We start from the raw sequence: 57,671 nt of genomic DNA on the forward strand, positions 1-57,671 counted from the left end.
CCAGCCACCTCCCCCTTGCGGGGGAGGATCGAGGACAGGGCGTCAGCGCGCGAGGAAGTCGGCGATCGCCTGACCGAGTTCGGGCTTCACCACCGCACTCATATGCCCGCCCGGGGTTTCGACATACTCGCCATGCGGCAGCACCGCCGCCAGATCCGGCGCCGAACCATTATCCTGATCCTCGCCGCCGCAGACCACCAAGGTCGGCTGCTGGATAGCTTTCACTGACTCGAGCGGCGTATCGACGAACGTCTCCAAGATGCCGAGCAACGCGATCGGATCGCCGCCCGTCGTCTTCAGGAACGCCTCCGCCAGCCACTCCGGCGTACCCTGCACATGCTGCCCCAGCCTGGTCAGGATATTGCGGAAATGCCCGGCGCGGCGTGACGTCTGCGTCAGCCCTTCGAGACCCATTCCGGAGAAGATCACGCGGCGCGGCGTCGCGCCCGTCGCCAGCATCCGCGACGTCGTCCGCGCGCCCAGCGAATAGCCGCCGAGATCATAGTCCGTCAGCTCGAGATGCGCGACCAGCGCGTGGCCGTCCTGCGTCAGCGCATCCGCCGGATACGCCTCGAGCCCGTGCGGCTTCTCGCTTTCGCCGTGCGCGCGCAGGTCCGGCATGATCACCCGGAAACCCTTGGCGGCCATCTTCGCGGCGTGGCCGTAGCGGATCCAGTTGGTCTTCGCATCGGAGAAATAGCCGTGGATCAGCACCACCGGCCGGCCCTCGCCGACCTCGCGCCACGCGATCCGCGTGCCGTCGAAGCTCTCGAAAAACTGCGTCTCGCTCGGGGTGCTGGCCACGGTAACATCCTGCATTGGTTCGCCGCCAATTCGTAGCCGCCGCCGCCCAAGTCAACCCGCGCTAGCTTCCCGCATGTCGAGCGCCCCTTAGTCTCAAACGAAAACGGGCGACCCGAAGGCCGCCCGTTCCCAACTTCGAATGACAGGATCAGAACTGATACCCGATCCCGCCCGATGCACCGGCACGGCCCTGCGAGTCATAGGTGCCGCTTACCTTGACGACGGTATGGCCATCGCTGAACGCCTTCGACATCCCGACCGCGACCGCCGACTGGCCGGCGTAGGTGCCACCACCCATCGCGATCATCCCCTTGCCCGCTTCATACGCCTGCGGGAGTCCGGCTGCTGCCAGCGCGTTGGAGGTCCCGGCGAAGCTGTCCCGGCGGAGGTTGCGCAGATCGAAGTCGAGCGCCGCGATCCGTCCGTCGGTATAGGCGTTCGCCTGCGTCACCGCGGAGTTGATGCCCGAGTTCAGCTGTCCGACATTGACCGCGTCGGTGGTCGACACGCCCGCCGCGACGTTGCTCAGCACGGTCGCCTGGCCGCCTGCGTTGAACGTCACGTTGGTGCGCGAAGGACCGTATTGCACCGAGTTGCTGCCCAGCGCGAGCGCGCTGTTCGCGGTGCCCTGTGCCGTCGCGACCGCCTGGTTGGTGGTGTAGAGCTGCCCACCGTTTACCGCTTCGGCAGACCCCGCCGCGACCGTACCTGCGGCCACGTTGGCGATCGTCACCGGCGCCGCCGCATTGCCGCCCGCCAGCGTCACGGTGTTGGTCCGCACGCCGTTCGCGTCGGTGTTGTACGACACCGCGTTCACCGCCGTCAGCGCCAGGGCATAGACCTGCCCGCCATTGACCGCGTCGGTCGATCCCGCCGCGATCGAACCGCCTGCGACATTGTGCAGGCCGACGGGGCCAGCCGCCGCACCGACCAGCGTCAGGTCGTTGGTCTTCGTGCCACCGTTCGGCGTGGTGGCGCTGCCAGGGTTGGAGTATTGCACCGGTCCGGTCGCGCCGTTGCTGATCTGGTTGCCCAGGTTGGTGATCGCGGTGGTGTTGTTCGCCACCTGCGTGTTGGTCGCAGCAAGCTGCGCGCCGTTGACCGCGTCGGTCGACCCGGCGGCAACGTTGCCGGCGGCGACGTTGGTGATGACCGTCCCGCCGGCACCGCCGAGCGTGATCGCGTTCTTCGTGCCGTTGTCGTACTGAACGGTCGTGGTGCCCAAGGCCGCGACCTGTGCCGCGACGCCTGCGACCTGGCCGACGTTCGCGGCATCGGTCGCCGCGGTGCCGGCCGCGACGTTGGTGATCTGCCGAGCGCCACCGGCCGACCCGACCGACACTTCACCGGCCGAGTTCTGCAAGCCAGCGAGCCCCAGCGCGGCATAGCCAAGAGTACCGCCACGAAGCGCCGAGGAGCCGGTGCCGATGGCAACACTGTTGTCCGCGGTCGCGGTCGCTTCCGGCCCGATCGCGATGCTGTCGGTACCCGTCACGACGCTGTCGCCGCGGGTCGAGAGAACCCGGAAATACCGGATGCCCGCACCGCCGTTAATCGCGCCATCGACCGCGTCGAAGACCGACTGGACGTTGCCATATTGCACCCCGCCGAACCCGATCGAGGCCAGCACGCGGTTGGTCGCCGCGTCGTAGCTCGACAGTCCCCCCAGGCCTGCCGCGACGGAGGTGCCGAGCCCGACGAGTTGACCGCCGTTGACCGCTTCGGTCGACCCTGCCGCGAGCGTACCCGCCGCGACGTTGCCGAGCACGACCGGCGCGTTGCCTGCCCCACCGAACGTCACGCGCGTCCGGGTCGGATCGTCATACTGCACCGACAGTGCGGCGAGGTTGCCGACCTGGCCGGAGACGGTTGCCAGCTGGCCGCCGTTGACCGCATCGGTCGAGCCCGCCGCGACCACGCCGTTGCCGACATTGTGCAAGGCGACGGCACCAGCGGCACCTCCGACCAGCGTCACGTCGTTCGACGGTACGCCGCCGTTGGGCGTGGTCGGTGCGCCTGCGCTCGAATATTGGAGCGCACCGATCGCACCGTTCGCGATGCTCGTCGTCAGGTTGGTGACATTGGTGTTGGTCGCGAACAGCTGGCTGCCGTTGACCGCATCGGTCGAGGTCGCACCGAGCGTTCCCGCCGCGACATTGCCGATCACGACGGGCGCTGCACCCGTACCGACGCCGCCGAGCGTGATCCGCGAGCGGCCGACATCGTCATACTGCACCGCGAGTGCCGACAGGCCGCTGACTTGTCCGGAGACACTGGCGAGCTGACCACCGTTGACCGCATCGGTCGATCCCACCGCGACATTGCCATTCGCGACATTGTGCAATCCGACCGGGCCAGCCGCCGCACCGACCAGCGCGACGTCGTTGCTCGGCACGCCGCCATTGGGCGTGGTCGGCGTCGCGGCGTTGGAATATTGCACCGCGCCGATGCCGCCATTGGCGATGTTGGTCGTCAGGTTGGTCAGTGCCGTGTTGGTGTTCGTGACGTTGGCGTTGGTCGTGAACAACTGGCTGCCGTTCACCGCCTCGAGCGAGGTCGCGCCCAGCGTCCCCGCCGCGACGTTGCCGAGCACGACGGGTGCAGCACCCGCGCCGCCGAAGGTCACGCGCGAGCGGCTGAGGTCGTCATACTGCACCGCCAAACCGTTCAGCGTGCCGACCTGCCCCGAGACCAGGGCAAGCTGACCGCCATTGACCGCGTCGGTCGAACCCACCGCGACCGCACCATCGGCGACATTGTGCAGAGCGACCGCGCCGGTTGCACCGCCCACCAGCGTCGCGTCGTTCGACGGCACGCCTCCGTTCGGCGTGGTCGGCGCACCCGCGCTGGAATATTGCAGCGCACCGATCGCACCATTGGCGATGTTGGTCGTCAGGTTGGTGACGTTGGTGTTGGTCGCGAACAGCTGGCTACCGTTGACCGCATCGGTCGAGGTCGCGCCGAGCGCACCTGCCGCGACGTTGCCGAGCCCGATCGGTGCCGCACCGACGCCGCCCAGACTCACGCGGGCGCGGGTCGCATCGTCATACTGGACCGCCAGCGTGCTGAGCGTGCCGACCTGATCGACGACCGTCGACAGCTGACCGCCGTTGACGGCATCGGTCGATCCCGTCGCGACGACACCCGCGGCGACATTGTGCAGCCCGACGGGCCCTGCAGCCGCACCGACCAGCGCGACGTCGTTGGTCGGGACGCCACCGTTCGGCACGGTCGGAGTCGCCGCGTTCGAATATTGCAGCGCGCCGATGCCGCCATTGGTGATGTTGGTCGTCAGGTTCGTCAGCGCGGTATTGGTGTTGGTGACGTTGGTGTTGGTCGCGAACAGCTGGCTGCCGTTGACCGCATCGGTCGAGGTCGCACCGAGCGTGCCGGCCGCGACGTTGCCGAGCGCGACGGGCGCTGCACCCGTGCCCACGCCGCCGAGCGTCGCCCGCACGCGGGTCGCATCGTCATACTGCACCGCCAACGTGGCGAGCGCCCCGACCTGCCCGGTGACCGTGGCAAGCTGTCCACCATTGACCGCATCGGTCGAGCCCGCGGCGACGTTGCCGTTTGCCACGTTGTGCAGCCCGACCGCGCCCGGCGCCGCGCCGACCAGCGCGACGTCGTTGGTTGGCGTGCCGCCGTTCGGAACGGTCGGCGTCGCGGCGTTGGCGTATTGCACGGCACCGATCGCGCCGTTGCTGATGTTGGTCGTCAGGTTCGTGACGTTGGTATTGGTCGCGAACAGCTGGCTGCCGTTGACCGCGTCGGTCGATGCCGCGCCGAGCGTGCCTGCCGCGACGTTGCGGAGCGCCACCGCCGGCGCGCCGGTACCGGCTCCCCCCAGCGTCACGCTGGTGCGGGTCGCACCGTCATATTGGACCGCACCGCTTGCGAGCGTGCCGATCTGCGCCTGGACGCCGGTGAGCTGGGCGACGTTGACCGCATCGGTTGCCGCGGTGCCCGCCGCGACGTTGGTGATCTGGCGTTCGGCACCCGCCGCGCCGACCGAGACTTCGCCGGCCGAGTTCTGGGGAACAGCGAGCCCGATCGCGGTATAGCCGGTTGCGGCCGCCCGCGAGGATACGCTGCCCGCGCCTAGCGCGACGCCGTTCGCTGCGGTCGCACTGGCACCGGTGCCGAGAGCGATCGCGCCGGTTGCATTGTCGGCGACCTGCGCCTGGCCGCCGAATGCGATCGCGCCAACCGCGCCCGCTCCGGTCCGAGCGGAGTTGCCGAACGCGATGGCATTGGGATCGGCTGCGAAGGCCTCGAAACCGTTCGCCCCGAGGCCGGTGATCCGATTGCCGCCGATCGCGATACCGGCCGGCGTCCGCAAGGTGAACCCGTCCGCCTGGGTGACGCAGGAGTCGTTCGGGCCGACCGCGACGCCATTGGAGTTGAGCACCGACAACGTGAGCGGCGCATTGTTCGCCGCATTGTTCAGGATACCGGCAACGTCGATGCTGAGCGCCGGGGTCGGCACGCTTGGCAGGTTGGCAACGAGCGGCGGCAGACCGAGAACGGACACCGTCAGTACCCCGGAGATGCTCTTCACGTTGCTGAGGATCGGGTTGACGGTGCTCTGGACCGGGTTTGCGATGCCGGTAACGACCGGGCTGAGGATGTCCGTAACTACCGAACGCGGTAGGCTGACCCCCGAGCAGGCTCCAACGATGTTCGGCGCGGGCGTCGTCTGCGCTGACGCCGACTGCGCCGCGAGCAGCGACGTGGTCGCCAGCCCGATTAGCGAAGCGCCATCGCGCAGGCGGCGCAGGGTGCGGGTAAAGGTGGGCGACTTTGCAGGATGCGAAGCGAACGTCTTGGCGCCAGTCGGCGTCACGGCGTCTCGATCTTGCGGGCGAACAAACGCGTTGGACATCAAACAACCTCCACTGACGACTGCAACAGCAGCCCTGATTTTCCGCATCGTCGAACTCTAGATTCGACTATCGGAACGGAAGGATGTTCACCCCTGTAATACTAACAGTCTGTTACCGTAATAAATAAGCATACACACGGAACAGACAAAGCAAGTCGTCGTTATTCTACACAACTTCAATTCATTTCGATTGCAACATAAAACCTTTCTTGTTCCATAGAGCGCATTTGCGACCAGGCTGTTGCTGCATCCGGTATTTTGGATCGTTAATGATCGAATCCAAATTGGTCGCTATCCAGCCACCCAAGTAAATTCACCGCGATTTGGTTCGATCGGTGCGTTCAGCCGCTGGGGCTCGTCATCGAGCGCGAATCGCAAAACCGCGCCGTCACACGGGGTGACGACGCGGTTTCGATCGGTCGTTTGGAGCGCCTTGGAGGCGCGATGGCCCCGCCCGACTACGCCTTTTGCAGGTGCCGGCGCCCGAGCAGTTCGGCGATCTGCACCGCGTTCAGCGCCGCACCCTTGCGAAGGTTGTCGCTGACGCACCACAGGTTCAGGCCGTTCTCGACGGTCGGGTCCTCGCGCACGCGGCTGATGTACGTCGCGAAGTCGCCGACGCATTCGATCGGCGTGATGTACCCCCCGTCCTCGCGCTTATCGACCAGCATGATACCGGGCGCCTCGCGGAGGATGTTCTGCGCTTCCTCGGCCGAGATCTCGTTCTCGAACTCAATGTTGATCGCTTCCGAATGGCCGACGAACACCGGCACGCGGACGCAGGTCGCGGTGACCTTGATCTTCTTGTCGAGGATCTTCTTGGTCTCGACGACCATCTTCCACTCTTCCTTGGTCGAGCCGTCGTCGAGGAAGCTGTCGATGTGCGGAATCACGTTGAAGGCGATCTGCTTGGTGAACAGCTTGGGTTCTGCAGGATCGCCGACGAAGATGTTGCGGCTCTGCTCGAACAGCTCGTCCATGCCCGCCTTGCCCGCGCCGGAGACCGACTGGTAGGTCGAGACGACCACGCGCAGGATCTTCGCCGCGTCGTGCAACGGCTTCAGCGCAACGACCATCTGCGCGGTCGAGCAGTTCGGGTTGGCGATGATGTTGCGGACCTTGTAGCCGTCGATTGCCTCGGGGTTCACCTCGGGCACGATCAGCGGCACGTCGGGGTCCATGCGGTAGAGCGACGAATTGTCGATCACGACGCAGCCTGCGGCGGCAGCGATCGGTGCGTAGATCGCCGAACCCTCGGAGCCGATCGCGAACAGCGCCATGTCCCAGCCGTTCCAGTCGAAATGCTCGATGTTCGTGCATTTGATCTGCTTGCCGGTGTCGCCATAGTCCACCATCAACCCCTGGCTGCGCGACGACGCGACGCAGGCGATCTCGTCCGCCGGAAACTCGCGCTCCGCCAGGATGTTGAGGATCTCACGCCCGACATTGCCGGTCGCCCCTGCGACCACCACCCGATAACCCATGTCTTAACTCCGATTGGACTTGGGCGGGCAGTACCGACGTTGCGCGGCGAGGTCCAACGGCTTTCGACTTGTTGCGCGGATAGGGGGAGCTTTCGGGAGTGGATCGCGGCGACCGTTGCACCCGCTTCCTTGTTCTCCCGCGAAGGCGGGGGCCCAGACTGGGCTCCCGCCTTCGCGGGAGAACACGCTAGCTTGGCGAGATGGACAGCACCTGCCCCAGCAGTAGCACCACCCCGGCGGAGGCCGGGGCCCAGCTGGGGGACGTTGCTAACTGAGCGCTGCGGTCCATTACTGCGACCTTTCCAACTGGGCCCCGGCCTCCGCCGGGGTGGTGGCTGGGGAAGGTGCACAGCTAGATCCGCCCCCGCCTCAATCATGCGTCCTTGCCTGCCACGTCGCATGCTCGATCCCGTGCACCTTCGCGAGGTGATCCGTGATCGCATCCAGCTCCCCGGCCGGCACGTTCGTGGCCACCAAGGTCGCCGCGATCTCGACCCGGTCCTCGCCTCGCTCGGTCACGTCCAACTCAGCCACCTGCAACTGAGCAGCCTCTAGATGCTCGACCACCAGATCGCCGATCGGCCCCGCATCTCCCGCCGCCACCGTCACCATCACGCTATACGTAGCCTCGATCGTCCGCCCCTCGGTCGGGATCCGGTTGATCCCATCCACCAGCGGCCGCAGCGCGGTGTTCGCGAGCAGGACGACGAACGTCAGCAACCCAGCCTCCGCGATCATGTCGCTGCCCGCGCACGACCCCACCGCCGCCGAGCACCACAAGGTCGCCGCGGTGTTGAGGCCGCGGACGTTCATCCCCTCCTTCATGATCACGCCCGCACCGAGAAAGCCGATCCCCGACACGACGTAAGCAATGATCCGGATCGACTCGACGTCCCCGCCCAGCCGCTGGCCGAGATCGACGAACGCCGCCGAACCGAGCGCGACCAGCGTATTCGTCCGCAACCCCGCGGTGCGCTGGCGATATTGCCGCTCCGCCCCGATCAGTGTCCCGAACACGAATGCGGCGATATAGCTCACCACCGTGTCGAGGAACGGCCACAGGTGAAACGTCTCGACGAACCGCACCGGCGTTTACTTCGCAGGCGCGGGTGCAGCTTCAGCCATCGGCTTGTCCTTCACCGTCCGGTCGAGGAAGTTCAGGATCGTCCCCCAGACATGCTCGCTGATCCCCGGCCCCGCCACGCGGTGCGTATAGCCGGGGTAGAACATCATCTCGAACGGCGTCGCAGTCGCCTGCATCCGCGCGGCCACCTTGGTCGAGTTGTCGAGGAACACATTGTCGTCCGCCATCCCGTGGATCAGCAACAGCGGATCGACGATCTTGTTCGCCTCCTCGACCGCTGCCGACGTCGCATAGCTCGCTGGGTCCTTCGCCGGATCGCCAAGATATCGCTCGGTATAATGCGTATCGTACAGTTGCCAGTCGGTGACCGGCGCGCCCGACACCGCCGCCGCATACACGCCCGGCGTCTTCTCCAGCATCTTCAACGACATGTAGCCGCCGTACGACCAGCCATAGGTCGCGATCTTGCTCGGTTCGACGAACGGCAGCGATTTCAGATAGTTCGCACCCGACAGCTGGTCCTCGACCTCGACCGTGCCCATCGCGTGATAGATCTGGTCCTCGAACGCCTTGCCGCGATTATACGAGCCACGATTGTCGATCTTGAAGTAAATCCACCCACGATCGACGAGGTATTGCGGCAGCGCACCCTGCCAGCCACGCGTCACGACCTGACCGGTACCTGGTCCGCCGTAATGCTCGAAGAACACCGGGTATTTCTTGCCCGGCTCCAGCGGCGGCGTGATCCTCTCGTAATGGAGAGTCATGCCGTTCTTCGCCTTCAGCGTGCCGAACTTGGTTTCCTGATGGCTGGCGAGATACGGGTAATACGGATGCCCCTCGACCACTGCATTCTCGTTGATCCACGAGAGCCGCTTGCCCGTCGCGTCCGCCAGATACACCTGCGTCGGCTGCTTCGGGTTCGAGCGCGAGATGATGAAACGGCTGGCGGCACCGTCCATCGTCGCGCTGTTCCACCACCCAGCTTCGGTCAGCTTGGTGATGACGTTCGGCTTGGCGACGTCGACCGAATAGAGCTGCTGCTCGAGCACGTCGTCCTTGTTGCCGAGGAAGAACAGACGACCCTTGGTTTCATCCACGCCGACCAGATCGGTGACGACCCAGTCGCCCTTGGTGAGTTGCGTCCACTTGCCCGACGCGAACCGGTAGAGCTGGCCGAAGCCGCTCCGCTCCGACCGCCAGATCAGGCTGCCGTCCTTGAGCACATGATACGCATCCGACAGGTTGAGCCAGCTCTTCACGCCCGATTTCTCGGTGAACAGCACGGTCGACTTCCCCGTCGCGGGATCGACGCGCAGCATCTCCAGCAGCTTCTGGTCGCGGCTCTGGCGCTGGACCAGCAGCATCCGGCCGTCGGGCGTCCAGTCGACACGCGCCAGATAGATGTCGGGGTTGGTGCCGAGATCGACCTTCACCTGCCCCGAGCCATCGGGCTTCATGATATACAGGTCGACCAGCACGTTCGGCGTACCGGCAGCCGGATAGCGCTGTTCGTAGACCTTGGTCCCGGTCGCGCCGATCGACGCGCGCGTCGCGGTATGGACCGGTGCCTCGTCGAAACGCTCCACCGCGACGTACTGTTCGTCCGGCGACCACCAATAGCCAGTGCGGCGATCCATTTCCTCCTGCGCGACGAATTCCGCCTCGCCAAAATGCACCGTGCCGCCGCCGCCCGTCGTCACCGCGCGCGCGTCGCCGCCGTCGAGCGGCTGCACGAAGACGTTCTGGTCGCGGACGAACGAGACGAAGCTGCCCTTGGGACTCACCACCGGGTTCAGCTCGCCGCCGGGGGTGTTGGTCAACCGCTTCACCTTGCCGTCGAGCCCGGCGAGATACAGGTCGCCGTCGAGCGGCACGAGGATCGACTTGCCGTCGGGCGCCCAGTCATACGCGACGATGCCCTTCTGGCCGCCGATCCGCGCACGCTCGCGCTGCATCTTCTCGGCCTCGGTCAGTTCGGCACCGCTGCCGACGGTCTTCGAATCGACCAGCATCCGCGCTTGGCCCGTCGCGGTATCGACCGCCCACAGATCGAACCGCTCCTTCTCGTCGTCGCGGTTGCGCAAGCTCGTCAGCAGCGTGCCGTCGGGCGACAGGCGGACCGCTTTCGGCTGCGATCCCGACAGGTCCGGATTGCCGAACACGCGCGCCATCGTCAGGTCGCCGGGCTTGGCGGCTTCGACCGGGCGCATCGGTGCAGGGGCGGGTGCAGCGGGGGCAGCCGGCGGCGTTACCTGATCAGCGGCCATCGCGGCGGTTCCGACCGAAGCAAGTGCAAGCCCGAGCAACCATGTGCGCATCCTGTAGTCTCCGTGGGATCATCCCGCCGGATACCGCCCGACGGACCCGAAAATGTTCGGTCGCGCGTTATCGCGGCGGCGTGCGTCGGCGTAAAGGGCGCATCGTGATGCCGAGCGAACCGAAGCGACCCCGACTCGCATCATCGTCATTTCCCTCCAACACGGCATAATGAACGCTCCGTAAACTCCGTCTTTACGTCCTTCGTTTATGGCAAGCGGGACATCGTCGCGGATCGAGATTTCCGTGGTGCAGCACGGCCGGGGAATGATGGTTTCGAACGCGGGCATACAAGGCGGGGAGCCGAGCGAGCGGAGCGCATGGGATGCGTTCGTCACGCTCGCCGACGCGGACGGCAGCGCAGCGCATCCGCATCATGCGCGCCTGATCGCCGGCGGTCCGGGCCAGCGCAACCTCTCCGACGCGGTCCACGCGCTGTGCGCGGTCCACGGCGACCATCCCGGCCTGATCGTCGACGTGCTCGCCCGCGCGATCCAGCCCGAGGCATCGGACTGGCTCGCCGCCGCCGCCAGTGGCTTCGCGGACGAGCGCACCTATCTCGCACAGCTCACCGCGGCCGTCGGCCCCCTTCCGTCGACCCCCGGCCAGGCGGAGAGCGAGTCGGCACTGGTCGGGGAACGTCATGCGCTCGAAATGCTCGCCCGCTCGGAGCGTCGCGGATGTGCGACCGGGGCGGTGGCTGCGCTGCTCCATGACTGGCGCGCGATCCGCCGCGTCCTCGATGTCGCCGCCGACCGGTTCGGGGTAGCCGTCCCTACGATCACGCTTCCGTCCGAGACGGACACCGCCGCGCTCATTGCGGAACTCGGTGCATCGCCCGGTTGCCAGCGCGCGATCCTGTTCGGCGCGCAGCAACTTTTCGCGCAGCACCGCGGCCTGTGGTCGCTGCTCGAAGCGCGATCGAGCGCGCGCGGCGACCTCTGACCGCTTGCGCTGACCGACGCTTCCCCTCTATCCATACCCGGTATTCAGAACCGGACGGGACATCGCATGAAGCGCTTCGAGGGCACCCAGAGCTACGTCGCGACCGACGATTTGAAAGTCGCGGTCAACGCCGCCGTGACGCTGCGCCGCCCGCTGCTGATCAAGGGTGAACCCGGCACCGGCAAGACCGTGCTCGCCTACGAGATCGCGAAAGCGCTCGGCGCGCCGCTGATCGAGTGGAACATCAAGTCGACCACCAAGGCGCAGCAGGGCCTGTACGAATACGACGCGGTCGCCCGCCTGCGCGACGGCCAGCTTGGCGACGCGCGCGTCCACGACATCGGCAACTATATCCGCAAGGGCAAATTGTGGGAGGCGTTCACCCAGCCCGCCCTGCCCGTCCTGCTGATCGACGAAATCGACAAGGCCGATATCGAGTTCCCCAACGACCTGTTGCAGGAACTCGATCGGATGGAGTTCCACGTCTACGAGACCAAGGAAACGGTGCGCGCGGTCGAGCGCCCGATCGTGATCATCACCAGTAACAACGAGAAGGAACTGCCCGACGCGTTCCTGCGCCGGTGTTTCTTCCACTATATCAAGTTCCCCGATCGCCAGACGATGCAGGCGATCGTCGATGTCCACTTCCCCGGCATCCAGAAGATCCTGGTCAGCAAGGCGATGGACCTGTTCTACGACGTCCGCGACGTGCCTGGCCTGAAGAAGAAGCCCTCGACCAGCGAGTTGCTCGACTGGCTCAAACTGTTGCTCCACGAGGACATGCCGCTCGACATCCTCCAGAACCGCGACCCGACCAAGGCGATCCCGCCGCTCCACGGCGCGCTGCTGAAGAACGAACAGGACGTCATGCTGTTCGAACGCCTCGCCTTCATGGCGAAACGCCAGAAGAATCAGGGGTAAACTATCGAGGAACCGGCGGCCGCGCAGGAGCACCGCCGCCGGTCCGATACTTAGAGCGTTACGTGACGTTCGGACCCGTCGGGATATAGTCCAGCGCCAGATGCGGCAGCGAGATCGGGCTGCGGAAGTTGAAGCGGTTCACCGTCGCTGGGTCGGGGATGTGCAGCTTCTTGCCGAGCGTCACGAAATACCACGCCGGCGACGCTCCGCTGATCGCGATGAACGAACCGGGTGCCAGCGACAACGCCTTCGGCATGTTGTCGACGATGTAATCGCTGTTGACGATCCCGTTCCAGTCCTTGAACACGCTATTGAAGGTTGCGGGATCCGGGATCCAGTGAAGCTGGCCCCACATCACCAGATAGACTGCCCCGCTGGTGTGCGATGTAACGCGCAATCCGTCATACTGCTTCCAGTCTACAACGTTGGCCAGCAGTGCTTCTGCTGCAACTGCATCGATTGTATCGCTGATATCGACCGACATGATCACAATCCTTTTATGGTGAAGCCGTGATCACTCAGTCGGACAAGCGAAGTATTCCGATAGGGGAACCACGTAGCCTCTTTGAGCGCAAATCCTGGGATCGGTCCGTCGATACGCGACCACTTCGGAGATATTGCGGGCAGAGGCGGTTTTCGCTTTCCGCTTTCTAAAACTATACGCATTCGAATCAACAGGATCGACGTCACCGTCCGTTCAGCTATTCCGCGCCATTGTGACCGCAATTCGTCGAGACGGTCACGGCGATTGGCGAGCAGATCGCAGCGACGTTCGACGGATTAGATATTGATGCACATTAACCATCTGCGGCAACAATAATGCCATACCTGTCCGGCAAGGTGACGGCATGAGATTGTATGCTTTCCGTCGTTGGGCGCCGGCACTGCTGGCAATCGGCATGGCCGCCCCCGCATCCGCCTCTCTGCTCGACTATGTCGGCCAGTGCGTCCCGTTCGCGCGCGCCGCGTCGGGGATCCAGATCTACGGCAACGCCTGGACCTGGTGGGAGCAGGCGGACGGCAAGTACGAACGCACGCACAAGCCCAAGGAAGGCGCCGTCATCGTCTTCGCCAAGACCCCGCGCCTGCCGTTCGGCCATGTCGCGGTCGTCAGCCGGGTGGTCGAGAAGCGCGTCGTGATGCTCACCCACGCCAACTGGTCGCGCCAGAACGGCGAGCGCGGGCATGCCGAACAGGACGTCACGCTGTTCGACGTCTCGCGCAACAACGACTGGAGCGACGTCAAGGTCTGGTACAAGGACGTCGATGGCCTCGGCGGCGGGGTGTATCCGGTGTACGGCTTCATCTACGGCCACGCGCACGCGGCCGCTGAATTGACGAGCCGGAACCCCGATTATGTCGGCGCGCTGATCGATGCGTATGTGCCGGTAAGCGGCGAGCCGATCGCCCGCTGACTTCGCCCCTCCCTGAAAGGGAGGGGTCGGGGGTGGGTCGGCTTCCGCACATCCGAACGGGAGTGGCTCAAGATGGCCGACCCACCCCCAGCCCCTCCCTTTCCAGGGAGGGGAGTCAGAAGACCCGCACGCCCCAATACTAAGCATTGCCGCCACCCTCGAAACCGTGCCACCACCGTATCCGAAAAGACGGTGAGGATAGCGATGCGGTTCAAGGCTCTTACGACGTTCACGCTGGCCTTGCTCGCGACCACCGCTCCCGCGATCGTCGGCGCGCAGAAGGAAAAGTCCCCGCCCCCCGGTGGCGACATCCCCGCCAAGTTCGTCCCCGCCAACGCCACCTTCGACTTCGACCGCCGCGAGGTCGACATCCCGATGCGCGACGGCGTCACGCTCCACGCGGTCATCGTCCAGCGCAAGGGCGTCACCGACGCCCCGATCCTGCTCCAGCGCACACCCTACAACGCCGAAAGCGTCGCCAGCCGATCCTCCAGCCCGAGCGGCGCGATGAACCTCCGCGCATCCGACGCGATGTTCTTCGACGCGGGCTATATCCGCGTGTTCGAGGACGTCCGCGGCAAGAACGGCTCGAACGGCGCGTACATCAACGAACGCCCGCTGATCGGCCCGCTCAACAAGACGAAAGTCGATCACTCGACCGACGCCTACGACACGATCGACTGGCTCGTTAAGAACCTGAAAAACAGCAACGGCCGCGTCGGCATCATCGGTGGCAGCTACGACGGCATGATGGCCGCAATGGCGCTGGTGAACCCGCATCCCGCGCTGAAAGCCGCGGTCCCGATGAACCCGGTGATCAACACCTGGAAGGGCGACGACGACTTCCACGGCGGCGCGTTCCGCCAGATCGGCTATGATTACTACTACACGCAGGACGCGGCCAAGGGCGAAGCCGGCGACCTGTGGCGCGACGCCTACGACGATTACGACACGTTCCTGCGCGCCGGGTCCGCCAGTGCGTTGGTGAAGAGTCGCGGGCTGGAGCAGTTGCCCTTCGTCAACCGCCTCCACGATCACCCGACCTATGACGCGTTCTGGCAAGGCCAGGCGCTCGAGACGATCCTGCCCAAGCAGCCGCAAACGGTGCAGACGCTCTGGGTCGCCAGCCAATGGGACCAGGAGGACATCTACGGCGCCGTCGCGGCGTATGAGGCGGTATCGAAGGTCGACCCCAACCACGTCAACCACCTCGCGCTCGGCCCCTGGGCGCACGGCGGCGCGAACGGCGACGGCTCGACGCTCGGCGCGATCCGCTTCGATTCCGATACCGCGCTCTGGTTCCGCAAGAACGTCCTGCTCCCGTTCCTCAATGGCGCGCTGAAGACCGGCGCGACACCGCCGGCGCTCGCCCCCGTCACCGCGTTCCAGACCGGCACCAACCAATGGCAGACGCTCGCCGGCTGGCCGAACTCGACCGCCACGCAGAAACTCTATTTCCAGCCCGCCAGCGGCCTTGGCGCCACCGTCCCCGCACAGGACGGCCACGACGACTATAGCTCCGATCCCGCCAAGCCGATCCCCTACCGCCTCCGCCCGATCCGCCCGACCTACGCGACCGGCTCGACCTGGCGGCAATGGCTCGTCGACGACCAGCGCCCGTTCTCCGATCGCACCGACGTCCTCACCTACCAGACGCCGCCGCTGACCAGCCCGGTCGCGATCGCCGGCGCGCCCGTCGCGGACCTGATCGCCAGCACCACCGGCACCGACGGCGATTTCGTGGTGAAGCTGATCGACGTCTACCCCGCCGAATATTCCGACAAGCCCGAGATGGGCGGCTACCAGCTCGCCGTCTCGATGGACATTCTGCGCGGCCGCTACCGCGACGGGTTCGACAAGCCGACGCCAATCGTCGCTGGCCAGCCCACGCATTTCCGCGTCGTGCTGCCCAACGCCAGCCACGTCTTCCTCCCCGGCCACCGCATCATGGTCCAGGTCCAGTCGAGCTGGTTCCCGCTCTACGACCGCAACCCGCAGACCTACGTCGCCAACATCTTCGACGCGAAGCCGGCCGACTACCGCAAGGCCACGATCAGCGTCTTCCACTCGGCCGCGCAGCCCAGCGCGATCGAACTGCCGATCGCCGCGGCCAAGTGACGGAGTGACCTCATGTTCCTGAACTTCCTCGACGAACTCCGCAGCGCCGGCATCCCCGCCAGCCTCAAGGAGCACCTCATCCTGCTCGAGGCGCTCGACGCCGAGGTGATCGAGCGGACGCCCGAGGATTTCTACTACCTCTCCCGCGCGGTGTACGTGAAGGACGAGGGGCTGCTCGACAAGTTCGACCAGGTGTTCGCCAAGGTCTTCCGCGGCCTCGCCAGCAGCTACGGCACCCCCGCCGGCGAAGTCCCCGAGGACTGGCTGAAGGCGGTCGCCGAGAAATTCCTGACCCCCGAGGAGATGGCCGCGATCAAGTCGCTCGGCTCGTGGGACGAGATCATGGAGACGCTCAAGAAACGTCTCGAGGAGCAGAAGGAACGCCATCAGGGCGGCAGCAAATGGGTCGGCACCGGCGGCACGAGCCCGTATGGCAACGGCGGCTACAACCCCGAAGGCGTCCGCATCGGCGGCGAAAGTACGCACAAGCGCGCGCTGAAAGTCTGGGACCAGCGCGAGTTCCGCAACCTCGACAACACCAAGGAACTCGGCACCCGCAACATCAAGGTGGCACTCCGCCGCCTGCGCCGCTTCGCGCGTGACGGCGCCGCCGACGAACTCGACATCGATGGCACGATCGCCGGCACCGCACGCCAGGGCTATCTCGACATCGTCATGCGCGCCGAGCGCCGCAATGCGGTAAAACTGCTGTTGTTCCTCGACGTCGGCGGCTCGATGGACCCGTTCGTCAAGCTCTGCGAGGAGCTGTTCTCGGCAGCGACGACCGAGTTCAAGAACCTCGAATTCTTCTACTTCCACAATTGCCCGTACGAAGGCGTGTGGAAGGACAACACGCGCCGCTTCGCCGAGCGCACGCCGATGTGGGACCTGCTCCACAAATACGGCCACGACTACAAGCTGATCTTCGTCGGCGACGCGTCGATGAGCCCGTACGAGATCACCCATCCCGGCGGCTCGGTCGAGCATTTCAACGAGGAGCCGGGCGCGGTGTGGATGCAGCGGCTGACCAACACCTATCCGGCGGCGGCATGGCTCAACCCGGTGCCCGAGGCGAAATGGGGCTATTCGCAGTCGGTGCGGATCATTCGCGAACTGATGACCGACCGGATGTACCCGCTGAGCCTTGCCGGGCTCGACGACGCGATGCGCGAACTGACCCGCAAACGGTGAGTTTGGCGCGTTGAGCGACGGACCGTAACGGAACCGTCACGGACGCGATCGGTTTATCGGGCATCATCCCTTACCGAAGGACAAGCCCTATGTCGTCGATCCCCAACTCCGCCATGCCGCACGCCAAGGTTCATCACGACGACGACCACAAGCCGAAACCCGACGCGAAGAAGACCGCGGCGACCAGCGACTGGGTCGAGGACGCGACCGACGCGGCCAAGGCCGGCCTCGCGACCGCGACGGATGCGGTGAAGTCGCACCCGAAGACCGCGATTGCGGTCGGCGCGACAGTGATCGCGGGGATCGCAGCGGCGATCGCAGCGCCTGCGATGCGCGCTAAGGACGCGGCGGAGAAGAAGGCGCCGCCAAAGAAGCCCGAGCCGAAGAAGCCAGCCAAGGCGAAGAAGGCGCACTGATACAAACGCTTCCGCTCACCCCACCCTACACCACCCCGGCGAAGGCCGGGGCCCAGTTGGAAAGGTCGAGGTGGTGAAGCGCCCGCTTAGTTAGCGACGTCCCCCAACAGGGCCCCGGCCTCCGCCGGGGTGGAGATCCAATACCGGACGAGCTTGCACGTCCTTGTTCTCCCGCGAAGGCGGGAGCCCAGTCTGGGCTCCCGCCTTCGCGGGAGAACAAGCTTTAGGCCGGTTGTGGGTAGCGTTAGCCCAGCGGCGAGCACTCAAACCCGATCCACAACCCCACCAGCCATCGCCGCCGGAACCCCAGTCGTCCCCGGAAAACTGATCGCCAGCCCCTTCAACGTCCGAACCGCCATATACGCGAACCCCTCGGCCTCCAGCGCATCGCCGTTCCACCCGAGCACATCGGTAGGCTCCACCACCAACCCGGTCCGCGCGGCGATCATCGCCAGCATCGTCGGATTGTGCCGACCACCTCCCGCGACCAGCAACCGCACCGGCCGAGCCGGCAGATGCCGCAAAGCCTCCGCCACCGTCGCCGCGGTAAACGCCGTCAAAGTCGCCGCGCCATCTGCAGCAGACAACCCCCGCGCCGGCTGGATCGTAAAATCATTCCGATCGAGCGACTTCGGCGGAGGCGCATCGAAAAACGGATGGTCCAGCATCGCGGTCAACACGGTCTCGTCGACCCGCCCAGACGCCGCCAACGCCCCCCCGGCATCATACCGCGCCCCCGTCTCCGCCTCGACCCAGCTATCGATCAACCCGTTCGCCGGCCCGGTATCGAACGCCACCAGCCCATCGCGGTCCGTCATCTGTGCCCGCTCCGGCGACATCTCGCGCGAATCATGCATGTCCCGCCCGCCGGGAATGAAGGTGATGTTCCCCACCCCGCCAAGGTTCAGCACCGCGACCGGCCCCTCAAGCCCCGCCGCCAACGCCGCATGATACACCGGCAGCAACGGCGCCCCCTGCCCGCCCGCGGCCACATCCGCAGACCGAAAGTCCGACACAGTCGTGATCCCGGTAGCCCGCGCAACCGCCGCCCCGTCGCCGATCTGCCAAGTCCAGCGTCGATCCGGCCGATGCGCGATCGTCTGCCCGTGAAAGCCGATCACATCCACGTCCGCCGCCGCGACCCCCGCATCCGCCAGCAACTTGTGCACCGCAAACACATGCGCGCGCGTGATCAGTTCGCCCGCAGCAACGACCGGCGGACTGGCACGCGGCTTGTCGAACGTCAGCGCCATGCGGGTGGCTTCCGCCAACTGCGCGCGCGCCGCATCCGAATACGGCTCGCCACGAAACGCGATCGGCCGCACGAACGCCTCGCCATCGGTCTCGATCAACGCCGCGTCGATCCCGTCGAGCGACGTCCCCGACATCAGTCCAATCGCCAGCATATCGGTTCCTTCCCGCGCAATCCGCCCACCCATGCAGGAAGCAAATTCGCCCGCCTAGAAAAAACCGAACTTTGCGCCTATGTGCGCGGGCTTCATGGCAACAACACTCCCCTCCCCGCCGAAGATCGGCATGGTCTCGCTCGGCTGTCCGAAGAACCTCGTCGACAGCGAGCGGATCCTCACGCAGCTTCGCGGCGACGGCTATCAGATGTCGCCCGATTACGCCGGCGCCGACATCGTGCTCGTCAACACCTGCGGCTTCCTCGATTCCGCCAAGGAGGAAAGCCTCGAGGCGATCGGCGAAGCCATTGCCGAGAACGGCCGCGTGATCGTCACCGGCTGCATGGGCAAGGAAGCCGACGCGATCCGCGCGCGCTTCCCGCAGGTCCTCGCAATCACCGGCGCACACGAATACGAGCAGGTCGTCGGCGCGGTCCACGAAGCCGCACCTATGCCGCCGTCCGCGTTCCTCAACCTGATCCCCGACGCCGGCCTGAAGCTGACCCCGCGCCACTACAGCTATCTGAAGATCTCGGAGGGCTGCAACCACCGCTGCTCGTTCTGCATCATCCCGTCCTTGCGCGGCGATCTCGTCAGCCGCCGCCCCGACGCGATTTTGCGCGAGGCGGAGAAGCTCGTCGAGGCCGGCACCAAGGAACTGCTGGTCATCAGCCAGGACACGTCTGCGTATGGCGTGGACCTGCGCCACGCCAGCTGGCCGGTGAAGACCGGCGGCCCGATGTCGCGGAATGAAGCCCGAGACGTCCGCGCGCATATGACTGATCTCTCGCGCGAACTCGGCAAGATCGCGCCGTGGGTCCGCCTCCACTATGTCTACCCGTACCCGCACGTCGACCACGTCATTCCACTGATGGCGGAGGGCCTCGTGCTGCCCTATCTCGACATCCCGTTCCAGCACGCCGCGCCGTCGGTGCTGCGCCGGATGAAGCGCCCCGGCAACGATGCGAAAGTGCTCCAGCGCATCCACAACTGGCGCACGATCGCCCCCGACATCACGATCCGCTCGACCTTCGTCGTCGGCTTCCCCGGCGAGACCGAGGAAGATTTCCAGTATCTGCTAGACTGGCTCGACGAAGCACAGCTCGACCGCGTCGGCGCGTTCCGGTTCGAGCCGGTCGAGGGCGCGGCGGCGAACCTGCTCCCCGACCACGTGCCCGAAGAGCTCAAGGAAGAGCGCTACGCCCGCATCATGGAAAAGACCGCGGCCATCTCCGCGGCTAAGTTGCAGGCCAAGATCGGCCGCACGCTTGATGTGATCATCGATATGGTCGACGAAGGAGGCGCCACCGGCCGCTCGAAGGCCGATGCGCCCGAGATCGACGGCGAAGTCTTCCTTCGCGACGCCGGCCACCTGACGGTCGGCGACATCGTCCCGGTCACGATCGAAGACGCCGACGATCATGACCTCTACGGCGTCCCCGTCTAATTAGCTGTTCCCCCGCGAAAGCGGGGGTGCAGGAATCTCGAACGATACCGTTGGTGATCCTGGACTCCCGCGTCCGCGGGAGAACGGCTAAGTTCGCGAGTCCGTCAGACGACGTTGCGGCCGGTGAACAGCTTCACCAGAACGACGATGACCGCGATCACCAGCAGGATGTGGATCAGTCCGCCTGCGACATGGAAGGCAAAGCCTGCCAGCCAGAGGATCAGCAGGATGACGGCGATGGTATACAGCATGGTTGTGTCCCCTAAGACGTGAAAAGGCTCCCGGTCGGACGATGAAACGTGCGTGTAACACGACGTGTTCCGTCAACATTCCTGCCCTAGCCTAACCCCTTCAACCGCCACGGAATAAAAATCGTGGGCGTTGCGCACGCAGGCCGGTTCTGCTTCGTTGCGCGCCATGATCCTCCGCCTCCTCGCCGTCGCCGCGCTGCTGCCCGCACCCGCCATCGCGCAGTCGCTCACCCCCGCCGAAACCGCGCAGATCGACACGCTGGTCACCCGCGCGCTCGGCGATACCGGCGTGCCCTCAGCCTCGATCGCCGTAATCCGCGGCGGGCGGATCGTGTTCGCCAAGGCGTATGGCAAACCCTCCGAAGCGATCGCCAAGGCAGACGCCAAACTCCCCTATCAGATCGCCTCGATCTCGAAGCAGTTCACCGCCGCCGCGATCCTGCTGCTGGAGGACGAGGGAAAGCTTAGCCTCGACGACACCGTCGCGAAATACATCCCCGGCATCACCGGCGGCGACCGCATCACGATCCGCCAGCTGCTCAGCCATACCTCAGGCCTCCAGGATTACTGGCCGCAGGACTACAGCTTCGCGGCGATGGCCAAGCCCGTCACGCCTCAGCAGATCGTCGATCGCTGGGCCAAGAAGCCACTCGATTTCCAGCCCGGCACACAGTGGCAATATTCCAACACCGGCTACGTCGTCGCCGGGCTCATCGTGGAGAAGGTCGCGCATCAACCGCTGCTCGCCTTCCTCCAGCAACGCATCTTCAAACCACTCGACATCCGCGCGCTCGACCAGGACAAGGCGATCGGCAAAGCGTTCCCGCAAGGCTATGGCCGTTTCGCTTTAGGCCCCGTCCGCCCCGAAACGCCGAGCGCGGACGGCTGGCTCTACGCCGCCGGCGAACTCTCGATGAGCGCCGAAGACCTCGCCAAATGGGACGTCGCGCGCCTCAACCGCACCACGCTCCCCGCCGACGACTGGGCCGCGCAGGAAACCCCCGTCAAGCTCGCCGACGGATCGAGCAACGGCTACGGCCTCGGCGTCTTCACCGGCAGCGCGAATGGCCGCCGCTATGTCGAGCACAGCGGCGAAGCGGTCGGCTTCCTGTCCGAGAACACCGTCTATCCCGACGACAAGGCGGCCATCGTCGTCCTCACCAACAGCTGGTTCAGCGACGCAACGGGACGCATCGCCGCCGGCGTCGCCAAGATCGTCCTGCCCACCGCACCCGCCAATGCCGAAGATACCGCCGCACTCGGCCGGGCTCGCGCCGTCTACGACCAGCTCCGCACCGGCACGCTCGACCGCAAAGGCCTGACCGAAGACGCCAACTATTACTTCAAGCCGGTCGCGCTCGCCGACTACAAGGCCAGCCTCGGCACGCTCGGCGAGCCGACCGCGTTTGCACAAACCGGCAAGACCCGCTTGCGCGGCGGCTTCGTCAACCGCACCTACCGCATCACCTATCCCGACCGCACGCTCTCGCTCAGCACCTATGCCGAGCCCGGCGCGAACGGCCGATACGAACAACTCCTGGTGGCGCCCGCACAATGACCGACTTCGCTTCGATGCTCCAACCCGACCGCGGCCAGCCCGCGCGGACGATCCACGTCGTCGAGCCCGACGCGTATGAAAGCTGGCTCGCCAAACAGTCGCAGCGCATCCGCACGACGATCGCCGCACACCGGCTGACCGGCAAGCCCGGCGACCGCGCGGTCCTGCCCGGCGAGACCGCGGACGACTGGTCGATGCTGCTGGTCTGCAACGAAGCGGTGACGTCGCCGTGGCGGATCGCATCGCTCGGCGCGTCGCTCCCCGCGGGCACGTATCGTCTTGCAGAGGGGCCGGTCGGCGCTGCCGGGCTAGGCTGGATGCTCGCCCAGCACCAGTTCACTAGGTACGTGAAGCCCGACGCGGTCGGGCTCCGCATACTCCTGACCGCCGACGCCGCGAATATCGACGAGACGGTTCGCCTCGCCGAAGCCACCGCGCTGGTCCGCGATCTCGTCAACACCGGCGCGTCCGACATGGGCCCCGCCGACCTCGAAGCCGCCGCAGAGACGCTCGCCAAACGCCACGGCGCGACCGTCACCACCACGCGCGGCGATGCGCTCGCAACCGGCTACCCGATGATCCACGCGGTCGGCCAGGCCGCGAGCAAGGACCGCGCGCCGCGGCTGATCGAACTCGAATGGGGCGACCCTTCGCACCCCCGCATCGCACTGGTCGGCAAGGGCGTCACCTTCGACACCGGCGGGCTCGACATCAAGCCGTCCGCCGGCATGCGGCTAATGAAGAAGGACATGGGCGGCGCGGCGCACGCCTTGGCGCTCGCGAGCCTGGTGATGGCCGCCAAGCTCCCGGTCCGCCTCCATCTGCTCATCCCCGCGGTGGAAAACTCGATCGCCGGCAACGCCTTCCGCCCCGGCGACGTGCTCCCGACACGCAAGGGCCTGACGGTCGAGAACACCAACACCGACGCGGAAGGTCGCCTTGTCCTCGGCGACGCGCTGACGAAAGCGGGCGAGAGCAATCCCGAACTGATCCTCGACTTCGCGACGCTGACTGGCGCAGCGCGCGTCGCGCTCGGCCCCGACCTGCCGCCGATGTTGACCGACGACGAGCCGCTGGCGGCGGACCTGCTCGCATCCGGGCTGGAACAGAATGACCAGATGTGGCGCCTGCCGCTCTGGAACGGTTACGACGAGATGCTGAAGTCGGACATCGCGGACATGGTCAACGCGCCCGATGGCGGTTTCGCAGGCGCGATCACCGCCGCGCTATTCCTCCGGCGGTTCGTTCCGAAAACTACGGCGTGGGCGCATCTCGACGTGTTCGCGTGGCGGCCGTCGGCCAAGCCGGGACGACCGAAAGGCGGGGAGGCCTACGCCCTGCGCGCCGCGTTCGCGATGTTGGCCAAGCGGTACGGCGCCTAGCCGTACCCCCGCGGAGGCGGGGGTCCAGGGTTACGAACGTCGTCCTGTGAGATCCTGGGCCCCCGCCTTCGCGGGAGAACAAGCTGATGCCCGGGAAATCGCAAGCGAAGACGACGTCACCCCGTCGCGAACTGCCCGAACGGCAGCAACTTGTCCGCCAGCGCCTTCGTCGCATTCGCATCGCCAGCCCGCAACGGTACCAGAACCGCCACCGCAGCCTTGCGCACATACCCGTCGATCGCGGTCGGCGTCGGGGCCTTGCTAGCCGTCTCGACCAGCGCCCGTCCCCGCGCATCGTTCGGATCAAGCTCCAACCGCAACAACCCGGCAAGCCCGGCAAACATCGCGCGGTTGCCACCCAGTGCCACCGACCGATCCAAAGCCTCGAACCCGGTCGCCTTCTGCGCGCCCGCGACAGCCCGCCCGACGAACCGCCCGAGCTTGGCGATCACCCCGACATGCCAGGCGCCAAGCGCCGCCTGCGCCTCGGCATTGCGCGGATAGCGGACAACGAGCGCCTCATATTGCTTCCGCGCGGCGATCGCCTCGCTCCGGTTGCCGAGCAGCTTGGCGCGATACCCTTTCGCCATCGCCTGCATGATCGCGGCCTCGGCGTCGTTCGGCGAACGGCTCAGCGCCTGCCCCGCCGCCGCCGCCGCCCGGTCGATCCGCGCCAGCGCGACATTGCGATCGCGGTCGACGAAACCGGCCTGCGTCAGCAACTCGCGCGGCGTCTCCGCGCGCGCCGCGATCGGACACAGGACGGCGCTCGCGATCAGCGAGGCACTCACGCAACCGGGGAACCACCTGGCCATATCAACCCTCGCACCGAAGTTGTCCGATCAAAGTCCCGGCCCGAAACTTGGCCGTCGAATCGTTTCACGGACCATAAGACCGCCATGTTTATCGAGACTTAACACGCTCTACCCGAGATCCGGATCATAAACGTCCAGATCAGGATCAAGATCGACCGGACCTCCCGTCACAACCCCGCCGCAGCCTCGATGATCGGCACGAACTTCTCCGCGGTCAGGCTCGCGCCACCGACCAGCGCCCCGTCGACGTTCGGCGTATCGAGAATCGACGCCGCATTCGCCCCCGTCACCGACCCGCCGTACAGGATCCGTACCCCGGCCGCCGCATCACCGATCAGCATCCGCAACTTGGCGCGCGCGATCGCGTGGATCGCCGCGATCTCGTCCAGCGTCGGCGTGCGTCCCGTCCCGATCGCCCAGCGTGGCTCGTACGCCAGCGTGAACCAGCTCCCGTCCGCATTGTCCGGCACCGACTTCTCGATCTGCGCCTGCACGACCCGCTCGGCACGGTCCGCATCGCGCTCCGCCTCGGTCTCGCCGCAGCACAGGATCACGTTCAGCCCCTGCCGCCGCGCCGCCGCCGCCTTCGCCCAGGCGTCATGGCTGGTCTCATGCTGGTCCGCGCGACGCTCGGAATGACCGACGATCGCGAAGCTTGCGCCGACTTCCCTGACCATCGACGCCGAAACGCACCCGGTATGCGCGCCCGAATCCGCCTCGTGCACATCCTCCGCGCCGATCGCCAACCCCGGCACGCGCTGCGACGCCGCGTCGATCAGCGTGAACGGCACCGCCACCGCGACGTCAACGCCCGGCGCCGCAGCCGCTGCCGCAGCGATCGTATCGAGTTCGGCCAGCGCCGCGCGCGACCCGTTCATCTTCCAGTTTCCGGCTACAAGCTTACGCCGCATCGTCATCTCCCGCGTGTTTTGCCCAGCGATAGCGCCGCACCCGCCCCGCACAACCCCACACAACCCCAAGCAACGTTGCGCGCCCGACTTGAAGAGCCGCCCTCGCCCCCGTAAAGCAACCGCGTTCCCATCCCTGTCGATCGGCTGTCCATGCTCGCTTTCTTCCGCCGCCTTACCCATTCGAAGGTCGGCGTGATCATCACGTTCCTGGTACTCGGCGTGATCGCGCTCGCGTTCGCGGCGGGTGACGTCACCGGACTCAGCTCGATGACCGGCGGTGCCGGGATCACCGGCGGCGACGTCGCCAAGGTCGGCAAGGCGGACGTGACCGCGAACCAGCTCAAGACGCAGGCGCAGACCGAGATGGAGGGCTTCCGCCAGCAGCAGCCGACGCTCGACATGGCGACCTTCGTCAACCAGGGCGGCTTCGACGGCACGCTCGACCGGATCATCTCCAGCATGGCGCTCGAGCAGTTCGGCCGCGCACAGGGCATGGTCGTCAGCAAGCGCGCGATCGACGGCCAGATCGCCAGCATCCCCGCATTGCAGGGCCCGACCGGCAAGTTCGACGAGAATCTCTACCGCCAGGTGCTCGCCCAGCGGAAGCTGACCGACGCGCAGATCCGCAGCGATATCGAGCGTGATACCTTCGCGCAGCAGCTGACGCTGCCTTCGAACGGCGCGACCCAGGTCGCCAGCCAGCTCGCGCTGCCCTACGCGTCGCTGCTGCTAGAAAAGCGCACCGGCACGATCGGCTTCATTCCTGCCGCCCTCGTCCCCGCCGGCCCCGCGCCGAGCGATGCGGACCTCAACACCTTCTATCAGCGCAACATCGCGCGCTACACTGTCCCCGAGCGCCGCGTCGTCCGCTACGCGATGATCACGCCCGAGGCCGTCAAAGCACAGGCCGTCCCGACCGACGCCGAGATCGCCAAGACCTATCAGCAGGACAGCGCCCGCTACGCCGCGACCGAGAAGCGTGACATCACGCAGGTCGTCGTCGCCGACCAGGCCGGTGCCGCCGCGATCGCCGCCAAGGTGAAGGGTGGCACCAGCCTCGCCGACGCCGCTCGCGGTGCAGGGCTCGAAGCCTCGACCCAGACCGGTGTCGAGAAGGCCGCCTATGCCGGAACGACGTCCGCGCAGGTCGCCGATGCCGTCTTCGCCGCCGCCAGCGGCGCGGTGATCGGCCCGGTCCGCACGCCGCTCGGCTGGACCGTCGCGAAGATCGACAAGGTCGAAAAGGTCGCTGCGCGTTCGCTCGATCAGGTCCGTGGGGAAATCGCCGCCGCGCTCGGTATCCGGAAATCTGCCGAAGCGTTGTCGGCTATCCACGACAAGATCGACGATTCGTTGTCGAAGAACGCAACGTTCGACGAAGTCATCGCCGACCAGAAGCTCGCGGCCGTCACCACGCCCGCGCTGATCGCCAGCGGCATCAACCCCGACGATCCCGCCAGCAAGCCAGACCCTGCGCTTACGCCACTCGTCGCCGCAGCGTTCCAGGCCGCCGATGGCGACGGTCCGCAGCTGGTCCAGGTCGGCACCGATGGCGGCTTCGCAGTGGTCGCGCTCGGCCGTGTCGTTCATTCGGCCCCGCGTCCGCTGGCACAGGTTCGCGCCGCGGTGCTCAAGGACGTGACTGCCGATCGCGCTCGCCAGGCCGCACATCGCGTCGCCGGGGAAGTGCTCGCGCGCATCAACAAGGGCATGCCGATCCAGCAGTCGCTCGCGCAGACCAAGCTGCCGATGCCGCCCGCACGCACGCTGACCGCCGCGCGTGCTCAGCTCGCCTCCGATCCGCGCGGCGCACCGCCCGCGCTCGCGCTGATGTTCAGCATGGCGCCGAACACCGCCAAGACATTGGCCGCACCCGACGACAGCGGCTGGTTCGTGATCAAGCTCGACAACGTCCAGAGCGGCAACGCGGCTGGCAACGACGCGGCGATCAAGGCAGCACGCGGCAATATCGCCCGCTCGGTCGGTCGGGAATATGTCGAGCAGTTCGCCAAGGCGGTTCGTGCCGATGTCGGCGTGAAGACCAACCCGTCGGCACTCGCGCGCGTCCGTGCCGACCTGCTCGGCCAGGGCGGCGCCGGGAACTGATCGCATGACGAGCGCGCGTGAAGCCTTGGCCGAAAGGCGTCCCGCGCTCGTCTGGCGTCGTCAGGTCGCTGATACCGAGACGCCGGTCGCGGCCGCGCTCAAGCTGATCGAGCCTGGGCGTGGCGACTTCCTGCTCGAATCGGTCGAGGGGGGCGAAACTCGCGGCCGCCACAGCCTGATCGGCCTCGCGCCGGACCTGCTGTTCCGCGCACATGGCCACCGCGCGGAGATCAACCGCCATTGGGCAACCGATCGCGAGACGTTCGAGCCATGCCCGGTGCCGACGCTCGATGCGTTGCGCGCGCTGGTCGCGGAATGCCGCGCGGACGTCCCCGCCGAACTCCCCCGCGCGCTCGCATGCCTGGTCGGCTATTTCGGCTACGAGACGATCGGGCTGGTCGAGGCCCTGCCGCAACCGCCAGTCGATCCGCTCGGCATGCCCGACATGATCTTCGTACGGCCGACCGTCATCCTGGTATTCGACCGCCTGACCGACGCACTCTACCTCGTCGCGCCCGCCTGGCCCGATCCTTCGCGCGATGCCGACTCGATCGTGACCGAGGCCGAAGAACGCCTCGACGCGGTTGCCGCCAAGCTTGCCAGCACGCCGGTTCCCGCGCCGATCCGCGCCGATGTCGCCGAACCCGCCTATACCCCCGCGCTGCCCGAAGGCCGCTACGGCGAGATGGTCGCTACCGCGAAGGACTACATCCTCGCCGGCGACATCTTCCAGGTCGTGCTCGCCCAGCGCTTCAGCACTCCGTTCGCACTGCCGCCGTTCGAGCTCTACCGCTCGCTACGCCGCATCAACCCGTCGCCGTTCCTGTATCACCTCGACCTGCCCGGCTTCGCGCTGATCGGCTCGAGCCCTGAAATCCTCGTCCGCGTCCGCGACGACGAAGTCACGATCCGCCCGATCGCCGGCACGCGCCCCCGCGGCAAGACCGCCGCCGAGGACGAGGCGAACCGCATCAGCCTGCTCGCCGACCCGAAGGAGCGCGCGGAACATCTGATGCTGCTCGATCTCGGCCGCAACGACGTCGGGCGCGCCGCTTCACCCGGCTCGGTCAAGGTAACGGCCAGCTACGGCGTCGAATTTTACAGCCACGTCATGCACATCGTCTCGAACGTCGTTGGCACGCTGTCCCCCGACAAGGACGCGCTCGACGCACTGTTCGCCGGCTTCCCGGCCGGGACGGTCAGCGGCGCACCGAAAGTCCGCGCCTGCCAGATCATCGCCGAGCTGGAGCCCGAACGCCGCGGCGCGTACGCAGGCGGGGTCGGCTATTTCTCGCCCGACGGCTCGATGGACTCCTGCATCGTGCTGCGGACGGCGGTCGTGAAGGACGGCACGATCCACGTCCAGGCAGGCGCGGGCATCGTCGCCGACAGCATCCCCGAATACGAACAACGCGAATGCGAAGCCAAGGCCGGCGCGATCTTGGCGGCAGCACGTGAAGCGGTCAGCCGGGCGAAAGCTCCGGGCTTCGGTCAGTAACCCGGCGTTAGAAAAAATGTTTTCCCGCGAAGGCGGGGACCCAGACTGGGCTCCCGCCTTCGCGGGAGAACAAGATCTTTGCCCTAACATGTTTTGCTTACGGCGTGGTCGTGGTCTCGCTAGCCGGCGCACGACGCTCCTGCGCATAGGCATTGTTCCGCGCGAGGAAGCAGCCCGACTGGCCGCCGGTCCCGACCGCCGAGCATGTATCCGGCAACCCGCCGGCAACACGCCCGAGCTGATCCATCGACGCCGCACGATTGACCCAGCTCTGGTTCTGCGCCGCGATCGGCTTGTCGTCGCGCAACTGCTTCGGAATGCGATACGGCTGGTCGAGCGTCGAACACACCACGACTTCACCCGCGGTCGACTTCGGGCACGCCTGGTCCCCGGTCAGCGTCACGCTGCGAATGCGCTGCGGCGGCGTGTCGACCTGCGCCTCCTGCGCGTACGCCGTGGCGGGGAATGCGATCAGTGCGGCGAGGACGGCGGTACGAAACATGGATCAGGCTCCTTTGAGCAAATAACGTCCGTCATGCAGCATTGCTCCGCACTGAATGATGGTCGCCTGCCCAGGCGATATAGGAACCACCAACGCCGTTCGCGACCTTGCCGAGGACAATTAGCGCCGAACCGTCCCGGGCGAGCGCTGTTGCACCGCGCCCCGCATCGGCTATGGCGGCGCCATGATCCTCGTCGTCGACAATTACGACAGCTTCACCTGGAACCTCGTCCATTACCTGATGGAACTGGGTGTCGAGGTCGAAGTCGTCCGCAACGATGCGATCTCCGCCGGGCAGGCTCTGTCGTCGGGCGCGGACGCGTTCCTCATTTCCCCCGGCCCCTGCACGCCGACCGAGGCGGGGGTGAGCCTAGACCTCGTCGCGGCCTGCGCGGATGCGGGCAAGCCACTGCTGGGCGTGTGCCTCGGCCATCAGGCGATCGGCCAGCATTTCGGCGGCAAGGTCGAGCGCGGCGGCCTGATGCACGGCAAGACCTCGCCCGTCGTCCACGACGACACCGGGCTCTACGCTGGCCTGCCCTCGCCGTTCATCGCCACGCGCTACCACTCGCTGATCGTCAACGCGGTCCCCGACACGCTGGTGGTGAACGCGACCGCGCAGGACGGCACGGTCATGGGCTTCCGCCACAAGACCCTGCCGATCCACGGCGTCCAGTTCCACCCGGAAAGCATCGCGACCGAGCATGGTCACGAAATGCTGGCGAACTTCCTAAAGATGGCGAACATCCCCCACCAACTCCCCTCCCGCCTGCGGGAGGGGTCGGGGGAGGGCAGCGCCGCAAACACGACCTCGGCTGGACAGGAAGCCCCTCCCCTGCCCCCTCCCGCAAGCGGGAGGGGAATGTGACCACCGTCGCCCTTCTCCCAGACCCCAGCTCCCCCCTCTCGCGCGAATCCGCCCGCGAAGCGTTCGCCGACATCCTCGACGCCCGCGCGAGCGACGACGCGATCGCCACCTTCCTCACCGATCTCGCGACGCGCGGCGAAACCAGCATCGAGATCGCCGAAGCCGCGCGCGCACTCCGCAACCGAATGATCCCGATCGACGCCCCTGCCGGCGCGATCGACGTCTGCGGCACCGGCGGCGACGGCCACCACACGCTCAACGTCTCGACCGCGGTCGCGCTGGTAGTCGCGGCAACTGGTGTCCCCGTCGCCAAGCACGGCAACCGCGCCGCCTCGAGCAAGGCCGGCGCTGCCGACACATTGGAAGTCCTCGGCCTAGACATGGACCGCGTCGGCGCCACCGCGGAGGCAAGCCTCAACGAGATCGGCATCGCCTTCCTGTTCGCCGCCAACCACCACCCGGCGATGAAGCGCATCACCCCGATCCGCCAGCGCATCGGCAAACGCACGATCTTCAACCTGATGGGCCCGCTCGCCAACCCGGCCGGCACCACCCGCCAGCTCATCGGCATCGCCCGCCCCGACTACGTCACGCTCTACGCCGAAGCACTCGAACAGCTTGGCACGCAAGCCGCGCTCGTCGTCTCGGGCGAAGAAGGCCTCGACGAACTGTCGGGTGCCGGCCCCAGCATCGTCGCCTCGGTCGGCACCGTCACGCTTCCGGGCAAGATCACCCCCGAAGACGCCGGCCTCACCCGCCACGCCATCACCGACATCCGCGGCGGCGACGCACACCACAATGCCGACGCACTCCGCCGCCTGCTGAAAGGCGAGGCCGGCGCCTACCGCGACGCCGTCCTGCTCAACGCCGCCGCCGCCTTGATGGTCGCCGGCACCGTCCCCACTCTCGTCGACGGCGCGGCCAAAGCCGCCGCCGCCGTCGACACCGGCAGCGCCGACGCGCTGCTCGCCCGCTGGATCGCTTACTGACATGACCATGCTCGACCGTATCCTCGAGACCAAGCGCGCCGAAGTCGCTGCGCGCAAGGCAACGACCTCGCTCGCCGACATCGACGCCGGCATCGCCCGCATGTCGAAACCGCGCGGCTTCCGCGCCGCACTTGATGCGAAGAAGGGCGACGCGAAGACCGGCTACGCGCTGGTCGCAGAGGTCAAGAAAGCCAGTCCCTCGAAGGGCCTGATCCGCGCCGACTTCGATCCCGTAGCCCACGCCCGCGCCTACGAAGCCGGCGGCGCCGCGTGCCTCTCGGTCCTCACCGACGAAAAGTGGTTCCAGGGCTCCGACGCCTATCTGACCGCGGCGCGCGACGCCGTCTCGATCCCCGTGCTGCGGAAGGACTTCATGGTCGACCCGTGGCAGTCGACCGAAGCGCGCGCGATCGGCGCCGACTGCATCCTGATCATCGTCGCAGCACTCGACGACGTCCAGATGGCCGAGATCGAGGCCTCCGCGCTAGAATGCGGCATGGACGTGCTGGTCGAGGTCCACGACGCGCACGAGATGGAGCGCGCGCTGAGGCTCAAGTCGCGCCTGATCGGCGTCAACAACCGCGACCTGCGCGACTTCTCGGTTGATTTCCAGCGCACCTACGACCTCGTCGGCAAGGCGCCCAAGGACTGCACCTTCGTCGCCGAGAGCGGCCTGACGACTCGCGCCGAGCTCGACGCGATGGCCGAACACGACATCCACTGCTTCCTGATCGGCGAAGCGCTCATGCGCCAGGCCGACGTCGAAGCCGCTACACGAGCGCTCATCGGATGACCGGCCTGACCCACATCGACGAAGCCGGCGCGGTAAGAATGGTCGACGTCGGCGGCAAGGCAGTCACCGCCCGCGAAGCCATCGCCTCCGGCCGCATCACCATGTCCGCCGAAGCCGCCGCGGCGATCGGCGCCGGCACCGCGAAAAAGGGCGACGTCCTCGCCGTCGCGCGCGTCGCCGGCATCATGGCCGCCAAGCGCACCAGCGACCTGATCCCCCTCTGCCATCCGCTCCCGCTGACAAAGGTCGAGATCGACCTCGTGGTGGACGAAACCGGCGTAACCGCCACCGCCACCGCCTCGACCGAAGGCAAGACCGGCGTAGAGATGGAAGCCCTGACGGCGGCCACGGTAACGCTCCTGACGATCTACGACATGGCCAAAGCGATCGACAAGACCATGGTCCTCACCGACATCCGCGTCCGCGCAAAATCCGGCGGCAAATCCGGCAACTGGACCGCGTAACAAGGCACCCTCTCCCCAAAGGGGAGAGGGAAAGACGCCAAAGGCGGCGAGGGTGAGGGCAAGCCAAGCAGAACGCGCCTAGCTTTCAGTCATCATCGATAGACCAGTCGTGGCTCTCGACGATCGTAGACTCAACTGGTCGCCCCGCCGCATCCAGCGAAGGGTCATACCGAAACCGCTGCTCGATCAACCGACAGGTCAGTGCATCAAGCTCCCGGCTCCCGCTAGACCGAGTCACCCGACACCCCGACACGCGCCCATTGGTTTCAACCACGTACCGCACGAATACGCGCCCTCTGATCCCGGTCTCCGCACCATCGTCCGGATAATCCGAATTCTTCATCCGCCCCTTACGCCACCGCGGCGGGGTCTCCTCACCCCCGCCACCATCGCCATCGCCATACCCCCCGCTGCCGGTGCCATTACCGATCCCGCCACTTCCGGTCCCCGGCCCGCGAATATCCGAAGCCCCCGCCGTAGCCTGCGCCCCCACCCCAGCCTTCTCCGCAACGACGACCGGCGGCGGGATAACGACCGGCACCACCGGCGGCGGCGCCACCACCTCGGTAGCCTTCGACTTCAAATTAGGCGGCGACGCAGCCCCCTCCGGCTTGCGACTAGGCGACGGCCGAGGCCTCACCTTCTCCTCGGGCGGCGGTGGCGGAGGCGGTGCCGCATCGAACACCTTCAACGCATCGCTCACCGCCGCCGGCATCGGCACCACCAGCCCGTTGAGCAGCGCATAGCCAAGCACCCCCGGCAACAGGACAGCACCCACCGCCGCCCCGATCCTGTCTCTCGCCCGAGGCTGATTACGTGTCATCATGCTGATCTGGTGTCTCTTTCCCCCAAACAAAGCCCCGCAAGCGATGAACCCGCGCTGGCCGAGCGTGCGAAGGGGTGATCGACGACTAGCCGAACTACTTGCCGGGTTGCGGAGAAAACGACGGAACTATCAACACCACCCCGGCGAAGGCCGGGGCCCAGTTGGGAAAGCCAAAGTAATCCGAGGCGACCGCTCCGCCCAACCCCTGTTTCCCCGCGAAGGCGGGGACCCAGTCTGGACTCCCGCCTTCGCGGGAGAACAAGGACGCAGTGGCCGCGCCGGATCGCCCAGACACCAACCGCAACCCCAACAACACCTGTCCTACGTCCCAAACCCATGGCAAAGCGCCAGACACGCCAAAACTCCCCTCCCGCCGGACCTTCTACCGGACGAGACCGTTCCGAACCTGAACTCCAAAACTGCGCCCGCCAAATGTCTCCCAGCGTGTGAACTTCCTGCACTTCCAGCAGGAGAGCCGCCCAGAAACAGAGCCTTAGCATGACCCTAGTCCCCGTCGCCGAAGCACAGTCCCGCCTCTTCGCCATGGCCCCCCGCGTCGGCAGCGAGACCGTGACGCTACGCGAAGCCGCCGGCCGCTGGGCCGCCGAGGACATCCTCGCCTGCCGCACGCAGCCCGCCGCAGACCTCTCGGCGATGGACGGCTACGCGATCCGTTACACAGACCTCCCCGGCCCCTGGAAAGTCATAGGCGAAAGCGCCGCCGGCCGCCCCTTCGCAGGCCAGGTCGCCCACGGAGAAGCAACCCGCATTTTCACCGGCGCCGCGATGCCCGAAGGCGCCGATACGGTGATGGTCCAGGAAGAAGCCGACCGAGACGGCGCTACCCTGATCCTAGCCGGCGAAGGCCCCCCGACGCTCGGCCGCAACACCCGCCGCAAAGGCCTCGACTTCTCCACCGGTACCCGCTTGATCGCTGCCGGCGACCGCCTCAGCCCCGCGCGCATCGCCGTAGCCGCAACCGGCGGCCACGGCAGCCTCGCCGTCAACCGCCGCGTCCGCGTCGCCGTCGCAGCCACCGGCGACGAACTCGTCCCCCCCGGCTCGACTACCGACGGCGTCGCGCTCCCCGAATCGAACGGCATCATGCTCGCCGCGATGCTCGCCGACATGCCCGTCGACATCATCGATCTCGGCATCCTCCCCGACAATCTCGAAGTCCTCCGCGAAGCCTTCGCCAGCGTCGAGGCCGACCTGCTCGTCACCACCGGCGGCGCCTCGGTAGGCGACCACGACCTCGTCCGCCCGGCGATCGAAGCCGCCGGCGGCACCATCGACTTCTGGCGGATCGCGCTGCGCCCCGGCAAGCCGATGATGGCCGGCCGGATCGGCGAGATGATGGTACTCGGCCTCCCCGGCAATCCGGTCTCGGCATTCGTCACCGCGACGCTGTTCGTGAAGCCCGTCGTCGCGCACATGGCCGGCGCTAGAGACCCGCTCCCCCAGTCGACGCACGCCTTGCTCGGCGAAGACCTCCCCGCCAACAACGCCCGCACCGACTATCTCCGCGCCGAACTGCGCGACGGCAAAGCCTATGCCTCGACGATCCAGGACAGCTCGATGCTGCTCACGCTCGCCCGCTCGACCTGCCTGATCGTTCGCCCCGGCAACGCACCCGTAGCGAAGACCGGCGAATCGGCGGAAATCCTCGTGATCGCGTGATACGGACGCTTGACGCCGTTAATTATGTTCCATAGAAGTTCCCAGTCTGTTCCGGACGGAGAACCGCCATGCTCACGCGTAAGCAGCACGAACTCGTCTGCTTCATCAACGATCGCCTCAACGAAACCGGCGTCTCGCCGTCGTTCGAGGAGATGAAGGACGCCCTCGACCTCAAGTCGAAGTCGGGCGTCCACCGTCTGATCAGCGCGCTCGAGGAGCGCAACTTCATCCGCCGCCTGCCAAACCGCGCGCGCGCACTCGAAGTGCTACGCATGCCCGAGCGTGCGGAAAAGAAGACGCCGACCAAGCCGTCGAACGTCAAGGCCGCCCCCGCCGCCGCGACCCCGCAACCGGCCAACGACGTCATCGAGATCCCCCTCCACGGCCGCATCGCCGCCGGCGTCCCGATCGAGGCGTTCGAGGGCAGCACGATGCTAGCCGTCCCCGCCGCGCTGCTCGGCACCGGCGAACACTACGCACTCGAGGTTTCGGGCGACTCGATGGTCGAAGCAGGCATCCTCGACGGCGACTACGCCCTGATCCGCCGCACCGAAACTGCCCGCGACGGCGAGATCGTCGTAGCCCTGATCGAAGACAGCGAAGCCACCTTAAAATACTTCCGCCGCGAAGGCGCCATGGTCCGCCTCGATCCGGCAAACCGCGCCTACGACCCCCAACGCTATGCCCCCGCCCAAGTCCGGGTCCAAGGCAAACTCTCCGGCATCCTCCGCCGCTACGACTGAACTGCCGGGATCGATCTGCGTCATCACGACGCAGGTCGGTCCCAGTTTTTGGTTGCTCAGGAAAAGCGACAGCCGAGTCCCTAAGCCAAGTCGCTCCTCCGGCCGACAGCAGCGACGGGATTTCTTCGGCAAGTTAAGCTAGATGCGCTGGGCTGTCGGGAAAACGGCCAGGTTTTTGAACGCCAAACCAGCCTCTCCAAGTGTCCGGAAGACCATCCCGCGGTCCGGCGCAGAAGCGCGCCCTCGGTTTGAACGCTTAATCTCTGCGCCTCAGCGCCTCTGCGCGAACATCTCGTCGTCAATCTCCAGCGCTGCCGAAGAATTGGTTCGCGCGGAGACGCGGAGACGCGGAGGTGTTGCGTTCGGGGAGGGGTGAAGCTGTTCCAATGCCTTCGGCAGTGAGACTGAACAATAGCCAGCCCGATTCACCCATCGCATCAAACGTCTCCGCGGCTCCGCGTCTCCGCGTGAACAAATTCTTCGCACTGCGATCGCAGGTGATGACGGATGATTTTGTTCACGCGAAGGCGCAAAGGCGCGAAGATGTGGTGCTTAGATTGGCGTCTATTTGCCTTCGCCGACCACGGAAAAACCGACGTCGGCTTATCGTTCATGAAGTCATGAAGGTCTCCCGAATCGCATCACCTTTGCGCCTATGCGCCTTCGCGTGAACATTTCTACTTTTGATGGCCTCGGCTGGCACGAAATGCCGACGCGGCATCGCGAAACCGGGCATGTCCCAGCCTAAACGAGTGCGTGCTGCGTTCGAGGAGAGGCGGATCACGCCAGGGGTGGCGATCGCCTGCGTTCAGGATGGTCACGACGGTTGCGCTCCTCAAAGTGAGCGCGACGCCTCCCGTCCGCCGGAGTACACGACGATCCAGTTTCAGCCACCGCGGTACACACCGTTTCGGCAGACCGCGTTCGCTGACGACGACATCGGCGCCGTGACAGGCGGCAATGAACTCGGCAATCGGAACCATATACGCGCTGCGAGTCGCAAGGATGCGCCAAATCCGCCCCCGTGCGGCGATATCGGTGACACACAGATCACGACTGCACCGCGCGTCGGGTTGGTCCGCCAGCAGCAACGGCTCGCCATCCGCCCCGCCGTTCTCGGCAAGCATGTCGCGCGTATAGTCCCCCGCCCGGTCGCGCAACATCGCCAGCCCCGCCGCGGTTCGTACCGCAACGTGGCGCCCGTCTCCCGTCACCAGAACGTCAGGCGCTGGCGTGGTCAGCGCCCAGACCGCGCCGGCTGCTAGCGGCATCAGCCCGAGGCGTCGCCACCGCGTCCGCCAGAGCGCAATCCAAATCCCCCCGACGATCATCAGCGCGAACGCCGCCGTCGGCATCGCGGGCAACGACCGCACCGAACCTGGTGCGCTGGCAACGCCGTGTGCCAGCCACAGCAGCGCATCTAGCGATCGCTGCACCAGCCACCATATCGGCGCCCCTAGCCCGGCCGCATCGAGCAGCAACGCCAAAGCTTCCAGCGGCATAACGACGAAGGTCGTCAAGGGAATGGCGACGATGTTGGCGAACGCGCCGTAGAGCCCGGCCTTGTGGAAATGATAGACCGCGATCGGCATGAGCGCGAACTCGACGAGCAGGCCGGTGAGCAACAGCGATGCTACCCCACGAGCGAGACGGCGCGGTCGGCCCTCCTCGTGTGGCCCGAAGAATACGCGAATCGCTGGATGTTCGTGCAGCGCCATGATTGCGGTGATTGCCGCAAACGAAAGCTGGAAGCTCGGTCCCGCCGCCGATTCGGGCAGCACGAGCATGACGCACGCCGCCCCCGCCGCGACGAGGCGCAAGGTCATCGCCTCACGCCCCATTGCGAGCGCCGCCAGCACAAGCAATGCCGCCACGCACGACCGGATCGTCGGGACCTGGCTACCGGTTAACAACGTATAGCCGATCGCTGCCGCCGCTCCCGCCAACGCAGCGATCAAAGGCAAGCGCGCATGCAGCGCCAACCACGGGCTCAGCGCCAGCAGCCGCAGCACGATCAACATCGTCGCCGCCACCGCCGCGGTGATGTGCAATCCGCTCACCGACAGCAGATGCGCGAGTCCGGCGCGGCGCATCGCTTCCGAATCCTCCTCGCTGATCGCACCGACGTCGCCGGTCGCAAGCGCGGCGGCGATCCCGCCCGCGCTGCCTTCCAAACGCGATATGATGTGGTGCGACAGCGCGACGCGAATGCCAGCACCCGACTCGCTCGGCGTCGTCACAACTACCGGTGCGAAACCTCTTCCCGTCGCGCCTATCGCGCCGAACCAAGCGACGCGGGCGAAGTCGTAGGCTCCCGGTACCGCAGGCAGTGGCGGCGGCATCAGCCGGGCTCGCAGATGCACGACCGCCCCAGGCCCCAAGAGCTTAGGCGCATCCGCCTCCGCCAGATTGACGCGGACGCGGTATGGCAGGGCGACCGGTTGCCCGTCGGTCTCCGCGCCTTTCCCGATCGGCAGCAGCGTCAGCCGGACCAGCTTCCGCGCGACCAGTGGCTCGATCGCTTCGACCTTGGCCGAGAAGCTCGCGATCGTCGGTCCACCTAGCACTGGTCGCGCCACCGACTCCGATCGCGCCCAGATCAACGCCAGCCCCAGCGCCGCCGTCAGCAACCCTATCGCCAGCGACCGCGCCGCGCGCCCGCCCTGCCCCACCGCCAGACACGCCAGCCCACCCGCCACCAACACCAATATCGCCACGCCCCAAGCCGCCGGGTCCGGCAACGCGAACCACAGCGCGATCCCGCCGCCCAGCATCACCGGCAGCCACAACACGAGCTGGTCGCGCTCCGCCTCGAGCCAGCGTTCCACGGCAAGCCCGACGACAGCCCCCCATCGCGGCACGCCCATTTGTCGCCGCCAAGGACGCATGCTAGGGGCGGCGACGGCTGTCATGGCCATCGTTTCTCCATCGTTTCATCAGTCTGGGAGCACCCGCGGTTGGGCGCAATATCTGATACGGGCACCGCCAATGTGGCCGCACCCGTTGTTACCCGTTTCGCTCCGTCGCCGACGGGGTTCCTGCATCTTGGCGGCGCGCGCACCGCGCTGTTCAACTGGCTGTTCGCAAAAGCAAGCGGGGGTAAATTTCTGCTGCGGATCGAGGATACCGACCGGGTCCGCTCGACCCAGCCGGCGATCGACGCGATCATCGACGGGATGCGCTGGCTCGGGCTCGACTGGGACGGCGATGTCGTCATGCAGTTCGCCGGCGCCGAACGCCACGCGCAAGTCGCGCACGAAATGGTCGCGAACGGCCATGCGTATCGCTGCTACATGACCAACGACGAGATTGCCGCGATGCGCGCTGAGGCGCAGGCCGCGAAGAAACCGCTCCGCATCCGCAGCCCGTGGCGCGATCGCCCCGAGAGCGAAGCGCCGAACCTTCCCCATGCCGTCCGCCTGCGCGCACCGCAGGAAGGTGCCGTCACGATCGAGGACCGCGTCCAGGGCGCCGTCACGGTCAAGAACGAAGAGATCGACGACCTCGTGCTCCTCCGCTCGGACGGTACGCCGACCTACATGCTCGCGGTCGTCGTCGACGATCACGACATGGGCGTCACGCACGTCATCCGCGGCGACGATCATCTCAACAATGCGTTCCGCCAGTTGCCGATCTACCGGGCGATGGGCTGGCCCGAGCCGATCTACGCGCACATTCCGCTGATCCACGGTCCTGACGGCGCCAAGCTGTCGAAGCGTCACGGCGCGGTGGGCATCGAGGCCTACCGCGACGAGATGGGTATCCTGCCCGAGGCGTTCGACAATTACTTGCTCCGCCTCGGCTGGGGCCATGGCGACGACGAGATCATCAGCCGCGAGCAGGCGGTCGAATGGTTCGACCTATCGGGCGTCGGCAAGTCGCCCTCGCGCTTCGACCTGAAGAAGCTCGAGAACCTCAACGGCCATTACATTCGCGAAGCAGACGACGCGCGCCTCGTGCAACTCGCCGCCGACCGGCTCGGTCACGACCTGCCGACCGGCGGACTCGATCTTCTGACTCGCGCGATGCCCGTCCTAAAGCCACGTGCCGCAAACCTGAACGAGCTAGCCGAAGGGTCGAATTTCCTGTTCAGCCAACGCCCGCTTGCGATGGATGACGCCGCGGCGAGCCTTTTGCAGGGTGAATCGAGTTCGATTTTGGTCAATGTTCATGCCGAACTTGACGCGCTCGCCGAGTGGGATACGGAGGCGCTCGAAGGCGCGGTACGGCGCGTGGCCGAAGCGCGGGGCGTCAAGCTCGGCCAGGTCGCACAGCCGCTTCGCGCCGCGCTGACGGGACGCAAGACGTCGCCGGGGATCTTCGATGTGCTCGACCTGCTCGGGCGCGACGAGAGCCTGGGACGGATCGCCGACCGGATGGCTAGCTGATAAGATTTCGAGGAAGGATACAAGCATGAGCGAGACCGCAACCCTCAAGGTCGACGGCAAGGATTTCGAGTATCCGGTGATGTCCGGTACGGTCGGACCCGATGTCATCGATATCCGCAAGCTGTACGCGCAGACGGACAATTTCACCTATGATCCGGGCTTCACCTCGACGGCGTCGTGCCAGTCGAAGCTGACCTATATCGACGGTGACGCGGGCACGCTGCTGCACCGCGGCTACACAATCGGCGAGCTGGCCGAGCAGTCGAACTTCATGGAGGTCGCGTACCTCCTGCTCAACGGCGAACTGCCGAGCGAAGACGAGCTGGCGAATTTCTCGAACACGATCACGCGCCACACGATGGTGCACGAGCAGCTTGCGCAGTTCTTCCGTGGCTTCCGCCGCGATGCGCATCCGATGGCGATCCTGTGCGGCGTCGTCGGCGCACTGTCGGCGTTCTATCACGATTCGACGGACATCCACGATCCGGCGCAGCGCGTCATCGCGTCGCACCGCCTGATCGCCAAGATGCCGACGATCGCCGCGATGGCGTACAAGTACAGCGTCGGTCAGCCGTTCGTCTATCCGGACAACACGCTGAGCTACACTGGCAATTTCCTGAAGATGACGTTCGGTGTCCCTGCCGAGAAGTACGTCGTGAACCCGATCGTCGAAAAGGCGATGGACCGCATCTTCATCCTCCACGCCGATCACGAGCAGAACGCGTCGACCTCGACCGTCCGTCTCGCCGGTTCGTCGGGCGCCAACCCGTTCGCGTGCATCGCGGCCGGCATCGCCTGCCTGTGGGGCCCCGCGCATGGCGGCGCGAACGAAGCCGCGCTCAACATGCTGCATGAGATCGGCACCGTCGACCGGATCCCCGAGTATATCGCCCGCGCCAAGGACAAGAACGATCCGTTCCGCCTGATGGGCTTCGGTCACCGCGTCTACAAGAACTACGATCCCCGCGCCGCCGTGATGCAGACGACCGTCAAGGAAGTGCTCGGCGAGCTGGGTGTCACCGACCCCGTGTTCGACGTCGCGATCGAGCTCGAGCGCCTCGCGCTCAGCGATCCGTACTTCATCGAGAAGAAGCTCTTCCCGAACGTCGATTTCTACTCGGGCGTGATCCTGTCGGCGATCGGCTTCCCGACGTCGATGTTCACCGTCCTCTTCGCGCTCGCCCGCACTGTCGGCTGGGTTGCGCAGTGGAACGAGATGATCACCGATCCCGACCAGAAGATCGGCCGTCCGCGCCAGCTCTACAGCGGCCCGACTGCACGTGACTACGTCCCGATGGCGTCACGCTGATGAAGACGCTCCGGCCGATCCTGATGGTCGTCGGCGTGCTCAGCGCGCTGATGGGTCTGCTCTGGATCGGCCAGGGGCTCGGATACGTCCATTGGCCGCAGTCGAGTTTCATGCTCGATCAGCGGCCATGGGCGGATCGCGGCGCATTCCTCGCCGCATTCGGCCTCGCGCTGATATTAGTGGCGCGCCGGATCCGCCGGTAAGGTCAAGACGAACCGCGCGCCTTCGCCGGGTGCGCTCTCGACCGTGAGATCCCCCTGCATCGCCCGCGCGAGACGCCGTGCGATGTATAGGCCTAGCCCGTTGCCGCCGGCCTCCGACGGATCGACCCGCTCGAACTTCTCGAAAATCCGCACCTGATCCTCGGGCGCGACTCCCTTGCCCTTGTCCGCGACCACGACGACCGCGTGGCTCTGCGTCCGTGTCACGGTGACGATCACCTGCGACCCGCGTGGCGAGTAGCGCACCGCGTTACCGACCAGATTGACCAGAACCTGCAACACGCGACGGAAATCGCCGAGCGCCGGAACGCGCACGTCCAACGCCGGGCGCGTGATCGTGACGCCTGCGTTCGCCGCGCGCACCGACAACAGCCCAGCCGCCCGTCGCGCCACATCGGCAAGGTCGATCGGCTCGGGGACAAGCGCGAAATCAGGCCGCTCGACCGCCTGGAGATCGACGAGGTCATCGACCAGTTCGAGCAGATGCCGTCCGGCACTGGCGATATCCGCGGCGTAATCCGCGTAATCGCCCTGCACCGGGCCATCCGCCTGCGCATTGATGCTGTCTGCGTTCGCGACGATACGCGCGAGAGGAACCCGCAACGCCTTGTCGAGTCCGCTCGTAAAGGTCGGCGACAGTGTCTCGGTCGCAGCCGCAAGGGGCGGCGCGTCTTCGACCACCATGCGCGCAGCGCCAACGAACCCGGCAAAGTCGCCCGCCGCATCGTGTCGAACATTGGCCGTCAACGTCACCGCGCGTCCGGAACTCCGCAGCCGCGCTGGCTGCACCGTCATCGGGCGTCGCCGGGCGAGAGAATCGAGGATCGGCAAAGCCCCATCCGCACCGGTATCCAGCGAAAACATCGCCGTCAGCGGTTGGCCGAGCAGCGCGAAGGCGTCGAACCCGTGCTTCGGCCCTGCATCGAGCGTAACGAACGTCAGCCGCAGCGCGGAATCGGTCTCCCACCGCCAATCCGTATCGCTGCCATGGAAATCGTCCTGCGTATCGGGCGACGGTCGCGCCGGCCGCCACGCCGCGATCTCGCGCCAGCCGCTCACCGTCAGCCGTACGTTCTCACCATCCGGTTGAGCCCGCACCCAGAGATCCACATCCGTTTCGTCGTCCGCGACGACCACGCCGCGCGACACGACGATCCCCAGCCGACGCGCGAGCCGGGCGATCGTCGCGAGCTGCGGCACGGCAAGTGGCGCACCGCGCATCCCGCCCGCCCGCTGGTTGAGTGCAACCAACGCCGGATCCGCAAACGACAGCGAGCCGTCCGGTGCGACGATCGCGTGCGCAATCGGGCTTTCGATCGAAGGGTCGAACACGCTCATCGCCGATCCGTACGCGCCAGCGCGCGCAACGCCATCCGAAAATCGCGGTTCAACGCGAGTGGCGCGAGCGACGCGCGCGCATCCTCGACCCCGACCGACACGATCGCATCGAGCGCATCCGCAAACGCCTCGATATCCCGCCGCGGATCGGCCTCCGACAGCGCGAGCCCGATCCGCGCGATCGTCGGCCGATCGAGATCGATCGCGCGCAACGCCAGCCACAGCCGATCGCCCTCCGGATCGAGCGTGATCGCCCGAGCCTGATCGAACGCGATGCCGATCGCATGCGCCAGCACTGCGACGAACAACGACAGCCGCCGGTCGCCGATCGACTCGACCAGCACCGCAGGCAATTCGTTCGGTCGCGCATCGAGCGCACCGGCGAGCCGCGTCGCCACCGCATCGGGCCGCTCGCCCTCGTCATGCGCGGCGAGACTACGCTGTGCCGCATCGGTGATCGCCCGGTCGCTTTCGCGCGTGACGGACTTCAAGCCATCGCGGACAGCCGCCGCCACCCACCAGACCAGCCGGTGATGCAGCTCGGCCGGCAACTCGCTGCCGCCGACCGATCCCTGCTCGTTCGCCACCCGCCGCCGGCTTTCCGCAGCCAGCAACGCAGACGCCGCCGACGCCACCACGCTATCCGGCACGCTCGCCAGCCGTACCAGCAAGCTCGCTTCGTCGGGTTCGGCGACCTCCACCGGCAACGACGCCGCGATCAGGTCATGCCGCACGCGCGCGATCAGTTCGTCCATCAATTCTTCGTCGCGAAGCAATCCCGCCCGCGTGAGACGATCGAGAACGCCGCCCGCCCCGGCCTTCAACATCGCCTCGCCGGCCTGCGTCGCGCCGCCACCCGCCAGCAGTCGTGCGGCATGTCGGCGGATGTCCCACTCGATCGCCCCGACGATCGCGCCGAGCACCTGCGCGAGCATCAGTCGCGTCCGGTCGTCGAGCCGTGCATCCGCGTCGAGAAAGAAATCCGCGATCGTTCCGGTCAGCCGGGCGTCGGCGCGCAGGCGTGCATCCTCTGCTCGCGCAACGGGATCATAGGGCGACACGACGTCACGCACTGGGTCTGGACCGACCGACATGATGACGTGCTTAGCCTCCGGACGTTAAGGTCCGCCTAAGGCGTACGGCGAAGTCGCTCGATGACGACGGCCAGCGTCGCGGTCGCATACGCCGCGGTCAGGCCGAGCCCGAACACCGGGAACCCCAGAATGGCGAACAGCGCGACGATCAGCAGATAGGCCGCCGGACTTCCCCACCACATCTGCCGTTCGCGTTCGAGGATGGCGCGTTCGGCCAGCGCGCCGATCGCGACGAGCGCGGTACCGATCACCAATGCGGTGTTGTTCCCCGCATAGCCGCTGACGAAAAACGCGAAGACCAGGATCGATGCCGCAGCCACGCCGCCGATCGCGAGGGTCTGCCCACGGGCCATCGGCGCATCGTCGCGAAGTCCACTGAGCACCGAGCCGAGTGCCAAGGCTATGCATCCGACAAGGGACAGGACCAGGCCGATCGACGGCAGCCCGAAGCCGATCGTCACCAATCCGGCCACGCCCAGCGCAGCGCCTGCCGCCCCGACCGTCGTGCCCGCCGCACCACGATCGACCAGCAGTGGCAATGCGAGCCGCGCGATCGGTGCGAGAACGAAGCGGTCGAACCAGCCGCGCCGCCCCGACACGATCGTCATCAGCACGGCGCGCCCACGTTCTTCCAGCGTCCGCGCCTGACGCTCGATCCCGTGCCCACCGCGCACCGCATCGGTCGGCAACAGCACGTGTGTCGCGCGCGATTGTACCGCAAACCGCAACAGCGAAGACTGGAGATCGTAGTCCTGCGGCAGGCCCGCGACTTCGGCGATCCGGCTCGAACTCAGCCGGGCAACGCCAGCCCATGCCATTTGCCCGCCGACACGCTCGAACCCAGGCCCCGCGTCGCTCTCGGGGACGACGAGCAGGCAGTCGCCATCTTCGACCGCCATCGCCTTGACGATCGCATCGGTGGTGACGAGCCCGTCACCGAGCATGAGCACCGGTGCCAGCGGGTGAAGTTTCTCGCCCGCTTCCATCGCGGATCGTACCGTATCGACGCTCACGCCGCGTCGTCCGATGCGGTTGATCGCCCCGAGCAATTCTGGGGTCATGCGCGCGACGACGATGATGATCTGCGAAACGCCGGCGGCGATCAGCAACCGCGCCTGATACTCGATCAACGTCACGCCGCTGAAGGGCAAGGTCGCAGCAAGACGATCGGGGCGATCGTCGGCGTCATGAATTGCAAATAATAGGCCGGCAAGCATTGCAGGCTGTTAGGCGGTACGCGCCGTCCTGCAAAGCCCGCGTTCGGCCGAACCGCCCTGCGCCAAGGCTCGGTTCGGCGTTGAGGGCACGAAACCGCACGTCGATCGATGCTCGAATTCTCGCGCGTTCCGTCGATCAAGGGTCCCTGACCTTATGGTCGCCGGATCGTACGCCGTGCCGCCCTGCTTACCGGACGGATGAACGCGCAAGGATCGCATCATCCGTTTTGTCCCGCCGCAATTCATGATACCTCCGCAGTTCATGAACGGGGGTTCGTCAATGATCGGGTTTCGCGCGTCGGCAGGCAATGCCCATCCCATTCGCGCGGATATCGTGATGGATCCGGTGATAGAAAACATGTCTGACACCGTCACTGAAACGGGCTTTGACGAGGTTTATCAAGAGCCTGCGCCCGATCGCGGACGCCTTTACATAGGTATCGCGGTTGCCGTCGTGGTCGTCTGGCTGGCGGCGATGCTGTGGCTCGCACGCGGTTCGCTCGCGACGATCGAGCCGATTGCCTTAGTCCAGTTCATCGCCGCGCTCTGCGTCGTCCCGGCGCTGATCGGCATCGTCTGGCTGCTCGCGATGCGCACCAGCCGTAGCGAGGCGCACCGGTTCGGCATCACTGCGCAGGCGATGCGCGACGAGGCCGCCAGCCTCGAACGGACCGTCGCCGCCCTGTCGAACACGATCGACGCCAACCGCCAGCACCTCGCCGAACAATTGAACGCGTTGATGGTGATGGGCGGTGGCGCGACCGAACAACTCGCGGCGATCGGCCGCGGCATGGTCTCCGAGATTGACCAGGCCGCAGCGCACGCGCGCAACCTCGCGACCTCGACTGCCGGCGCGCAGACCAGCCTCGGCGTCCTGATCGCCACCCTCCCCCGCGCGCAGGCGGATATCGACGACGTTGCCAAGCGCCTCGAACGCACCGGCCTGTCTGCGAGCGAACACGCCGCAGCGCTCGACGCGCAGATCGTAGCGCTGGCCGAACGCGGCCGCGATGCCGACGCGATGGCCAGCGGCGCCGCACAGCGTCTCGCCGCGCACATTGTCCGCATGGAAGCGACCAGCCAGACCGCCGGCGCGCATCTCGAATCGGTCACCGACGGCATGTCCGCAGCTGTCGACGCGCTGCTCAACCGCACCGCCGACGCGGTAGACCTGTCACGCCGCGGCATTGCCGCGCAAGGTGACGCGATGCTGGCGATGGTAGGCGCGAACCAGGCCGCCCTCGACAGTGCCGCCCGCGACAGCGCCGAAGCGCTCGCCAAGCGGATCGCTAGCGTGGAGGACGCGATCGAACGCGTCGCGATCCGCCTCGACCTGCAACGCAGCGCCGGCGACCGTATCGTCGACGATCTTCACACCGGGCTCGGCGAAGTCGAGGCCCGGATCGAACTGCTCCACCGTCACGGCACCGAGCGCACGCAGGACCTCGCCGCATCGATCGGCGCGCTAGGCGGCTCCGCGGATGCCATGACCGAAGCGCTTCGGGCTGGCGACGACATGGCGCACCGGACGATCGCGACGACCGAAACACTGCTCGTCGCCCTCGACTCTGCCGCGCGCGAGATCGACGAGACGATGCCAGCCGCACTCGGCCGCCTCGATACGCAAGTGCTCGCCAGCAAGAGCATCGTTGTTTCGGCACGCCCCGAACTGCTCGCGCTCGTCACTGCCGCGGAGAGCACGCACGACGCGATCGAGGCGATCGCCGGGGTGATCGGCGAACAGCGCCATGTGCTCGACACGCTCTCGACCGACCTGCTCAACACGCTCAACACCGGCCGCGCGAAGGCCGATGCGCTCGGTCACATGGTCGATGAGGCGATCGGCCGGACGCAGCATTTCGCCGAAGACGCCGCGCCGCAGCTGATCGAGGCGCTCCACCGCGTCCGCGAGACCGCCGCGGTCGCCGCCGACAAGGCGCGCGAGACGCTGTCGAAGGTCATACCCGAAGCCGCAGCTGCACTCGAAGCTGCCAGCGCCGACGCGATGCGCCGCGCGACCAACGACACCGTGGAACGTCAGGTCAAAGCGCTTACCGACGCGACCGGTGCCGCAGTCGACGCCGCTACCGGCGCGACCGAACGCCTCGCGCGCGAAGTCCAGGCGATCGTCGACCAGACCGCGATCGTCGAAACGCGGCTCCAGGAAGCCCGCACCGAGCGCGAGGACGCCGACCAGGACACCTTCGCGCGCCGGGTCTCTCTGCTGATCGAATCGCTCAACTCGGCCTCGATCGACATCACCAAGGCGATCGCTCCCGAAATCTCCGACAGTGCATGGGGAGCGTATCTCAAGGGCGACCGCGGCGTCTTCACGCGTCGCGCCGTCCGCATCCTCGACGCCAGCGAAGTCCGCGAGATCGCTGGGCTCTACGACGAGGACGGGACGTTTCGCGAGCTGGTGAACCGCTACATCCACGACTTCGAAGCGATGCTCCGCACGATCCTGACGCAACGCGACGGCTCGCCGCTCGGGGTGACGCTGCTGTCGTCCGACATGGGCAAGCTGTACGTGGCACTGGCGCAGGCGATCGAACGCCTGCGCTGAACCGGACCGCATAGGAGTTTTCGAAATGATCCAGCGCCACCGCTGACGCGGCTTTCGCCAGCGGAGCGATCCGCCGACCGGACTCATATTTCGAGGCCCAGATGCCAAGACTGACTAACATGATCTGCGTCGTCACCGGCGCCGCGCGCGGCATCGGCCGCGCTATCGCCGAGCGCTTCCATGACGAGGGCGCGATCGTCGTCCTCACCGATATCGACGAAACCACAGGCGCCGAGACTGCCGCGTCAATCGGATGCCGGTTCGAGAGGCTGGACGTTCGAGACGAAGCCGATTGGCGACGACTGGCGGAAATCGTCCCGGTCGCCGACGTGGTCGTCAACAATGCGGGCGTGACGGGTTTCGAGCACGGCATGGTCGCGCACGATCCGGAACATGCGAGTTTGGCGGACTGGCGCGCGGTCCATGCGATCAACCTCGACGGCACGTTCCTCGGCTGCCGCTATGCGATCGGCGCGATGAAGGCGGCGGGAAGCGGCTCGATCATCAACATCTCGTCGCGCTCCGGGTTGGTCGGCGTCCCCCTCGCCGCGGCCTATGCGTCCTCGAAGGCGGCGATCCGCAATCACAGCAAGACGGTCGCGCTGTATTGCGCGCAGCAGGGGTGGAAGATCCGCTGCAACTCGGTGCATCCCGCGGCGATCCTGACGCCGATCTGGGAGCCGATGCTCGGGGATGGTGCGGACCGGGAGGCGCGGATGGCAGCGCTGGTGGCGGATACGCCGTTGAAGCGGTTCGGGATGCCGGACGAGGTGGCCGCAGTGGCGGTGATGCTCGCGTCGGACGAGGCGACTTATATTACGGGTACCGAGATCAATATCGATGGCGGCTTGCTGGCAGGTTCGGCCGCATCGCCGGGGTAACGACGACTGTGAAATCCTCCCCCGCTAGGGGGAGGTGGCACCGAAGGTGACGGAGGGGGAGGACACGGAACAGAGGTTACCACTTCCTCCCCCTCCGTCTGGCAAGAGCCAGCCACCTCCCCCTTGCGGGGGAGGATCGTGGGGTCGCCCCTCAGCGCGTAACCATGTTGCCGCGATCGAACAGGTCGACCGTCTGCGGCGTGATCCAACCGTAAGAATAATTCAGCTGGAACAGCACGAACAGCACCGTCGCCACCACGGTCACCCGCCACGCCGTCCGCCCCGAGCGAAACTCGTGCGGCGCGCTTTCGGCTTGGCCGGGGACGTGTTCGCCCCCGACCTCGCGCGTCGTCTTCACCCCGAACGGCAGGACCAGGAACACCGAGAACGACCAGAACAGGACGTAGATCGCGAGTGCCGAGGTCCAGCGCACCCGATCAGGCCTCGATCAGCAGGACGTCGACGATCGGCTGCTTGCCGGTCCAGCGCTTGGCGACCTTGCGCACCGCGAGACGGATCTGCTCGCGCATCTTCTCGCTCTCGCGCTTGCCGCCGCGCACCGTGTCCGCTGCCGCCTGGACCGCATCGGCGATGAACGCCGCACGGTCTTCCTCGACCGGCACGCCCTGCACGCGAACCTGCGGCTGGCCGACCATCCGGCCGTCCTTGCCAAGCGCGACGCCGACCGAAATCTGGCCGTTGATCGCCAGCTTGCGCCGCTCGCTCAGCGTCGCGCCGTCCGCCGGCAGGATCACGTCGCCGTCCAGCACCAGACGCCCGACCGTCGCGTTGCCGATCTTCGCCGGGCCCTTGGGCGCCAGACGGATGATGTCGCCGTTGCTCTGCACGATCGCGCGCGGAATGCCCTGCTCGAGCCCAAAGCGCGCATGCTCCATCATATGGCGCATCTCGCCATGCGTCGGCACAAGCACCTCCGGCCGCAGCCAGTAGTACATCTGCGCGAGTTCGGGCTGACCCGGATGACCCGAGACATGGACGTGCGCCTGACGCTCGGTGATCATGCGGATGCCCTTGGCCGCCAGCGTGTTCTGGATACGACCGATCTGGACCTCGTTGCCCGGGATCTGCTTCGACGAAAAGATCACCGTGTCGTCGGCCTCAAGCGTGATCGTGTGCTGGCCATTGGCGACACGCGCCAGCGCCGCGCGCTCTTCACCCTGGCCACCGGTGGCGATGATCAGCACCTTGTTCTTGGGCAGGCGCATAGCCTCGTCGGGGCTGATCGTGTCGGGGAAATCCTTCAGATAGCCCGTCGCACGCGCGACCTTGATGATCCGGTCGAGCGAACGTCCGGTCACGCACAGCTTGCGGCCGGTTTCCTTCGCGACTTCGCCGAACGTGTGCAACCGCGCGGCGTTTGACGCGAAGCTGGTGATCATCACGCGGCCCTTGGCCTTGCTGACCTCCTCGAACAGTCCCTCGCGGACCGTGCTCTCGCTGCCCGACGCGGCGGTGTTGAAGATATTGGTCGAATCGCAGACCAGCACGTCGACACCCTTGTCGCCGATCGCCATGAAGCCCTCGGGCGTGGTCGGGTTGCCGATCACCGGATTCTTGTCGAGCTTCCAGTCGCCGGTGTGAAACACGCGACCATAAGGCGTGTCGATCAGCAGCGCGTTCGCCTCGGGGATCGAATGCGACATCTCGACGAAGGTGAAGCCGAACGGCCCGAGCTGGAAATTGCCACCCATCGGGATCATCTTGAGCTTGACGCGGTTGGCGATGCCCTCTTCCTCGAGCTTGCCGCGGATCAGGCCCATCGTGAATGGCGTCGCATAGATCGGCACACCGAGGTCTTCGGCGAGGTACGGCAGCGAGCCGATGTGATCTTCATGGCCGTGCGTGATGACGATGCCGAGCAGGTCGTCGATCCGGTCCTCGATGAAGGACAGGTCAGGCAGGATCACGTCGACGCCGGGATATTGCGGATCGGCGAAGGTGATGCCGAGATCGACCATCACCCACTTGCCCTGGCAGCCGTACAGGTTGACGTTCATGCCGATTTCGCCGGAGCCGCCAAGGCCACAGAAAAGGAGTTCGTTCTTCGGAGTCATTGATTACTTTCAGGATTATACAGGAATATGGCCCGCAGGCCGGTCGGCGCGAGCCCAATGGCCCTAGATATGGTGACGATCCCACATCATCGCCAGCCCCTGGATCGTCAGGTCGGCTTCGATGACGTCGAACACGTTGGTCTGTTTCTCGAATAATGTGGCGAGCCCGCCGGTGGCGACGACCTTCACGGGACGGCCGATCTCGCGCTTCATCCGCGCGACCAGCCCCTCGATCATCGCGACATAGCCCCAATAGATGCCGATGTGCATCTGCGAGACGGTGTTGAGCCCGATCACGCTGGTATCGGTCGGCGCCTCGATCGCGATCCGCGGAAGTTTTGCCGCGGCGGTGACAAGCGCGTCGAGCGACAGGTTGATCCCCGGTGCGATGATCCCGCCCTTGTACGCGCCGCTATAGTCGACGACGTCGAACGTGGTTGCGGTGCCGAAGTCGATCACGATCAGATCACCAGAATGCAGCGCATGCGCGGCGATCGTGTTGACCGCACGGTCCGCGCCGAGCGAAGCCGGCTCGTCGACGTCGATCGCGATGCCCCATTCGATCGGCGCATGACCGGCGATCAGCGCGTCGGTGTTGAAGTATTTCGACGCGAGCACCTGAAGGTTGTGGAGCGCGCGCGGCACGACAGTGGCGACGATCACGCCCTCGACCGCAGTGCGATCATGCCCGCCGAGCTGCATCAATTGGCTCAGCCACACCGCATACTCGTCCGCCGTGCGCCGCGGATCGGTCGCGATCCGCCAGCGTGCGACGATCTCACCGCTCTCGACGAGCGCGAACACGACATTGGTATTGCCGGCATCGATCGCGAGCAGCATCAGCGGGGCCTCAAAGCAGGAAGACGTCGGCAGCGTGAATGACACGCCGCTCGCCAGACGCCAAGCGGAGGATCAGCGCGCCGTCGGTGTCGAGCCCGACGAACAGGCCCTCGATCCCGCTGCCGTCGGGGAGGCGAGCGGTCAGCGCGGTCCCGGCAGGGTGCGCGCAATCGACCCAGCGCTCGCGAACGGGCGCAATGCCTTCGGTGCGCCAACGGCCGATCCAACGCGCGAAACTGTCGGCGAGGATGTCGAGGAACATTGCCGGCTCGACGATCACTCCGTGTGCGGCAAGATCGGTCGTCGCACGGTCGGGCAGATCGGGATGATGCGCGATGTTGACGCCGTAGCCGACGATCACCGCGTCATCCGCGCGTTCGAGCAGGATGCCCGACAGCTTGGCATCCGCGAGCAACAGATCGTTCGGCCATTTCAGGACCAGCGTTTCGCTCGCGTCCGTCGTACCCTGGCAGATCCCCGCGACGAGAAACGTCGACACGGTTTCCTGCAACGCGACCGCGGCGACCAGCGCGAGGCTCGCCGCGGGCGGATCCGTTGGTCGCAGCCGGACCAACGTGCTCGCGTACAGGTTACCCTCGGGCGACGACCATTCGCGCCCGAGCCGCCCCCGCCCCGCCGTCTGCCGGATCGCGCGCAACCAGAGACCGTCCTCGGCCCCACCGCGTGCAAGCTCCAGCAGGTCGGCGTTGGTCGATCCTGTCTCCGCGACGGTGCGGATGATGCTCAGAACAACGCCCGTGCGGCCGCCATCGTCCACGCACCGAGCACGGGGATGAGGAGATAGCCGGCTGGCGACACGAAAACGGCGGCGATGGCGATCAGGCCACCCTCGACCTTGCTCTCCATCGGCGCGAACGCCGGTGCCGGGTCATCGAAGTACATCGTCTTGACGACGCGCAGATAATAATACGCGCCGATCACCGAGGCCGCGATTCCGACCACCGCCAGCGGGAACAGACCGGCGTCGACCGCCGCACTGAACACCGCGAACTTCGCGTAGAAGCCGAACAGCGGCGGGATGCCGGCGAGGCTGAACATGAAGATCGCAAGCGCCGCCGCCAAGGCAGGCCGCGTCCGCGACATGCCGGCGAGGCTGTCGATCGTCTCGACCGGCTGCCCGTCGTCACCGCGCATCTGCAACACGACCAGGAACGAGCCCAATGTCATCGCGACGTAAATCGTGAGGTACATCAGCACGCCCGACACGCCTTCCGGCGTCCCGGCCGCAAGACCGATCAGCGCGAAGCCGACATTGTTGATCGACGAATAGGCGAGCAGGCGCTTGATGTTGGTCTGGCCGATCGCCGCAACCGCACCGAGGATGATCGAGGCGAGCGCCGCGAAGATCATGATCTGGCGCCACTGGTCGGTTGCCGGCCCCATCGCATCGACCGCTACGCGGACGCTGAGCGCAAGCGCCGCGACCTTGGGGGCGGAGGCGAAGAACGCGGTGACCGGGGTCGGTGCGCCCTCGTACACGTCGGGCGTCCACATGTGGAACGGCACGGCGCTGATCTTGAACGCGAGCCCTGCGAACACGAACACCAGACCGAACAACAGCCCGAGCGACTTCGTGCCCGCATAGGCTTCCGAGATACCTGAGAACAACGTCGTACCGCTGAACCCGTAGACCAACGAGATGCCGTATAGCAGGATGCCGCTGGCGAGCGCGCCGAGCACGAAATACTTCAAGCCTGCTTCCGCCGAACGCCCGTCGCGGCGCATGAAACTGGCGAGGACGTAGGCCGCAAGGCTCTGGAGTTCGAGGCCCACATACAGCGTCAGCATGTCGGTGGCCGAGACCATGATCCCCATGCCGCACGCCGACAGCAGGATCAGCACCGGATATTCCGGACGCAGATCGTCGCCGTGCGTGCGCGCGAAAAAGCTCGGCGCCATCACGATCGCGACCGCCGAAGCGATATAGATCAGCACCTTGGCGAACGCGCCGAACGCGTCTGCGCGGTACAGGCCGTCGAACGCATAGCCACCCGACGAGGCCGGACCGACCAATGCGATCCCTGCCCCGACGAGCACGAACACGGCGGCGATCGAGACGGCGCGCGTGGACTTGTCCCCGCCCCAAGCCGAAACGAGCATCAGGGCGATCGCACCCAATGCCAGCACCAGTTCGGGCAGCGTCATTGCGATGTTAGCGGCGTAATCCATCAGTGTGCCTCCCCGTGCGCGGCACTATGGACGGTTGCGGCGGGCTTCCCCGCAGTTGGGTTGGAATCGTTGGCAGGCTTGGCGCGGTCGACACGGGCGAGAAGTACGCCCACGTCCTTGCGCATCGGTGCCAGGAAGCTCTCGGGATACACGCCCATCCACAGCACGACGGCGGCGATCGGTGCGAGCAGCCACATCTCGCGGCCCGACAGGTCGACCATCGCGCGAACGTCGTCCGACTTGATCTCGCCGAACACGACGCGGCGGTACAGGAACAGCATGTACGCAGCGCCGAGGATGATGCTCGTCGTGCAGAGCAGCGCGGTCCAGGTCGAGACCTGATAGGTGCCCATCAGCGACAGGAACTCGGCGACGAAGCCGCTGGTGCCCGGCAGACCGATCGAGGCCATCGTGAAGAACAGGAAGAAGATCGCGTACTTCGGCATGTTGATCGCGAGGCCGCCATAGCGCGAGATCTCGCGGGTATGGAGCTGGTCGTAGATCACGCCGACGCACAGGAACAACGCACCCGATACCAGGCCGTGGCTCAACATCATGATCATCGCGCCTTCGATGCCCTGCCGGTTGAACGCAAACAGACCGATCGTGACGATCGCCATATGTGCGACCGACGAATAGGCGATCAGCTTCTTCATGTCCGACTGCACGAGCGCGACGAGGCTTGTGTAGATCACCGCGACCGCCGACAGGCCGAAGATAAGCCAGGTGAGCTGGCCGGACGCTTCGGGGAACATCGGCAGCAGGAAGCGCAGGAAGCCGTATCCGCCGAGCTTCAGCAGCACGCCCGCCAGAATCACCGAGCCTGCGGTCGGCGCCTGGACGTGCGCGTCGGGCAACCAGGTGTGGACCGGCCACATCGGCATCTTGACCGCGAACGATGCGAAGAACGCCAGCCACAGCCACGTCTGCACGTGCGCCGGGAAGTCGTAGTTCATCAGCGCCGGGATGCTGGTCGTGCCCGCGGTCTTCGCCATGTACAACATCGCGATGAACATCAGGACCGAGCCGAGCAGCGTGTACAGGAAGAACTTGTACGACGCGTAAATCCGGTTCGCACCGCCCCAGATACCGATGATCAGATACATCGGGATCAGGCCGGCTTCGAAGAACACGTAGAACAGGAACAGGTCCTGCGCCGCGAACGTGCCGATCATCAGCACTTCGGTGAACAGGAACGCCGCCATGTATTCGGGCACGCGCGTCGTGATCGAGCGCCAGCTGGCACCGATGCAGATCGGCATCAGGAACACGCTGAGCATGATCAGCATCAGCGCGAAGCCGTCGATGCCGAGCGACCAGCCGAACGGGCCGAAGATGCCGGGAGCATGCTCGACGAACTGCCACTGCGCGCCGCCGATATCGTAGTTCATCCACAGCATGATGCCGAGGACGAAGTCGATTAGCGTTGCCGCCAGCGCCAGCGTACGTGCCGTGTTCGCCGAGACGAACAGGCACGCGATAGCCGCGATCATTGGGACCGCGATCAGGACGGAGAGGATAGGAAAGCCGGTCATTACAGTCCGATCGCCCAGGTTACGGCTGCGGTCAGCCCGATCAGCATGACGAAGGCATAGGTGTAGAGGTATCCCGTCTGAAAGCGGTTGGCGACGCGGCTGCCGATCTGGACGACCCAGGTCGCGCCGTCTGGCCCGAACCGGTTGATCGTCTTCTCGTCGCCGCGGTGCCACAGAAAGCGGCCGATCGCGAACGCCGGGCGGACGAAGATCAGGTCGTACAGCTCGTCGAAATACCACTTATGCAGCAGGAAGTCGTAGAGCACGCCGAACTGTTCGACGACCTTGGCCGGGAACGTGGGCGCCTTGATATAGGCATACCAGGCGCTCAGCAGGCCGAGCAGCATCGCGATCGTCGCCGACAGTTTGATCAGCAACGGCACGCCGTGCATCTCGTGCATCAGATGTTCACGGAACGCGAGCGCGCCCTTCCAGAACTCTTCGCCTGCGGTCGGCTCGATGAAGAAGCCGTGGAACACGAAGCCGGCAAGCACCGCGCCGATCGACAGCACGATCAGCGGGATCAGCATCGGCAACGGGCTCTCATGCGGGTGATACCCACCATCGCCTTCGGCCGGTGCATGCGCCGCGTCGTGATGACCATGCGGTGCGTGCCCTGCGTCCTCGGCCTGCGCCGGGTTCGCGTGGTGGTCGTCCGCGTGATGCGCGTCATGAGCGTGGTCATCGTGACCGTGCGCGTCGTGGAGCGCATGCTGGATGTGCTCCGATGCGGCCCAGCGCGGCTTGCCCCAGAAGGTCAGGAACATCACGCGCCAAGAATAGAAGCTGGTCAGCAACGCGACGAGCACGCCGACGAACCACACGCCCGGTTGACCCGCAACCCAGCTCGCTTCGATGATCGCGTCCTTCGAGTGGAAGCCTGCAAAACCGATCGCGGTGTTGCCGAAGATGCCGGGGATGCCGACGCCGGTGATGGCGAGCGTACCCGCCATCATCGCCCAGAACGTCACCGGGATCTTCTTACGCAGGCCGCCATAATAGCGCATATCCTGCTCGTGGTGCATCGCATGGATGACCGAGCCGGCGCCGAGGAACAACAGCGCCTTGAAGAACGCGTGCGTGAAGAGGTGGAACATCGCCGCGCCGTACGCGCCGACACCGGCCGCGAAGAACATGTAGCCGAGCTGCGAGCAGGTCGAATACGCGATCACGCGCTTGATGTCGGTCTGGACGAGGCCACAGGTCGCCGCGAACAGACAGGTCGCGGCGCCGACCGAGGTGACCACGGTCAGCGCGACCGGGCTCATCTCAAACATCGGCGACAGGCGGCAGACCATGAAGACGCCGGCCGTAACCATCGTCGCCGCGTGAATCAGCGCCGACACCGGGGTCGGGCCTTCCATAGCGTCCGGCAACCAGGTGTGCAGCCCGAGCTGCGCCGACTTGCCCATCGCACCGACGAACAGGAGTAAGCAGAGCACCGTCATCGTGTCGAAGCGGTAGCCGAGGAAGCCGAGCGTCGAGCCCGCCATACCGGGGGCCGCAGCGAGGATCTCGGGGATCGAGACCGTGCCGAACACCAGGAACGTGCCGAAGATCCCGAGCATGAAGCCAAGATCGCCGACGCGGTTGACGACGAACGCCTTGATCGCGGCTGCGCTGGCGGACGGCTTGCGGAACCAGAAGCCGATCAGGAGGTAGGATGCTAGACCCACGCCTTCCCAGCCGAAGAACATCTGGACGAGGTTGTTCGCGGTCACGAGCATCAGCATCGCGAAGGTAAACAGCGACAGATACGCGAAGAAGCGCGGCTGGTCGGGATCCTCGTCCATATAGCCCCAGCTATACAGGTGCACGAGCGCCGAGACCGACGTGACGACCACGAGCATCACCGCGGTCAGCGCATCGACGCGCAGCGACCACGCGACGTTCATGTCGCCCGAGTGGATGAAGTCGAGCAGCGGCGCGACGGTGGCCGTGCTGGTGCCCGACAGGAAACCGATGAAGATCGGCCAGGACAACAGGCACGACGCGAACAGCGCAGCCGTGGTGACGAGTTTCGCCGGCAAGTTGCCGATCGCGCGATTGCCGAACCCGGCAACGATCGCGGCCAGTAACGGCAGGAAGACGATAAGCTGGATCAACCGTATTACCCCTTCATCCGGTTGACGTCGTCGACCGCGATGGTGCCGCGACCGCGGAAATAGATCACGAGAATGGCGAGGCCGATCGCGG

Annotated in this window: 46 protein-coding genes (1 of these 46 running past the window's edge); 22 read left to right on the forward strand and 24 right to left on the reverse strand. The window is 66.2% G+C overall.

Translation table 11 applies throughout. The annotated features are described in order from the left end of the window. Positions 1–42: 42 nt before the first annotated feature. The 5 genes from ASE69_RS02030 to ASE69_RS02050 all read right to left on the reverse strand — a co-directional run bounded on the left by ASE69_RS02030 (position 43) and on the right by ASE69_RS02050 (position 10,578). Positions 43–819: an alpha/beta fold hydrolase gene (locus ASE69_RS02030; RefSeq protein ID WP_056482147.1), complete on the reverse strand. Its 777-nt coding sequence runs from the start codon at positions 817–819 to the stop codon at positions 43–45. A gap of 133 nt (positions 820–952) precedes the next feature. Next, positions 953–5,689 carry a beta strand repeat-containing protein gene (locus tag ASE69_RS02035; RefSeq protein WP_162236823.1) on the reverse strand — a complete coding sequence of 1,579 codons (4,737 nt, stop codon included), beginning with the start codon at positions 5,687–5,689 and terminating at the stop codon, positions 953–955. Between the two features lie 458 nt (positions 5,690–6,147). Next, a complete protein-coding gene (locus ASE69_RS02040; RefSeq protein WP_056482153.1) occupies positions 6,148–7,173 on the reverse strand; it encodes an aspartate-semialdehyde dehydrogenase in 1,026 nt (341 codons plus the stop codon). A 369-nt stretch (positions 7,174–7,542) separates the two neighbouring features. Next, positions 7,543–8,259: an MgtC/SapB family protein gene (locus ASE69_RS02045; RefSeq protein WP_056482156.1), complete on the reverse strand. Its 717-nt coding sequence runs from the start codon at positions 8,257–8,259 to the stop codon at positions 7,543–7,545. 6 nt (positions 8,260–8,265) lie between these two features. After that, positions 8,266–10,578 (reverse strand): S9 family peptidase, encoded by a 2,313-nt coding sequence (locus ASE69_RS02050; protein WP_056482159.1) that lies wholly within the window; start codon positions 10,576–10,578, stop codon positions 8,266–8,268. Positions 10,579–10,786: 208 nt separating this feature from the next. Here ASE69_RS02050 and ASE69_RS02055 point away from each other — a divergent pair, with 208 nt between their 5' ends. Together ASE69_RS02055 and ASE69_RS02060 are read left to right on the forward strand one after the other, a co-directional pair. Continuing rightward, on the forward strand, positions 10,787–11,521 hold the full coding sequence (locus ASE69_RS02055; RefSeq protein WP_156362087.1) for a DUF6975 family protein: 735 nt from the start codon (positions 10,787–10,789) through the stop codon (positions 11,519–11,521). Positions 11,522–11,587: 66 nt separating this feature from the next. After that, complete coding sequence (locus ASE69_RS02060; protein ID WP_056482162.1) at positions 11,588–12,442, forward strand: AAA family ATPase; 855 nt, start codon at positions 11,588–11,590, stop codon at positions 12,440–12,442. A gap of 58 nt (positions 12,443–12,500) precedes the next feature. Here ASE69_RS02060 and ASE69_RS02065 read toward each other — a convergent pair whose 3' ends face one another. Further along, a complete protein-coding gene (locus tag ASE69_RS02065) occupies positions 12,501–12,926 on the reverse strand; it encodes a hypothetical protein (RefSeq protein ID WP_056482165.1) in 426 nt (141 codons plus the stop codon). A 364-nt stretch (positions 12,927–13,290) separates the two neighbouring features. Between ASE69_RS02065 and ASE69_RS02070 the strand changes: the two genes are divergently transcribed. The 4 genes from ASE69_RS02070 to ASE69_RS02085 all read left to right on the forward strand — a co-directional run bounded on the left by ASE69_RS02070 (position 13,291) and on the right by ASE69_RS02085 (position 17,582). Continuing rightward, positions 13,291–13,857, forward strand: coding sequence for a CHAP domain-containing protein (locus ASE69_RS02070; RefSeq protein ID WP_056482168.1), 567 nt, complete (start codon positions 13,291–13,293; stop codon positions 13,855–13,857). A gap of 204 nt (positions 13,858–14,061) precedes the next feature. Further along, positions 14,062–15,975 (forward strand): CocE/NonD family hydrolase, encoded by a 1,914-nt coding sequence (locus ASE69_RS02075; RefSeq protein ID WP_056482171.1) that lies wholly within the window; start codon positions 14,062–14,064, stop codon positions 15,973–15,975. Positions 15,976–15,987: 12 nt separating this feature from the next. Then, positions 15,988–17,166, forward strand: coding sequence for a vWA domain-containing protein (locus ASE69_RS02080; RefSeq protein ID WP_056482174.1), 1,179 nt, complete (start codon positions 15,988–15,990; stop codon positions 17,164–17,166). An 89-nt stretch (positions 17,167–17,255) separates the two neighbouring features. Beyond that, the gene (locus tag ASE69_RS02085) at positions 17,256–17,582 is read left to right on the forward strand and encodes a hypothetical protein (protein ID WP_056482177.1); all 327 of its coding nucleotides are present in this window, start codon (positions 17,256–17,258) and stop codon (positions 17,580–17,582) included. Positions 17,583–17,845: 263 nt separating this feature from the next. Here the strand turns inward: ASE69_RS02085 and ASE69_RS02090 are convergent, their stop codons facing one another. Beyond that, positions 17,846–18,988, reverse strand: coding sequence for an anhydro-N-acetylmuramic acid kinase (locus ASE69_RS02090; RefSeq protein WP_056482180.1), 1,143 nt, complete (start codon positions 18,986–18,988; stop codon positions 17,846–17,848). Between the two features lie 94 nt (positions 18,989–19,082). Between ASE69_RS02090 and rimO the strand changes: the two genes are divergently transcribed. Further along, positions 19,083–20,435, forward strand: a complete 1,353-nt coding sequence (gene rimO, locus ASE69_RS02095; RefSeq protein WP_056483011.1) for a 30S ribosomal protein S12 methylthiotransferase RimO — start codon at positions 19,083–19,085, stop codon at positions 20,433–20,435. A 104-nt stretch (positions 20,436–20,539) separates the two neighbouring features. On the opposite strand, the gene ASE69_RS21735 is transcribed toward rimO, so the two are convergent. After that, the gene (locus ASE69_RS21735; protein ID WP_107954842.1) at positions 20,540–20,686 is read right to left on the reverse strand and encodes a lmo0937 family membrane protein; all 147 of its coding nucleotides are present in this window, start codon (positions 20,684–20,686) and stop codon (positions 20,540–20,542) included. Positions 20,687–20,852: 166 nt separating this feature from the next. Between ASE69_RS21735 and ASE69_RS02100 the strand changes: the two genes are divergently transcribed. Together ASE69_RS02100 and ASE69_RS02105 are read left to right on the forward strand one after the other, a co-directional pair. Next, on the forward strand, positions 20,853–22,244 hold the full coding sequence (locus ASE69_RS02100) for a serine hydrolase domain-containing protein (protein ID WP_056482183.1): 1,392 nt from the start codon (positions 20,853–20,855) through the stop codon (positions 22,242–22,244). Further along, positions 22,241–23,626, forward strand: a complete 1,386-nt coding sequence (locus ASE69_RS02105; protein ID WP_056482186.1) for a leucyl aminopeptidase family protein — start codon at positions 22,241–22,243, stop codon at positions 23,624–23,626. The genes ASE69_RS02100 and ASE69_RS02105 overlap by 4 nt, the downstream gene beginning before the upstream one ends. A gap of 116 nt (positions 23,627–23,742) precedes the next feature. Here the strand turns inward: ASE69_RS02105 and ASE69_RS02110 are convergent, their stop codons facing one another. Together ASE69_RS02110 and tpiA are read right to left on the reverse strand one after the other, a co-directional pair. Continuing rightward, on the reverse strand, positions 23,743–24,441 hold the full coding sequence (locus ASE69_RS02110; RefSeq protein ID WP_056482189.1) for a hypothetical protein: 699 nt from the start codon (positions 24,439–24,441) through the stop codon (positions 23,743–23,745). A 167-nt stretch (positions 24,442–24,608) separates the two neighbouring features. After that, positions 24,609–25,352 carry a triose-phosphate isomerase gene (gene tpiA, locus ASE69_RS02115; protein ID WP_082452812.1) on the reverse strand — a complete coding sequence of 248 codons (744 nt, stop codon included), beginning with the start codon at positions 25,350–25,352 and terminating at the stop codon, positions 24,609–24,611. A 150-nt stretch (positions 25,353–25,502) separates the two neighbouring features. Between tpiA and ASE69_RS02120 the strand changes: the two genes are divergently transcribed. Together ASE69_RS02120 and trpE are read left to right on the forward strand one after the other, a co-directional pair. Next, positions 25,503–27,458, forward strand: a complete 1,956-nt coding sequence (locus ASE69_RS02120) for a peptidylprolyl isomerase (protein WP_056482192.1) — start codon at positions 25,503–25,505, stop codon at positions 27,456–27,458. Positions 27,459–27,462: 4 nt separating this feature from the next. Next, positions 27,463–28,956, forward strand: coding sequence for an anthranilate synthase component I (trpE, locus tag ASE69_RS02125; RefSeq protein ID WP_056482195.1), 1,494 nt, complete (start codon positions 27,463–27,465; stop codon positions 28,954–28,956). A gap of 97 nt (positions 28,957–29,053) precedes the next feature. Here trpE and ASE69_RS02130 read toward each other — a convergent pair whose 3' ends face one another. Beyond that, entirely contained in the window at positions 29,054–29,458 is a 405-nt protein-coding gene (locus ASE69_RS02130) for a hypothetical protein (protein ID WP_056482199.1), read from the reverse strand. A 184-nt stretch (positions 29,459–29,642) separates the two neighbouring features. On the opposite strand from ASE69_RS02130, the gene ASE69_RS02135 reads away from it, so the two are divergent. From ASE69_RS02135 to moaC, 4 genes are read left to right on the forward strand one after another with little or no spacing between them, the layout of a single operon-like run. Then, positions 29,643–30,326, forward strand: coding sequence for an anthranilate synthase component II (locus tag ASE69_RS02135; RefSeq protein ID WP_082452772.1), 684 nt, complete (start codon positions 29,643–29,645; stop codon positions 30,324–30,326). Next, positions 30,323–31,315, forward strand: a complete 993-nt coding sequence (trpD, locus tag ASE69_RS02140; protein WP_056482202.1) for an anthranilate phosphoribosyltransferase — start codon at positions 30,323–30,325, stop codon at positions 31,313–31,315. Before ASE69_RS02135 ends, trpD begins: the two co-directional genes overlap by 4 nt. A 1-nt stretch (position 31,316) precedes the next feature. Beyond that, on the forward strand, positions 31,317–32,108 hold the full coding sequence (gene trpC / locus ASE69_RS02145; protein WP_056482205.1) for an indole-3-glycerol phosphate synthase TrpC: 792 nt from the start codon (positions 31,317–31,319) through the stop codon (positions 32,106–32,108). Then, positions 32,105–32,572, forward strand: coding sequence for a cyclic pyranopterin monophosphate synthase MoaC (moaC, locus tag ASE69_RS02150; protein WP_056482208.1), 468 nt, complete (start codon positions 32,105–32,107; stop codon positions 32,570–32,572). Before trpC ends, moaC begins: the two co-directional genes overlap by 4 nt. 85 nt (positions 32,573–32,657) lie before the next feature. On the opposite strand, the gene ASE69_RS02155 is transcribed toward moaC, so the two are convergent. Beyond that, positions 32,658–33,350: an energy transducer TonB gene (locus tag ASE69_RS02155; RefSeq protein WP_235517912.1), complete on the reverse strand. Its 693-nt coding sequence runs from the start codon at positions 33,348–33,350 to the stop codon at positions 32,658–32,660. A gap of 546 nt (positions 33,351–33,896) precedes the next feature. On the opposite strand from ASE69_RS02155, the gene ASE69_RS02160 reads away from it, so the two are divergent. Continuing rightward, positions 33,897–35,078, forward strand: a complete 1,182-nt coding sequence (locus tag ASE69_RS02160) for a molybdopterin molybdotransferase MoeA (RefSeq protein WP_056482211.1) — start codon at positions 33,897–33,899, stop codon at positions 35,076–35,078. Positions 35,079–35,146: 68 nt separating this feature from the next. Continuing rightward, positions 35,147–35,821: a transcriptional repressor LexA gene (gene lexA, locus ASE69_RS02165; RefSeq protein ID WP_056482214.1), complete on the forward strand. Its 675-nt coding sequence runs from the start codon at positions 35,147–35,149 to the stop codon at positions 35,819–35,821. Positions 35,822–36,498: 677 nt separating this feature from the next. Here the strand turns inward: lexA and ASE69_RS02170 are convergent. Next, positions 36,499–38,688: a ComEC/Rec2 family competence protein gene (locus tag ASE69_RS02170; protein WP_056482218.1), complete on the reverse strand. Its 2,190-nt coding sequence runs from the start codon at positions 38,686–38,688 to the stop codon at positions 36,499–36,501. A gap of 123 nt (positions 38,689–38,811) precedes the next feature. Here ASE69_RS02170 and gltX point away from each other — a divergent pair, with 123 nt between their 5' ends. The 3 genes from gltX to ASE69_RS02185 are packed head-to-tail and all read left to right on the forward strand — an operon-like array spanning position 38,812 to position 41,721. Further along, positions 38,812–40,209: a glutamate--tRNA ligase gene (gltX, locus tag ASE69_RS02175; protein ID WP_235517914.1), complete on the forward strand. Its 1,398-nt coding sequence runs from the start codon at positions 38,812–38,814 to the stop codon at positions 40,207–40,209. Between the two features lie 25 nt (positions 40,210–40,234). Continuing rightward, positions 40,235–41,518 (forward strand): citrate synthase, encoded by a 1,284-nt coding sequence (locus ASE69_RS02180; protein WP_056048581.1) that lies wholly within the window; start codon positions 40,235–40,237, stop codon positions 41,516–41,518. Continuing rightward, positions 41,518–41,721, forward strand: coding sequence for a hypothetical protein (locus tag ASE69_RS02185; protein ID WP_056482223.1), 204 nt, complete (start codon positions 41,518–41,520; stop codon positions 41,719–41,721). The genes ASE69_RS02180 and ASE69_RS02185 overlap by 1 nt, the downstream gene beginning before the upstream one ends. Here the strand turns inward: ASE69_RS02185 and ASE69_RS02190 are convergent. Genes ASE69_RS02190 through ASE69_RS02200 form a run of 3 tightly spaced genes read right to left on the reverse strand, consistent with a single transcriptional unit; the run spans position 41,695 to position 45,388 of the window. Continuing rightward, entirely contained in the window at positions 41,695–43,077 is a 1,383-nt protein-coding gene (locus ASE69_RS02190) for a sensor histidine kinase (protein ID WP_056482226.1), read from the reverse strand. The two genes, ASE69_RS02185 and ASE69_RS02190, sit on opposite strands and share 27 nt — an antisense overlap. Continuing rightward, positions 43,074–44,171, reverse strand: coding sequence for a DUF2336 domain-containing protein (locus ASE69_RS02195; protein ID WP_056482229.1), 1,098 nt, complete (start codon positions 44,169–44,171; stop codon positions 43,074–43,076). The genes ASE69_RS02190 and ASE69_RS02195 overlap by 4 nt, the downstream gene beginning before the upstream one ends. A 35-nt stretch (positions 44,172–44,206) precedes the next feature. Further along, positions 44,207–45,388 (reverse strand): hypothetical protein, encoded by a 1,182-nt coding sequence (locus ASE69_RS02200; protein WP_056482232.1) that lies wholly within the window; start codon positions 45,386–45,388, stop codon positions 44,207–44,209. A gap of 280 nt (positions 45,389–45,668) precedes the next feature. On the opposite strand from ASE69_RS02200, the gene ASE69_RS02205 reads away from it, so the two are divergent. Both ASE69_RS02205 and ASE69_RS02210 read left to right on the forward strand, forming a co-directional pair. Then, the gene (locus ASE69_RS02205; protein WP_235517923.1) at positions 45,669–47,954 is read left to right on the forward strand and encodes a hypothetical protein; all 2,286 of its coding nucleotides are present in this window, start codon (positions 45,669–45,671) and stop codon (positions 47,952–47,954) included. 101 nt (positions 47,955–48,055) lie between these two features. Then, positions 48,056–48,835, forward strand: coding sequence for an SDR family oxidoreductase (locus ASE69_RS02210; protein ID WP_056482237.1), 780 nt, complete (start codon positions 48,056–48,058; stop codon positions 48,833–48,835). 151 nt (positions 48,836–48,986) lie between these two features. Here the strand turns inward: ASE69_RS02210 and ASE69_RS02215 are convergent, their stop codons facing one another. From ASE69_RS02215 to nuoK, 8 genes are all read right to left on the reverse strand, one after another. Then, positions 48,987–49,268, reverse strand: coding sequence for a DUF1467 family protein (locus ASE69_RS02215; protein WP_056048558.1), 282 nt, complete (start codon positions 49,266–49,268; stop codon positions 48,987–48,989). A gap of 4 nt (positions 49,269–49,272) precedes the next feature. Then, positions 49,273–50,910: a ribonuclease J gene (locus tag ASE69_RS02220; RefSeq protein ID WP_056482240.1), complete on the reverse strand. Its 1,638-nt coding sequence runs from the start codon at positions 50,908–50,910 to the stop codon at positions 49,273–49,275. Positions 50,911–50,973: 63 nt separating this feature from the next. Continuing rightward, positions 50,974–51,750: a type III pantothenate kinase gene (locus tag ASE69_RS02225; protein WP_056482243.1), complete on the reverse strand. Its 777-nt coding sequence runs from the start codon at positions 51,748–51,750 to the stop codon at positions 50,974–50,976. A gap of 10 nt (positions 51,751–51,760) precedes the next feature. Then, positions 51,761–52,492, reverse strand: coding sequence for a biotin--[acetyl-CoA-carboxylase] ligase (locus ASE69_RS02230; protein WP_056483019.1), 732 nt, complete (start codon positions 52,490–52,492; stop codon positions 51,761–51,763). A gap of 2 nt (positions 52,493–52,494) precedes the next feature. Then, a complete protein-coding gene (gene nuoN / locus ASE69_RS02235; RefSeq protein WP_056482246.1) occupies positions 52,495–53,940 on the reverse strand; it encodes an NADH-quinone oxidoreductase subunit NuoN in 1,446 nt (481 codons plus the stop codon). Beyond that, positions 53,940–55,475 carry an NADH-quinone oxidoreductase subunit M gene (locus ASE69_RS02240; protein ID WP_056482249.1) on the reverse strand — a complete coding sequence of 512 codons (1,536 nt, stop codon included), beginning with the start codon at positions 55,473–55,475 and terminating at the stop codon, positions 53,940–53,942. The genes nuoN and ASE69_RS02240 overlap by 1 nt, the downstream gene beginning before the upstream one ends. Then, on the reverse strand, positions 55,475–57,580 hold the full coding sequence (nuoL, locus tag ASE69_RS02245; RefSeq protein ID WP_056482252.1) for an NADH-quinone oxidoreductase subunit L: 2,106 nt from the start codon (positions 57,578–57,580) through the stop codon (positions 55,475–55,477). Before nuoL ends, ASE69_RS02240 begins: the two co-directional genes overlap by 1 nt. Before the next feature lie 5 nt (positions 57,581–57,585). Beyond that, positions 57,586–57,671 carry the end of an NADH-quinone oxidoreductase subunit NuoK gene (gene nuoK, locus ASE69_RS02250; RefSeq protein ID WP_082441002.1) on the reverse strand. The gene runs 223 nt beyond the window's last position, so the window shows 86 of its 309 coding nt (coding positions 224–309); the start codon falls outside the window, past its right edge — the gene reads right to left on this strand; it ends in the stop codon at positions 57,586–57,588.

Origin of the sequence: Sphingomonas sp. Leaf208, assembly GCF_001421415.1 — a bacterium.
Classification (GTDB): domain Bacteria; phylum Pseudomonadota; class Alphaproteobacteria; order Sphingomonadales; family Sphingomonadaceae; genus Sphingomonas.

What these genes read in the sequence shown, in the direction of transcription:
- ASE69_RS02030 (WP_056482147.1), bottom strand. Translation starts at nt 819, where the DNA reads ATGCAGGATGTTACCGTGGCCAGCACCCCGAGCGAGACGCAGTTTTTC.
- ASE69_RS02035 (WP_162236823.1), bottom strand. Translation starts at nt 5,689, where the DNA reads ATGTCCAACGCGTTTGTTCGCCCGCAAGATCGAGACGCCGTGACGCCG.
- ASE69_RS02040 (WP_056482153.1), bottom strand. Translation starts at nt 7,173, where the DNA reads ATGGGTTATCGGGTGGTGGTCGCAGGGGCGACCGGCAATGTCGGGCGT.
- ASE69_RS02050 (WP_056482159.1), bottom strand. Translation starts at nt 10,578, where the DNA reads ATGCGCACATGGTTGCTCGGGCTTGCACTTGCTTCGGTCGGAACCGCC.
- ASE69_RS02055 (WP_156362087.1), top strand. Translation starts at nt 10,787, where the DNA reads ATGGCAAGCGGGACATCGTCGCGGATCGAGATTTCCGTGGTGCAGCAC.
- ASE69_RS02060 (WP_056482162.1), top strand. Translation starts at nt 11,588, where the DNA reads ATGAAGCGCTTCGAGGGCACCCAGAGCTACGTCGCGACCGACGATTTG.
- ASE69_RS02065 (WP_056482165.1), bottom strand. Translation starts at nt 12,926, where the DNA reads ATGTCGGTCGATATCAGCGATACAATCGATGCAGTTGCAGCAGAAGCA.
- ASE69_RS02070 (WP_056482168.1), top strand. Translation starts at nt 13,291, where the DNA reads ATGAGATTGTATGCTTTCCGTCGTTGGGCGCCGGCACTGCTGGCAATC.
- ASE69_RS02075 (WP_056482171.1), top strand. Translation starts at nt 14,062, where the DNA reads ATGCGGTTCAAGGCTCTTACGACGTTCACGCTGGCCTTGCTCGCGACC.
- ASE69_RS02080 (WP_056482174.1), top strand. Translation starts at nt 15,988, where the DNA reads ATGTTCCTGAACTTCCTCGACGAACTCCGCAGCGCCGGCATCCCCGCC.
- ASE69_RS02085 (WP_056482177.1), top strand. Translation starts at nt 17,256, where the DNA reads ATGTCGTCGATCCCCAACTCCGCCATGCCGCACGCCAAGGTTCATCAC.
- ASE69_RS02090 (WP_056482180.1), bottom strand. Translation starts at nt 18,988, where the DNA reads ATGCTGGCGATTGGACTGATGTCGGGGACGTCGCTCGACGGGATCGAC.
- rimO (WP_056483011.1), top strand. Translation starts at nt 19,083, where the DNA reads ATGGCAACAACACTCCCCTCCCCGCCGAAGATCGGCATGGTCTCGCTC.
- ASE69_RS21735 (WP_107954842.1), bottom strand. Translation starts at nt 20,686, where the DNA reads ATGCTGTATACCATCGCCGTCATCCTGCTGATCCTCTGGCTGGCAGGC.
- ASE69_RS02100 (WP_056482183.1), top strand. Translation starts at nt 20,853, where the DNA reads ATGATCCTCCGCCTCCTCGCCGTCGCCGCGCTGCTGCCCGCACCCGCC.
- ASE69_RS02105 (WP_056482186.1), top strand. Translation starts at nt 22,241, where the DNA reads ATGACCGACTTCGCTTCGATGCTCCAACCCGACCGCGGCCAGCCCGCG.
- ASE69_RS02110 (WP_056482189.1), bottom strand. Translation starts at nt 24,441, where the DNA reads ATGGCCAGGTGGTTCCCCGGTTGCGTGAGTGCCTCGCTGATCGCGAGC.
- tpiA (WP_082452812.1), bottom strand. Translation starts at nt 25,352, where the DNA reads ATGCGGCGTAAGCTTGTAGCCGGAAACTGGAAGATGAACGGGTCGCGC.
- ASE69_RS02120 (WP_056482192.1), top strand. Translation starts at nt 25,503, where the DNA reads ATGCTCGCTTTCTTCCGCCGCCTTACCCATTCGAAGGTCGGCGTGATC.
- trpE (WP_056482195.1), top strand. Translation starts at nt 27,463, where the DNA reads ATGACGAGCGCGCGTGAAGCCTTGGCCGAAAGGCGTCCCGCGCTCGTC.
- ASE69_RS02130 (WP_056482199.1), bottom strand. Translation starts at nt 29,458, where the DNA reads ATGTTTCGTACCGCCGTCCTCGCCGCACTGATCGCATTCCCCGCCACG.
- ASE69_RS02135 (WP_082452772.1), top strand. Translation starts at nt 29,643, where the DNA reads ATGATCCTCGTCGTCGACAATTACGACAGCTTCACCTGGAACCTCGTC.
- trpC (WP_056482205.1), top strand. Translation starts at nt 31,317, where the DNA reads ATGACCATGCTCGACCGTATCCTCGAGACCAAGCGCGCCGAAGTCGCT.
- moaC (WP_056482208.1), top strand. Translation starts at nt 32,105, where the DNA reads ATGACCGGCCTGACCCACATCGACGAAGCCGGCGCGGTAAGAATGGTC.
- ASE69_RS02160 (WP_056482211.1), top strand. Translation starts at nt 33,897, where the DNA reads ATGACCCTAGTCCCCGTCGCCGAAGCACAGTCCCGCCTCTTCGCCATG.
- lexA (WP_056482214.1), top strand. Translation starts at nt 35,147, where the DNA reads ATGCTCACGCGTAAGCAGCACGAACTCGTCTGCTTCATCAACGATCGC.
- ASE69_RS02170 (WP_056482218.1), bottom strand. Translation starts at nt 38,688, where the DNA reads ATGGGCGTGCCGCGATGGGGGGCTGTCGTCGGGCTTGCCGTGGAACGC.
- ASE69_RS02180 (WP_056048581.1), top strand. Translation starts at nt 40,235, where the DNA reads ATGAGCGAGACCGCAACCCTCAAGGTCGACGGCAAGGATTTCGAGTAT.
- ASE69_RS02185 (WP_056482223.1), top strand. Translation starts at nt 41,518, where the DNA reads ATGAAGACGCTCCGGCCGATCCTGATGGTCGTCGGCGTGCTCAGCGCG.
- ASE69_RS02190 (WP_056482226.1), bottom strand. Translation starts at nt 43,077, where the DNA reads ATGAGCGTGTTCGACCCTTCGATCGAAAGCCCGATTGCGCACGCGATC.
- ASE69_RS02195 (WP_056482229.1), bottom strand. Translation starts at nt 44,171, where the DNA reads ATGTCGGTCGGTCCAGACCCAGTGCGTGACGTCGTGTCGCCCTATGAT.
- ASE69_RS02200 (WP_056482232.1), bottom strand. Translation starts at nt 45,388, where the DNA reads ATGCTTGCCGGCCTATTATTTGCAATTCATGACGCCGACGATCGCCCC.
- ASE69_RS02205 (WP_235517923.1), top strand. Translation starts at nt 45,669, where the DNA reads ATGATCGGGTTTCGCGCGTCGGCAGGCAATGCCCATCCCATTCGCGCG.
- ASE69_RS02210 (WP_056482237.1), top strand. Translation starts at nt 48,056, where the DNA reads ATGCCAAGACTGACTAACATGATCTGCGTCGTCACCGGCGCCGCGCGC.
- ASE69_RS02220 (WP_056482240.1), bottom strand. Translation starts at nt 50,910, where the DNA reads ATGACTCCGAAGAACGAACTCCTTTTCTGTGGCCTTGGCGGCTCCGGC.
- ASE69_RS02225 (WP_056482243.1), bottom strand. Translation starts at nt 51,750, where the DNA reads ATGCTGCTCGCGATCGATGCCGGCAATACCAATGTCGTGTTCGCGCTC.
- nuoN (WP_056482246.1), bottom strand. Translation starts at nt 53,940, where the DNA reads ATGGATTACGCCGCTAACATCGCAATGACGCTGCCCGAACTGGTGCTG.
- ASE69_RS02240 (WP_056482249.1), bottom strand. Translation starts at nt 55,475, where the DNA reads ATGACCGGCTTTCCTATCCTCTCCGTCCTGATCGCGGTCCCAATGATC.